Origin of the sequence: Amycolatopsis sp. NPDC051716 (assembly GCF_040681595.1) — a bacterium.
Lineage (GTDB): Bacteria > Actinomycetota > Actinomycetes > Mycobacteriales > Pseudonocardiaceae > Amycolatopsis.
This window is the reverse complement of sequence record NZ_JBFAZA010000004.1, coordinates 77,180-133,305: the sequence shown is the minus strand read 5'-3', so window position 1 is coordinate 133,305 and position 56,126 is coordinate 77,180. Positions and strand designations below refer to the sequence as shown.

Annotated in this window: 56 protein-coding genes (1 of these 56 cut by a window edge); 27 read left to right on the top strand and 29 right to left on the bottom strand. The window is 72.1% G+C overall.

The window, feature by feature from the left end:
- Nucleotides 1-9, bottom strand: partial view of an FAD-dependent monooxygenase gene (locus tag AB0M30_RS06735; RefSeq protein ID WP_364580813.1) — the 5' end (the start) only. It extends 1,398 nt beyond the left edge of the window; the window shows 9 of its 1,407 coding nt (coding positions 1-9); the start codon lies at nt 7-9; its stop codon lies beyond the left edge, outside the window.
- Nucleotides 10-90: 81 nt separating this feature from the next.
- Here AB0M30_RS06735 and AB0M30_RS06730 point away from each other — a divergent pair, with 81 nt between their 5' ends.
- Nucleotides 91-708, top strand: a complete 618-nt coding sequence (locus AB0M30_RS06730) for a TetR/AcrR family transcriptional regulator (RefSeq protein WP_364580811.1) — start codon at nt 91-93, stop codon at nt 706-708.
- Here AB0M30_RS06730 and dapC read toward each other — a convergent pair.
- From dapC to AB0M30_RS06715, 3 genes are all read right to left on the bottom strand, one after another.
- Nucleotides 702-1,793, bottom strand: coding sequence for a succinyldiaminopimelate transaminase (gene dapC / locus AB0M30_RS06725; protein WP_364580809.1), 1,092 nt, complete (start codon nt 1,791-1,793; stop codon nt 702-704). The genes AB0M30_RS06730 and dapC overlap by 7 nt on opposite strands.
- Nucleotides 1,790-2,110, bottom strand: a complete 321-nt coding sequence (gene fdxA, locus AB0M30_RS06720; protein WP_103344199.1) for a ferredoxin — start codon at nt 2,108-2,110, stop codon at nt 1,790-1,792. Before fdxA ends, dapC begins: the two co-directional genes overlap by 4 nt.
- 109 nt (nt 2,111-2,219) lie before the next feature.
- A complete protein-coding gene (locus tag AB0M30_RS06715; protein WP_364580806.1) occupies nt 2,220-2,417 on the bottom strand; it encodes a hypothetical protein in 198 nt (65 codons plus the stop codon).
- Nucleotides 2,418-2,477: 60 nt separating this feature from the next.
- Between AB0M30_RS06715 and AB0M30_RS06710 the strand changes: the two genes are divergently transcribed.
- Genes AB0M30_RS06710 through AB0M30_RS06680 form a run of 7 tightly spaced genes read left to right on the top strand, consistent with a single transcriptional unit; the run spans nt 2,478 to nt 7,346 of the window.
- Nucleotides 2,478-3,230 carry a GNAT family N-acetyltransferase gene (locus AB0M30_RS06710; protein ID WP_364580804.1) on the top strand — a complete coding sequence of 251 codons (753 nt, stop codon included), beginning with the start codon at nt 2,478-2,480 and terminating at the stop codon, nt 3,228-3,230.
- A complete protein-coding gene (gene cofD / locus AB0M30_RS06705) occupies nt 3,227-4,225 on the top strand; it encodes a 2-phospho-L-lactate transferase (RefSeq protein ID WP_364580802.1) in 999 nt (332 codons plus the stop codon). The genes AB0M30_RS06710 and cofD overlap by 4 nt, the downstream gene beginning before the upstream one ends.
- Nucleotides 4,152-5,564 carry a coenzyme F420-0:L-glutamate ligase gene (locus AB0M30_RS06700; RefSeq protein WP_364580799.1) on the top strand — a complete coding sequence of 471 codons (1,413 nt, stop codon included), beginning with the start codon at nt 4,152-4,154 and terminating at the stop codon, nt 5,562-5,564. The genes cofD and AB0M30_RS06700 overlap by 74 nt, the downstream gene beginning before the upstream one ends.
- A complete protein-coding gene (locus AB0M30_RS06695; RefSeq protein ID WP_364580797.1) occupies nt 5,561-6,106 on the top strand; it encodes an NUDIX hydrolase in 546 nt (181 codons plus the stop codon). The genes AB0M30_RS06700 and AB0M30_RS06695 overlap by 4 nt, the downstream gene beginning before the upstream one ends.
- A 27-nt stretch (nt 6,107-6,133) precedes the next feature.
- The gene (locus AB0M30_RS06690) at nt 6,134-6,685 is read left to right on the top strand and encodes a hypothetical protein (RefSeq protein WP_364580794.1); all 552 of its coding nucleotides are present in this window, start codon (nt 6,134-6,136) and stop codon (nt 6,683-6,685) included.
- Complete coding sequence (locus AB0M30_RS06685) at nt 6,682-7,047, top strand: GntR family transcriptional regulator (RefSeq protein ID WP_364580791.1); 366 nt, start codon at nt 6,682-6,684, stop codon at nt 7,045-7,047. The genes AB0M30_RS06690 and AB0M30_RS06685 overlap by 4 nt, the downstream gene beginning before the upstream one ends.
- A complete protein-coding gene (locus AB0M30_RS06680) occupies nt 7,047-7,346 on the top strand; it encodes a hypothetical protein (protein WP_364580788.1) in 300 nt (99 codons plus the stop codon). Before AB0M30_RS06685 ends, AB0M30_RS06680 begins: the two co-directional genes overlap by 1 nt.
- Before the next feature lie 596 nt (nt 7,347-7,942).
- Here the strand turns inward: AB0M30_RS06680 and AB0M30_RS06675 are convergent.
- Nucleotides 7,943-8,839 carry a DNA-3-methyladenine glycosylase 2 family protein gene (locus AB0M30_RS06675; protein WP_364580786.1) on the bottom strand — a complete coding sequence of 299 codons (897 nt, stop codon included), beginning with the start codon at nt 8,837-8,839 and terminating at the stop codon, nt 7,943-7,945.
- A 4-nt stretch (nt 8,840-8,843) separates the two neighbouring features.
- Complete coding sequence (locus AB0M30_RS06670; protein ID WP_013222926.1) at nt 8,844-9,932, bottom strand: NDP-sugar synthase; 1,089 nt, start codon at nt 9,930-9,932, stop codon at nt 8,844-8,846.
- 141 nt (nt 9,933-10,073) lie between these two features.
- Here AB0M30_RS06670 and AB0M30_RS06665 point away from each other — a divergent pair, with 141 nt between their 5' ends.
- Complete coding sequence (locus AB0M30_RS06665) at nt 10,074-10,556, top strand: hypothetical protein (RefSeq protein WP_364580784.1); 483 nt, start codon at nt 10,074-10,076, stop codon at nt 10,554-10,556.
- Here AB0M30_RS06665 and AB0M30_RS06660 read toward each other — a convergent pair.
- The 3 genes from AB0M30_RS06660 to AB0M30_RS06650 all read right to left on the bottom strand — a co-directional run bounded on the left by AB0M30_RS06660 (nt 10,553) and on the right by AB0M30_RS06650 (nt 13,944).
- Nucleotides 10,553-11,413, bottom strand: a complete 861-nt coding sequence (locus tag AB0M30_RS06660; RefSeq protein ID WP_364580782.1) for a glycosyltransferase family 2 protein — start codon at nt 11,411-11,413, stop codon at nt 10,553-10,555. The genes AB0M30_RS06665 and AB0M30_RS06660 overlap by 4 nt on opposite strands.
- Before the next feature lie 239 nt (nt 11,414-11,652).
- The gene (locus AB0M30_RS06655; protein WP_364581238.1) at nt 11,653-12,783 is read right to left on the bottom strand and encodes a glycosyltransferase family 1 protein; all 1,131 of its coding nucleotides are present in this window, start codon (nt 12,781-12,783) and stop codon (nt 11,653-11,655) included.
- Nucleotides 12,784-12,867: 84 nt separating this feature from the next.
- Nucleotides 12,868-13,944, bottom strand: coding sequence for a glycosyltransferase family 1 protein (locus AB0M30_RS06650; protein WP_364580779.1), 1,077 nt, complete (start codon nt 13,942-13,944; stop codon nt 12,868-12,870).
- A gap of 9 nt (nt 13,945-13,953) precedes the next feature.
- Here AB0M30_RS06650 and AB0M30_RS06645 point away from each other — a divergent pair, with 9 nt between their 5' ends.
- The 3 genes from AB0M30_RS06645 to AB0M30_RS06635 are packed head-to-tail and all read left to right on the top strand — an operon-like array spanning nt 13,954 to nt 18,520.
- Complete coding sequence (locus AB0M30_RS06645; RefSeq protein ID WP_364580778.1) at nt 13,954-14,889, top strand: glycosyltransferase family 2 protein; 936 nt, start codon at nt 13,954-13,956, stop codon at nt 14,887-14,889.
- A 33-nt stretch (nt 14,890-14,922) separates the two neighbouring features.
- Nucleotides 14,923-17,442 (top strand): glycosyltransferase, encoded by a 2,520-nt coding sequence (locus AB0M30_RS06640; protein ID WP_364580777.1) that lies wholly within the window; start codon nt 14,923-14,925, stop codon nt 17,440-17,442.
- Nucleotides 17,435-18,520 (top strand): glycosyltransferase family 1 protein, encoded by a 1,086-nt coding sequence (locus tag AB0M30_RS06635; RefSeq protein WP_364580775.1) that lies wholly within the window; start codon nt 17,435-17,437, stop codon nt 18,518-18,520. Before AB0M30_RS06640 ends, AB0M30_RS06635 begins: the two co-directional genes overlap by 8 nt.
- On the opposite strand, the gene AB0M30_RS06630 is transcribed toward AB0M30_RS06635, so the two are convergent.
- Complete coding sequence (locus AB0M30_RS06630; protein WP_364580772.1) at nt 18,506-19,252, bottom strand: ABC transporter ATP-binding protein; 747 nt, start codon at nt 19,250-19,252, stop codon at nt 18,506-18,508. The genes AB0M30_RS06635 and AB0M30_RS06630 overlap by 15 nt on opposite strands.
- 45 nt (nt 19,253-19,297) lie before the next feature.
- On the opposite strand from AB0M30_RS06630, the gene AB0M30_RS06625 reads away from it, so the two are divergent.
- Nucleotides 19,298-19,822: a helix-turn-helix domain-containing protein gene (locus AB0M30_RS06625; protein WP_364580769.1), complete on the top strand. Its 525-nt coding sequence runs from the start codon at nt 19,298-19,300 to the stop codon at nt 19,820-19,822.
- Here the strand turns inward: AB0M30_RS06625 and rfbD are convergent.
- Together rfbD and rfbB are read right to left on the bottom strand one after the other, a co-directional pair.
- Nucleotides 19,801-20,697 (bottom strand): dTDP-4-dehydrorhamnose reductase, encoded by an 897-nt coding sequence (gene rfbD / locus AB0M30_RS06620; protein WP_364580766.1) that lies wholly within the window; start codon nt 20,695-20,697, stop codon nt 19,801-19,803. The genes AB0M30_RS06625 and rfbD overlap by 22 nt on opposite strands.
- A gap of 4 nt (nt 20,698-20,701) precedes the next feature.
- Entirely contained in the window at nt 20,702-21,691 is a 990-nt protein-coding gene (gene rfbB / locus AB0M30_RS06615; protein ID WP_364581235.1) for a dTDP-glucose 4,6-dehydratase, read from the bottom strand.
- Between the two features lie 139 nt (nt 21,692-21,830).
- On the opposite strand from rfbB, the gene AB0M30_RS06610 reads away from it, so the two are divergent.
- Nucleotides 21,831-23,369 (top strand): LCP family protein, encoded by a 1,539-nt coding sequence (locus tag AB0M30_RS06610; protein ID WP_364580763.1) that lies wholly within the window; start codon nt 21,831-21,833, stop codon nt 23,367-23,369.
- A gap of 37 nt (nt 23,370-23,406) precedes the next feature.
- Complete coding sequence (locus tag AB0M30_RS06605) at nt 23,407-24,735, top strand: LCP family protein (RefSeq protein ID WP_364580761.1); 1,329 nt, start codon at nt 23,407-23,409, stop codon at nt 24,733-24,735.
- Here the strand turns inward: AB0M30_RS06605 and AB0M30_RS06600 are convergent.
- A complete protein-coding gene (locus AB0M30_RS06600; protein ID WP_364580759.1) occupies nt 24,728-25,564 on the bottom strand; it encodes an NAD(P)H-binding protein in 837 nt (278 codons plus the stop codon). The two genes, AB0M30_RS06605 and AB0M30_RS06600, sit on opposite strands and share 8 nt — an antisense overlap.
- Before the next feature lie 108 nt (nt 25,565-25,672).
- On the opposite strand from AB0M30_RS06600, the gene AB0M30_RS06595 reads away from it, so the two are divergent.
- Entirely contained in the window at nt 25,673-26,377 is a 705-nt protein-coding gene (locus AB0M30_RS06595) for a TIGR03089 family protein (protein ID WP_364580757.1), read from the top strand.
- Between the two features lie 84 nt (nt 26,378-26,461).
- Here the strand turns inward: AB0M30_RS06595 and AB0M30_RS06590 are convergent, their stop codons facing one another.
- The 5 genes from AB0M30_RS06590 to AB0M30_RS06570 form a co-directional block, all read right to left on the bottom strand.
- Nucleotides 26,462-26,902 carry a DoxX family protein gene (locus tag AB0M30_RS06590; protein WP_103344178.1) on the bottom strand — a complete coding sequence of 147 codons (441 nt, stop codon included), beginning with the start codon at nt 26,900-26,902 and terminating at the stop codon, nt 26,462-26,464.
- A gap of 114 nt (nt 26,903-27,016) precedes the next feature.
- The gene (locus AB0M30_RS06585) at nt 27,017-27,832 is read right to left on the bottom strand and encodes a DUF1206 domain-containing protein (RefSeq protein WP_364580754.1); all 816 of its coding nucleotides are present in this window, start codon (nt 27,830-27,832) and stop codon (nt 27,017-27,019) included.
- Between the two features lie 133 nt (nt 27,833-27,965).
- A complete protein-coding gene (locus AB0M30_RS06580) occupies nt 27,966-28,391 on the bottom strand; it encodes a hypothetical protein (protein ID WP_103344176.1) in 426 nt (141 codons plus the stop codon).
- A gap of 68 nt (nt 28,392-28,459) precedes the next feature.
- Entirely contained in the window at nt 28,460-29,389 is a 930-nt protein-coding gene (locus AB0M30_RS06575) for an alpha/beta fold hydrolase (protein WP_364580752.1), read from the bottom strand.
- Nucleotides 29,390-29,493: 104 nt separating this feature from the next.
- Nucleotides 29,494-30,408 carry an alpha/beta hydrolase gene (locus AB0M30_RS06570; RefSeq protein ID WP_364580750.1) on the bottom strand — a complete coding sequence of 305 codons (915 nt, stop codon included), beginning with the start codon at nt 30,406-30,408 and terminating at the stop codon, nt 29,494-29,496.
- Between the two features lie 145 nt (nt 30,409-30,553).
- On the opposite strand from AB0M30_RS06570, the gene AB0M30_RS06565 reads away from it, so the two are divergent.
- Complete coding sequence (locus AB0M30_RS06565) at nt 30,554-31,432, top strand: helix-turn-helix domain-containing protein (protein WP_364580747.1); 879 nt, start codon at nt 30,554-30,556, stop codon at nt 31,430-31,432.
- Between the two features lie 232 nt (nt 31,433-31,664).
- Here AB0M30_RS06565 and AB0M30_RS06560 read toward each other — a convergent pair whose 3' ends face one another.
- A complete protein-coding gene (locus AB0M30_RS06560; RefSeq protein ID WP_364580744.1) occupies nt 31,665-32,822 on the bottom strand; it encodes an acyl-CoA dehydrogenase family protein in 1,158 nt (385 codons plus the stop codon).
- 106 nt (nt 32,823-32,928) lie between these two features.
- Between AB0M30_RS06560 and AB0M30_RS06555 the strand changes: the two genes are divergently transcribed.
- Entirely contained in the window at nt 32,929-34,602 is a 1,674-nt protein-coding gene (locus tag AB0M30_RS06555) for an AMP-binding protein (RefSeq protein WP_364580742.1), read from the top strand.
- Here the strand turns inward: AB0M30_RS06555 and AB0M30_RS06550 are convergent.
- The 8 genes from AB0M30_RS06550 to AB0M30_RS06515 form a co-directional block, all read right to left on the bottom strand.
- Nucleotides 34,599-35,276: a hypothetical protein gene (locus AB0M30_RS06550; RefSeq protein ID WP_364580739.1), complete on the bottom strand. Its 678-nt coding sequence runs from the start codon at nt 35,274-35,276 to the stop codon at nt 34,599-34,601. The two genes, AB0M30_RS06555 and AB0M30_RS06550, sit on opposite strands and share 4 nt — an antisense overlap.
- 170 nt (nt 35,277-35,446) lie before the next feature.
- Nucleotides 35,447-36,235: a hypothetical protein gene (locus tag AB0M30_RS06545; protein ID WP_364580737.1), complete on the bottom strand. Its 789-nt coding sequence runs from the start codon at nt 36,233-36,235 to the stop codon at nt 35,447-35,449.
- 48 nt (nt 36,236-36,283) lie between these two features.
- On the bottom strand, nt 36,284-37,018 hold the full coding sequence (locus tag AB0M30_RS06540; RefSeq protein WP_364580734.1) for a hypothetical protein: 735 nt from the start codon (nt 37,016-37,018) through the stop codon (nt 36,284-36,286).
- A gap of 107 nt (nt 37,019-37,125) precedes the next feature.
- The gene (gene purE / locus AB0M30_RS06535; protein WP_364580731.1) at nt 37,126-37,623 is read right to left on the bottom strand and encodes a 5-(carboxyamino)imidazole ribonucleotide mutase; all 498 of its coding nucleotides are present in this window, start codon (nt 37,621-37,623) and stop codon (nt 37,126-37,128) included.
- Between the two features lie 10 nt (nt 37,624-37,633).
- On the bottom strand, nt 37,634-38,818 hold the full coding sequence (locus AB0M30_RS06530) for a 5-(carboxyamino)imidazole ribonucleotide synthase (protein WP_364580728.1): 1,185 nt from the start codon (nt 38,816-38,818) through the stop codon (nt 37,634-37,636).
- Between the two features lie 13 nt (nt 38,819-38,831).
- Nucleotides 38,832-40,040, bottom strand: a complete 1,209-nt coding sequence (locus AB0M30_RS06525) for a glycosyltransferase 87 family protein (protein WP_364580725.1) — start codon at nt 40,038-40,040, stop codon at nt 38,832-38,834.
- Entirely contained in the window at nt 40,015-41,364 is a 1,350-nt protein-coding gene (locus tag AB0M30_RS06520) for a glycosyltransferase 87 family protein (protein ID WP_364580722.1), read from the bottom strand. Before AB0M30_RS06520 ends, AB0M30_RS06525 begins: the two co-directional genes overlap by 26 nt.
- Nucleotides 41,365-41,435: 71 nt before the next feature.
- The gene (locus AB0M30_RS06515) at nt 41,436-42,281 is read right to left on the bottom strand and encodes a GGDEF domain-containing protein (protein WP_364580719.1); all 846 of its coding nucleotides are present in this window, start codon (nt 42,279-42,281) and stop codon (nt 41,436-41,438) included.
- Nucleotides 42,282-42,551: 270 nt separating this feature from the next.
- Between AB0M30_RS06515 and AB0M30_RS06510 the strand changes: the two genes are divergently transcribed.
- The 7 genes from AB0M30_RS06510 (at nt 42,552) to AB0M30_RS06480 (ending at nt 49,658) form a co-directional block, all read left to right on the top strand.
- Nucleotides 42,552-44,795, top strand: a complete 2,244-nt coding sequence (locus AB0M30_RS06510) for a sigma-70 family RNA polymerase sigma factor (RefSeq protein ID WP_364580716.1) — start codon at nt 42,552-42,554, stop codon at nt 44,793-44,795.
- 10 nt (nt 44,796-44,805) lie between these two features.
- Entirely contained in the window at nt 44,806-45,315 is a 510-nt protein-coding gene (locus AB0M30_RS06505; RefSeq protein WP_364580714.1) for a GtrA family protein, read from the top strand.
- A 38-nt stretch (nt 45,316-45,353) separates the two neighbouring features.
- On the top strand, nt 45,354-45,881 hold the full coding sequence (locus AB0M30_RS06500; protein ID WP_364580711.1) for a GtrA family protein: 528 nt from the start codon (nt 45,354-45,356) through the stop codon (nt 45,879-45,881).
- Nucleotides 45,882-46,126: 245 nt separating this feature from the next.
- Nucleotides 46,127-47,416 (top strand): MFS transporter, encoded by a 1,290-nt coding sequence (locus tag AB0M30_RS06495; RefSeq protein ID WP_364580708.1) that lies wholly within the window; start codon nt 46,127-46,129, stop codon nt 47,414-47,416.
- A gap of 10 nt (nt 47,417-47,426) precedes the next feature.
- Nucleotides 47,427-48,275, top strand: a complete 849-nt coding sequence (locus tag AB0M30_RS06490; RefSeq protein WP_364580706.1) for an NAD(P)H-binding protein — start codon at nt 47,427-47,429, stop codon at nt 48,273-48,275.
- Between the two features lie 19 nt (nt 48,276-48,294).
- Nucleotides 48,295-48,939 carry a response regulator transcription factor gene (locus AB0M30_RS06485; protein ID WP_364580703.1) on the top strand — a complete coding sequence of 215 codons (645 nt, stop codon included), beginning with the start codon at nt 48,295-48,297 and terminating at the stop codon, nt 48,937-48,939.
- A gap of 95 nt (nt 48,940-49,034) precedes the next feature.
- Nucleotides 49,035-49,658, top strand: coding sequence for a response regulator transcription factor (locus AB0M30_RS06480; protein WP_364580700.1), 624 nt, complete (start codon nt 49,035-49,037; stop codon nt 49,656-49,658).
- Nucleotides 49,659-49,884: 226 nt separating this feature from the next.
- On the opposite strand, the gene AB0M30_RS06475 is transcribed toward AB0M30_RS06480, so the two are convergent.
- Both AB0M30_RS06475 and AB0M30_RS06470 read right to left on the bottom strand, forming a co-directional pair.
- Entirely contained in the window at nt 49,885-51,168 is a 1,284-nt protein-coding gene (locus tag AB0M30_RS06475) for an ATP-binding protein (RefSeq protein WP_364580698.1), read from the bottom strand.
- A 4-nt stretch (nt 51,169-51,172) separates the two neighbouring features.
- Nucleotides 51,173-51,868, bottom strand: a complete 696-nt coding sequence (locus AB0M30_RS06470) for a response regulator transcription factor (RefSeq protein ID WP_103341097.1) — start codon at nt 51,866-51,868, stop codon at nt 51,173-51,175.
- Between the two features lie 42 nt (nt 51,869-51,910).
- Here AB0M30_RS06470 and hisN point away from each other — a divergent pair, with 42 nt between their 5' ends.
- Nucleotides 51,911-52,696, top strand: a complete 786-nt coding sequence (gene hisN / locus AB0M30_RS06465; RefSeq protein WP_103341061.1) for a histidinol-phosphatase — start codon at nt 51,911-51,913, stop codon at nt 52,694-52,696.
- Between the two features lie 128 nt (nt 52,697-52,824).
- The gene (locus AB0M30_RS06460) at nt 52,825-56,085 is read left to right on the top strand and encodes a GH92 family glycosyl hydrolase (protein WP_364580695.1); all 3,261 of its coding nucleotides are present in this window, start codon (nt 52,825-52,827) and stop codon (nt 56,083-56,085) included.
- The last annotated feature ends 41 nt before the right edge of the window (nt 56,086-56,126 follow it).

Genomic DNA, 56,126 nt, shown 5'->3' with positions numbered 1-56,126 from the left:
TGTGTCCATGTCACCCTCCCAGTGAATTTAAGTTCAGTGAATCTCAATTCAGAATGACGCTGCTAGCGTCCCGTGTCAAGGGAGGTGGCGATGACGGCGACGAGCCGCAAGGAAAAGGCCGCGGAGACCGAGGTCGCGCTCAAGGCCGCGGCCAAGCGCGTCTTCGCCCGGAAGGGCTACCTGAACACGAAGATCACCGACATCACCGCCGAGGCGGGCCGGGCCGCGGGGTCGTTCTACAACCACTTCGCGGGCAAGGAAGAGCTGCTCGAAGCGCTCATGGCCGACATCGCGGCGTCCGGCGACGAGAGCGCCGACAGCGAGGACCACCTGACCGACTTCAGCGACCCGGCGGCCGTGCGCTGGCACGTCCGGCAGTACTGGACCTTCTACCGGGAGAACGCCGCGACCATGCTGGCCCTGCGCCAGGCGGCGATGGTCAGCGAGTCGTTCGCACGCACGCTCGCGCAGTTCGGCGCGTCCCAGGCCGCCGACCTCGACGACCACCTCGCGCACATCACCCGCGCCGGGCTGAAGCTGCCCACGACGCCGGACCGCTGCGGGATGCTGATGTACAACCTGGTCGACGCCTTCGCGGCGACGTGGCTGCACGGCTCACCGCCGGACTGGACACCACCGACCGACGAAGAAGCCGTCGAGCTGCTGACCCGGTTCGTCTACCGGGGCCTCACCGGCCGCGACTACTGAGTCAGGCGCTCCACGGCGGCGTCGACGCGCTCGTCCGTCGCGGTCAGCGCGACGCGGACGTGCTTGCCGCCCTTCGGGCCGTAGAACGTCCCCGGCGCGACCAGGATCCCGCAGTCGGCCAGCCACCGGACCGTCGCGGCGGCGTCCTCGTCCCTGGTCGCCCAGAGGTAGAGCCCCGCTTCGGAGTGGTCGATGCGGAAGCCGTTGTCCAGCAGCGCCTTCCGCAGGACGAGGCGGCGACGGGCGTAGCGCTCGCGCTGCGTGCGCAGGGCCTCGTCGTCGGTCAGGGCGGCGACCATCGCCTCCTGGACCGGGCGCGGCACGATCATGCCCGCGTGCTTGCGGACTTCGAGCAGCTGCGCGATCAGGCGGGGGTCACCGGTCAGGAACCCGGCGCGGTAGCTGGCCAGGTTCGCCGACTTCGACAGCGAGTGCACCGCGATCAGCCCGTCGGCCCGGCCGTCGCAGACGTCCGGGTGCAGCACCGACAGCGGGTCGGCCTCCCAGCCGAGCGCCAGGTAGCACTCGTCGGAGACCACGACGACGTCCCGCTCGCGTGCCCACTCGACGACCTTGCGCAGGTGCTCGACGGGCAGCACCTGGCCGGTCGGGTTGGACGGCGAGTTCAGCCAGATCATCGCCGGTTTCTGCGGGCCGAGCGCGGTCAGGCCGTCGGACCGCAGGATCGACGCGCCGGCCAGCAGCACGCCGACCTCGTACGTCGGGTACGCCAGCTCCGGGATGACGACGACGTCGCCGGGGCCGAAGCCGAGCAGCCGCGGCAGCCAGGCCACGGCCTCCTTGGACCCGATCGTCGGCAGCACGGCGTCCGGCTCGACGCCGTCGACGCCGTGCCGCCGCGAAAGCGCTCCGCGCGCGGCTTCCCGCAGCGCCGGGATGCCGTGGGTGGTCGGGTACCCGGGGATCTCCGAGACCGACGCGAGGGCCTCGCGGATGCCGGCCGGGACCGGGTCGACCGGCGTGCCGATGGAGAGGTCGACGACCCCACCGGGATGCGCCTGAGCCGTGGCCTTGACCTCGGCGAGCGAATCCCAGGGGAAGTCGGGCAGCGCGATCCGGTTCATTCGCCCTGCGGGGGCAGCGCCTTGATGAAGGCCGGGTCGTGCGCGGTCTTGCCCACCTTGGACGCACCGCCGGGCGAGCCCAGCTCGTCGAAGAAGTCGACGTTCGCCTTGGTGTAGTCCGACCAGGTGTCCGGGACGTCGTCCTCGTAGTAGATCGCCTCGACCGGGCACACCGGCTCGCAGGCGCCGCAGTCGACGCACTCGTCCGGGTGGATGTACAGCATCCGCTCGCCCTCGTAGATGCAGTCCACGGGGCACTCGTCGATACACGCCTTGTCGAGCACGTCGACGCAGGGCTCGGCGATCACGTAGGTCACTGCGCACTCCTGCTTTTCTCAGCAAACAGCCAGTCGGTGCCGACATTACGCGGCGTCGGCACCCGTTCGGTCGGTGAGGCAAGCCTTAGCCATACCCGGGGTATGGAGCTCACCTCTGGCGGCGGCGCGGGGGCGGGGTGGCCCGGGCGTCACCGGTGATGACGAAGCGCGGCTTGGGGGCCTCGCTCGCGCCGGTTCCGGGTGTGTCACTTCCGGGCTTCTTCTCCCCCACGGCTCGGTTGAACCCTTCGGCGATCTCGTCGACGACCTTCTCGTTGTGCCGCTCGTCCTTGCGCTGGATACCCACGCCACACCTCCTGCGGAAATCCGCTCCCGCGACGTTCACCGTCTCCGTCACAATCTAGCGGTGAACGCCCGCGAGAAGCTCGAACTCACCTGCAGCAAAGCATGGCCACCCCTGGCGGAGGAGACCCTGGGCGAGTGGCGCCTGCGCTGGGCAGGCGGGTTCACCGGGCGCGCCAACAGCGCACTCGCCGTCGGCGACGCCGGCCGCCCGCTCGCCGGGACCCTGCGCGCGGTGTGTGATTTCGCCCACGATCGGGGGATCCCCCCGATGGTTCAGGTGGTCCGGGACAGCCCGAACGAACGCGCGATCGCCGCGGCCGGGTGGGTGCCGGCCACCGGGCACGGTGCCGGCCACGAGGTCGAGGTGCTCACCGCCCCGCTGGTCCCCGCGCCCGCCGTCCCCGGCGTCACGGTGGGCGACGAGCCCGGGCCCGGCTGGTGGGAGCTCACGCTGCGCCCGGACGAGGACACCCCCGCCGCGCGGCAGGTCCTCACCGGCGGGAAGGTCGGTTACGGCGTCGCGGTCATCGAGGGCAGCGTCGCCGGCGCCGTCCGCGCCGCCCTGGTCGACGACTGGCTGCACGTCGGGCGGCTGGCGGTGCACCCCGCCTTCCGCCGCCGCGGGCTGGCGTCGGCGCTGATGGGCGCCGTGCAGACCTGGGGTGCGGAACACGGAGCGGACCACGCGGTGTTGCAGGTCGCGGAGGGGAATTCGGGCGCGCTCGCGCTCTACGCGGGGCTCGGCTACGCCCCGCACCACAGATACCGGTACTGGGTGCCCGCACCCGGCTCGTGCGAGGATTCGACGTCGTGAAGATCGTGGTAGTGGTCGGCGGAGTGGGCGGGGCCCGCTTCCTGCTGGGTGTCAAGGCAGCGCTGGGCATGGCACCGGAAGGTGCCTCCGAGTCCGAGCACGAGGTGACGGCGCTGGTCAACACCGGCGACGACGTCTGGATGCACGGGCTGCGGATCTGTCCGGACCTGGACACCTGCATGTACACCCTGGGCGGCGGGATCGACAAAGACCGCGGCTGGGGGCACTCGGGCGAGACCTGGGTCGTCAAGGAGGAGCTGGCCGCCTACGGCGCCGAGCCGACCTGGTTCGGCCTCGGCGACAAGGACATCGCCACCCACCTGATCCGGTCGCGGATGCTGCGCGCGGGCTACCCGCTCTCGGCGGTCACCGAGGCCCTGTGCGACCGCTGGCAGCCCGGCGTCCGGCTGCTGCCGATGTCGGACGACCGGGTCGAGACGCACGTCGTGATCGACGACCCGGAGCAGGACGGCCAGCAGAAGGCCGTCCACTTCCAGGAGTGGTGGGTGCGCTACCGCGCCGAGCCGAAGGCGCACTCGATCGTCGCGGTCGGGGCCGACGAGGCCAAGCCGGCACCGGGCGTGCTGGAGGCCATCTCCGGGGCGGACGCGGTGCTGTTCGCGCCGTCGAACCCGGTCGTGTCGGTGGGCACCGTGCTGGGCGTGCCGGGTGTCCGGGACGCGCTGCGCAAGACGTCAGCCGGTGTCGTCGGGGTGTCGCCGATCATCGGCGGCAAGGCGCTTCGCGGGATGGCCGACGCGTGCCTGACCGCGATCGGCGTCGAGACGTCGGCCGAGGCGGTGGGCCGGCACTACGGCTCGCGCAAGGCCGACGGCGTGCTCGACGGCTGGCTGATCGCCGAAGGCGAGACGGCGGACGTGCCGGGCGTGACCGTCCGCGACGTCCCGCTGCTGATGTCCGATGTGGACGCGACCGCGGCGATGGCCCGCGCCGCTCTCGAACTGGCTGGAGCCCCCGTTGACCGACACCGCTGACACCGCTGACCACGCCGCCCCGAAGCTGGAGATCCTGCCCGTCACCGGGCTGCCGGAGTTCCGCCCCGGCGACGACCTGACCGGCGCGATCGTGGCCGCCTCGCCCTGGCTGCGCTCCGGTGACGTCCTGGTCGTGACCAGCAAGATCGTCTCCAAGACCGAGGGCAGGCTCGTGCGCGTGCCGCCGGACCCGGAAGCCCGCGACGCCGAACGCCGGAAGCTCGTCGAGCAGGAGGCCGTGCGGATCGTCGCGCGGATCGCGCGCACGGTGATCACCCAGAACCACCTGGGGATCGTGCAGGCCGCGTCCGGGATCGACGCGTCCAATGTGGCCGGTGACGAGGTCGCGCTGCTGCCCGTCGACCCGGACGCTTCGGCGCTGGCGCTGCGCAACGGGCTGCGCGAGCGGCTCGGCGTCGAGGTCGCCGTCGTCGTCACCGACACGATGGGCCGGGCGTGGCGGGTCGGGCAGACCGACGCCGCCATCGGCTCGTCCGGGCTGCGCGTGCTGCACGCCTACCAGGGACAGGTCGACGGGCAGGGCAACGAGCTGGCCGTCACCGAGGTCGCCGTCGCCGACGAGCTCGCCGCGGCCGCCGACCTGGTCAAGGGCAAGCTGGGCGGGACGCCGGTGGCGGTGGTCCGCGGGCTCTCCCTGGAGGACGACGGCTCGACCGCGCGGAACCTGATCCGGCCGCTGGAGGAGGACCTCTTCCGGCTGGGCGTCAACGAAGCCGTCGCGCAGGGCCGGCGCGAAGCCGTCCCGGCCCGCCGTTCGGTGCGGCACTTCGCGGACGAGCCGGTCTCCCCCACCTCGATCCGGCGGGCCGTCGGCTCCGCGCTGACCGCGCCCGCGCCGCACCACACGCACCCGGTGCGGTTCGTCTGGCTGCGCGACTCCGGCGTCCGGAAGAAGCTGCTCGACGCGATGCGCGAGTCGTGGCAGGCCGACCTGTCCGGGGACGACTTCACGCCGGAGCAGATCGCGAAGCGGCTCAGCCGCGGCGACATCCTGTACCGGGCCCCGGAAGTCGTCATCCCCTTCCTCGTGCCGGACGGCGCGCACACCTACCGCGACGAGCGCCGCAACGACTGCGAGAAGACGATGTTCACCGTGGCCGGCGGCGCCGCGGTCCAGGGCCTGCTGGTCGCGCTGGCGGCCGAGGGCCTGGGTTCGTGCTGGATCGGCTCGACGATCTTCGCCGCCGACGTCGTCCGCGAAGTCCTGGGCCTCGACGAGCGCTGGCAGCCGCTGGGCTCGGTCGCCATCGGCGTCCCGCTCACCGAGCCGGACCCGCGCGGCCCAGCCCTGGCCGGCGAAGGGCTGCTGGAACTGTGAGCCTGCACGCGGACGCCGTCACGACGCTTTCGTCGTGGCGGCCTGCTGACGCTTCCCAGGAGTCGCTGCGCCAGGCGTTCCTCGGTTTCCTGGCCGCTCGTTCGGACAGTTGTCAGCGGTCGTGCGAGGCCGGGCACCTGACGGCGTCGGCGGTGGTCCTGGACCACACGGGCACGCGGGTGCTGCTGACGCTGCACCCGCGCGTCGGGCGGTGGCTGCAGCTCGGCGGCCACTGCGAGCCGTCGGACACGTCACTGGCCGGGGCGGCGCTGCGGGAGGCCACCGAGGAGTCGGGGATGGCCGGGCTGCGGATCTCCGCCGAGCCGGTGCACCTGGACGTCCACCCGATCACGTGCTCGCTGGGCGTACCGACCCGGCACTTCGACGTCCGGTTCGCGGTGCACGCCCCGCCGGGGGCCTCGCCGGTGCGCAGCGACGAGTCCGACGACCTGCGGTGGTGGCCGGCGGACGCGCTGCCCGCCGGGTCGGAAGATCTCGCCGATCTGGTGAAAGCGGCCGTTCCTGTCGGTGCCGGGCGATAGCCTGGTTCGCGGAGAGGGAGGGACCACATGGCTGCACAGTTCCCGGAGCGGGTGCACTACCACTCCGGTGGTGGCGGTGACACCGGCGTGTTCGGGTACATCGTGCTCGGGCTGATCGTCCTGGGCGTCATCGTGTTCATCATCGCGGTGATCGTCCGGGTGTCGAAGATGCGCCGCGAAGAGGCGATGAAGAACGGCGGGCAGTTCCCGCCGAACCCGGGCTTCCCGCCGCAGCAGGGGTTTGCGCAGCCGGGATTCCCTCCGCCGCCGGGTTCTCCAGCACCGGGTTCTCCGCCTCCGTCGCAGGGGTTCGCGCAGCCGGGTTCGCAAGGTTTCGCGCAGCCGGGCTTCGCGCAGCCTCCGTCGCAAGGTTTCGCGCAGCCGGGCTTCGCGCAGCCTCCGTCGCAAGGTTTCGCGCAGCCGGGCTTCGCGCCGGGACACCCGCAACCGTCGCCGCAGCAGGGGTTCCCGCAGCAGCCGGGCTATCCGCCGGCGCCGCAGCAGTACGCACCGCAGGGGCCGTCGTTCCCGCCGCAGCAGCAGTTGCCGGGGCCGGGAGCGGGTCCGCAGAGCTGGTGATCGTCCCCTTCGACAGCAGTTCGCCGGTCCCGCCGTTCGAGCAGGTCAGGACCGGGCTCGCGACGCGGATCAACGACCGGAGCCTGGCCGTCGGCACGAAGCTGCCCACGGTCCGCCAGCTCGCGGCCGACCTGGGCATCGCCCCGAACACGGTGGCGAGGGCGTACCGCGAGCTGGAGGAAGCGGGCCTGATCGAAACCCGCGGCCGCGCGGGAAGCTTCGTAGCGGCGGCGGGCGACCAGACCCGCCGCCGAGCCCAGCAGGCGGCGGCGGAGTACGCGAAGACCACCCGTAGGCTCGGCCTCGACGACGCCGAGGCGCTGTCGATCGTCCGCGCGGCACTCGACGAGGGGAAGAGCTGATGGTGAGCGTCCTGATGCTGCTGATCATCCTGGTGGTGGTCGCCGGCATCGCCGGGGTGGTGCTGCTCATCGTCAATGCGAGCAAGCCGAAGCAGCCGCCGTACCCGCCGCAGTACCCGGGGTACCAGCAGCAGCCGCCGCCGGGATACCCGCCGCAGCAAGGCTTTCCGGGACAGCAGCCGCCGGGCTACCCGGGGTATCCCGGGCCACAGCAGGGTTATCCCGGCCAGCAGCCGCCTGGGTTCCCGGGGCAGCAGCCGCCGTACCCGCCGCCGCCGGGTTATCCCCCGCAGCAGTAGCGCGCAGCCTTCGAGGGCCGCCATCAGGGCAGCGATGCCACGATGGCGGCCTTTTCGGCATTCCGGGGCCGCACACCGTCCCCGGCCCGCTTTGCAGCGCCCCGCGGCCGCACACCGCCCCATGCCGCGCGCCGCAGCAACCTCCGCCGCCCCACACCGCGCCACAGCAACCCGCGGCCGCACCGCTCCGCCGCACGCCCCGCAGCAACCCGCCGCACGCTGCCTCGTGCGCCGCCTCCATGCCCGGGCGCAACGGCCCGCGGCCACCCATCGCCCTATGCCCCGCGCCGCAGCAGCCCACCGCCCCACGCCCGCGCCCGCGGCAACCTCTGGCCGCACCGTTCCGCCTCCGCCCCGCGCCACAGCGACCCTCCGCACACTGCCTCCCAGCCGGGCCGTGGCAACCCGCCGCCACACAGCACCCACGCCCCGCGCCACAGCGACCCTCCGCACACTGCCTCGCGCGCCGCCTCCCAGCCGGGCCGCAGCAGCCTGCCGCACACCGCCCCGCAGCAACCCGCCCCGCGCCGCAGCAACCCGCCGCCACACCACCGACCTCGCGCCCGCGACCACCGCTCACCGCCGCAGCGCCAGGCTTACATCGCGCGATAGTCGCGCAGCTCGATCCTCGGCCCGAACCGTGGCCGCGTGTGCCCGGCCGCCTCCAAATACCGCACCGCCCGCTGCCGCTGCGGTGCGTACGGGGCCAGCACCTCCGCCATCCCCGCGTCGTCGAGCTTCGTGCCCAGCACCGCGTTCCCCACCATCGACGGGATGTTGTAGTCGCCGAAGCTCACCGCGTCCGGGTCGCCCCAGGCGCGCTGGGCGATCTCCGCCGCCGTCCAGACTCCGATGCCCGGGACCTGGCGCAGCCAGTGGCGCCCCTCGAGCCCGCGCAGCTCCACCGCCCGCTCCAGGTGACCCGCCACGCGCGCCGCGTTCAGCAACGCCGTCCGGCGCTTGATGTCCACCCCCGCGCGGTGCCAGTGCCAGTCCGGCAGCGCCCTCAGCGCCGCCGGCGTCGGGGGCACGCGCAGCCGCTCGGGCGCCGGCCCGGGTGGGCGCGTGCCGAAGCGGCGGCACAGCTCGGCCCACGACCGGATCGCTTCCTTGCCCGCCACCTTCTGCTCCAGCACGGCGAGCACCAGCCAGTCCCACACCACCCCGGTCGACCCGAGCCGCAGGCCGGGGTTCGCCCGGCGGGCCCGTGCGACGACGTCGTGGTGCGCGACGAACCCCGCATCGTCGTCGTCGGCCCCCAGCAACGCCGGCACTCCGCTCAAGAGCCGGTCCTTCGCCTCACCCCAGGCCGCGGCCTCGATGCGGCCGTCCGGCAACCGGCGCAGCGCCAACGTTCCGGGGCCGTCCGGGGTGTTCGACGCGAGCCAGGTGATGCCGCGCTCGTCGGTGAGGATGTTGAGCGACCCGCGGCCACGCTTCAGCGGACCCAGGACCCGGCCCAGGTCGACCTCGAACGCGGGACGCCAATACATCGGGCTACGCGTCGCTCGAAAAACGGACGGATCCGTCGGGCAGGACGACGTCCGGCCAGACGCGGGCGCCGTCCAGGAGCTCGCAGCCGGCCCCGACGGACACGCCGTCGCCCAGCACCACACCGCGCAGCACCGCGCCGGCGCCGACGCGGGCGCCGTGCCCGAGCACCGAACGCTCGACGATCGCGCCCTCGGAGACCGCCGCGCCGTCGAACAGGACCGAGCCGTCGATCTTCGCGCCCGGGCCCACGACCGCGGCGACGCCGATCGTCGACCCGCCGGACAGCTGGGCGTCCTCGGCCACCGACGCGCCGTCCAGGACCAGGAAGTCGCCGGGGCGGCCGGGCAGCGCCGACGTCGGCGCCAGGCCGCGCACGAGGTCGGCCGAGCCGCGCACGAACGCTTCCGGCGTACCGACGTCCAGCCAGTACGACTCGTCGACGAAGCCCTGGATGTGCGCGCCCTGCTCCAGCAGCTGCGGGAACGTCTCGCGCTCGACCGACACCCGCCGCCCGGTCGGGATGGCCTCGATCACCGGACGGCGGAAGACGTAGCAGCCGGCGTTGATCTGGTCGGTCGGCGGGTCCGGCGTCTTCTCGAGGAACGCCTGGACGCGCCCGGTCTCGTCGGTCGGCACCGACCCGAACCGGCTGGGGTCCGGCACGCGCTGCAGGTGCAGGGTGACGTCGGCCTCGGATTCGCGGTGGACGCGCAGCTGCTCGCCGAGGTCCGAGCCGGAGATGATGTCGCCGTTGAAGACGATCACGTGGTCGGCCCGCAGCCGGTCGTAGACGTTCCGGATCGCGCCCGCGGTGTCGAGCGGCTCCTCCTCGACGACGTACTCCAGGTCGAGGCCGATGGACTTGCCGTCGCCGAAGTACTCCTCGAAGACCTCCGCCCGGTAGCTCGTCCCCAGCACGACGTGCCGGATGCCGGCTTCGCGGATGCGGGAGAACAGGTGGCTCAGGTAGGGGGTCCCGGCTGTGGGGAGCATCGGCTTCGGCGCCGACAGCGTCAATGGCCGGAGGCGCGTGCCCTTGCCCCCGACCAGCACGACGGCGTCGACAGCGTCGGTTCGGACCTCGGACGTCACGGAAATCTCCTCTTTTATCACGCACCGCTGAGCGACAAGCCGTGGGAAACCCTGACGGAGGTCGCCCGGAGGGCCTACCCTAGACAGGAAACAGGCGGGCCTTTCCCCAGAGGGCCCCGGGTCAGTCGGGAGGCCGAGGGGATGGACCCCCGCGATCGGGCGGACGCCCTGCTCGCACGAGCCCAGGCGCGCGGTGTGTTCGTCGTGACACCCGACAGCGCGACGTCACCGATGGACTCGTCGAACACCCAGCAGATCCCGCGCGCGCAGATCGACGGGCTCGACCGCAGCCGCGACCCCGACACGACCACGCAGCTGCCGGCGTCGCTGATCGAGGAGAACGACCACCCGCTGGCCGGCTCGGCGCCGACGCGGCGGATGGAGCTCCAGGGTGGCCGCCGCCCGCAGCAGACGACACCGCTGAGCACGCCGTCGCCGACGACACCGATGCCCACTCCGATGCCCGCGTCGATGCCCGCTTCGATGCCACTGTCCCGCCGGCCCCAGGCCGAGCAGGTCACGAGCCCGCTGAAGGAGCCCGACCCGGAGGACACCGGCCTGGTGCCGACGGTGACGCAGAACATCGGGAAGTCCGACCTTTCGCGCCGGCTCGACGGGATCTAGCGGGTTTCCAGCTTCAGCCGCAGCGCCAGGCCGAGCTTCACGGCGGCCAGCACCGGCTTCCAGGCGAGCCCCTGGTGGCGGTCGGCGAGGTACCGGTAGGCGCTGGCGTGGTGCGCCGCGAGCATCTTCTTCGACGCCTGTGACGTCGAGTGGCCGCCTTCGTGCGTCACCCGCGAGGTCGGCGCGTAGACGTTCAGCCAGCCCGCCTTCGCCAGCCGGTCGCCGAGGTCGACGTCCTCGAAGTACATGAAGTAGCGCGTGTCGAAGCCGCCGACGGAGTCGAACGCCTCCCGGCGGATCAGCTGGCACGAGCCGGACAGCCAGCCCGAGGTGCGCTCGACCGGCGTGCCGCTCTCCTGCCGGTACTGCTTGGTCCAGGGGTTGCCGGGCCAGACCTTCGCGAAGACGGCGTGCCCGATCCCGCGCCCGAAGGACGGCAGGAGCCGGGCCGAGGGGTAGACCGTGCCGCCGACGTCGTGGATCAGCGGCCCGAAGGCACCCCCGCGCGGCCACCGCCCGGCGACCTCGAGGAGCGCGTCGAGCGACCCGGGCTCCCACTCGAGGTCCGGGTTGACGACGACGACCCAGCCGTACCGGTCGTCGAGCTCGGCGACGCCCCGGTTCGCGGCGGTCCCATAGCCGACGTTTTCCCCGATGGTGAGCAGCTGCACGTTCGCCCGGTCGGCGGTGACCCGTTCGAGGGCACCCTCGACGGACGCGTTGTCCGCGACGACCACCTTGACCTCGCGCTCGGTGGCCTTCTCGAGGGTGTCGAGGAACCGCTCGATGGTGTCCTCGGAGAAGTAGGTCACGGTCACGACGCCGACATCGTCGCCATAGCGGGATTGCTCAGTCACCCGGCCATTGTCCACTCGTCACGCAGGGCAACCCCGCCACCCCGGGGGCCGTGACGGAAGCGCCGGCACGCGTGATCGGAAAGCCGGCACGCGTGATTGCGAGGTCGACACACCGAGCGAGCCGGTTGTCGCCGTGTCGACCCCTCAATCACGCGAGTCGACCCCTCAATCACGCGAGTCGACCCTTCGATCACGCGTGTCGACCCTTCAGTCACGCGTGTCGGCTTCTCGAGCATGGTTCAGCGGGTGCGGAGGTGGCGGGACCAGGCTTTCGCGTACGCCTCGCGATGGCGTTCCGCGGTCGTGGCCCACGAGAACTCCTTCGCGCGCTGCTGCGCGGCCGTCGCCAGCTCGGCCCGCCGGCCCGGGTCCGCGAGCAGCTCACCGAGCGCGGCCGCGACGTCGCCGGCGCCCACCCCGCAGTACGCCACCGCGTCGCCACCCACTTCCGGCAGCGACAACCGGCGCGTGGTCAGGACGCACGCGCCGCACGCCATCGCCTCCAGGACCGGCAGCCCGAACCCCTCGCCCAGCGACGGGTACGCCACCAGCTCCGCGCCGCCGAGGAAGCCCGCCAGCGTGCCGAACGGCAGGTAGCCCGCCCGGATCACGCGCAGCCGGTGCGGGACCGCGTCCAGCGCCCGCTCGACCTGGGTGTCCCAGCCCGGCTGGCCGGCCAGCACCAGCGCCGGTGCGTCCGGCCGGCCGGCGACCGCGCGCGCGAACCCGCGGATCAGCGCGGGCACGTTCTTCCGCGGCTCCAGCGCGCCCAGGAAGGCCACGTACGGCGTCTTCCCCAGGCCGACGGCCGCGCGCGCCGCCGCGACCTCCGCCGGGGACGGCGGGTGGAAGCGCTCGCTGTCGACGCCGTGGTGAATTACCTCCAGCAAAGCGTGCCGGACCGGGCCGACCCTGGCCAGCTCCGAGGCCGTCGCCGCCGAAGGCACTACGCACAGTGTCGCGCGGCGAAGCGCCGTCGCCGTCCATGCGCGGAAGAAGCGGGCCTTCACCGAGGAGTGCAGCACGGCGTCGGTGAAGAACGTCGCGTCGTGCAGCGTGACCACCGACGCGGCCGAGGTCGCCACCGGCATCGTGTAGTGCGGCGAGTGGACGACGTCCGCGCCGAGCCGGCGCGCCAGCCGCGGCAGGGTCGCTTGTTCCCAGGTCAGGCGGGCCGTGCGGGTGCTCGTGGCCGGCGACGCGGGGACGACGCGCGAGCGCGGTGCCAGCTGGTCGTAGAGCTGCAGATCGCGGGGCTGGCAGACGACGGTGATCCGCGCCCCGTCCGCGTCGAGGGCGGCGACGAGCGAATCCACGTACCGCCCGACACCGCCGCGGTCCGCGGGAACCGCGGTCGCGTCGATCAGCACCCGGGGATCGTCGCTCACCCCTGCAGGGTACGGCGGCGCCTCCACGCCATGGTGGGGAACTGGCAAACCGGGCTGGTGAGCGGCTCAGTCGTGGGGCCGCCGGTGGATCGCCCAGACGGCTTCGGCCGCGCGACGCCAGGTGAACGCCCTCGCCCGCTCCCGCCCGGCCCGGGTCAGCTCCGCCGCCCTCGCCGGCGAACCGAGCACTTCGCGCAGCGCGGAAGCCAGCGCCGCGGCGTCCCCGCGGGGCACCATGACCCCGGCCCCGCCGGCCACCTCGGCCAGCGCCGGGACGTCGGTGTGCACCACCGGGACTCCCGCCGCCATCGCCTCCAGCAGCCCCAGCCCGAACCCCTCGGCGAGGCTCGGCACGGCCAGCACGTCGGCCCGGCGCAGCACGGTCGCCAGCTCGGCGTCGGTCACCTTCCCCAGCATCCGCAGCCGGTCGGCGGGCAGGCCGCGCTCGGCCGCCAGCGCCACCGGGTCGATGCCGCCCCAGCCCGGCTGGCCGGCCAGCACGAGCACCGTGCCCTCCAGCGCCGCGACCGCGTCGACCAGCACGTCGATGCCCTTGCGCGGCTCGATCGTGCCGACGGCCAGCACGTACCGCGCCGGGAGGTCCAGTTCGGCCGAGCCGGAAAGCACGCGCACGCCGTGCGGCACCACGCGCACCGGGACGTCGACGTCGATGAGCACCGCGAGCTCGTCCGCGACCGCCCGCGTCGGCACCACCAGCCCGGACGCCCGCCGCGCGGCCCGCGCGATCATCGACCGGTGCCAGCTCACCCCGCGCGCGGTGAGCGTCTCGGGGTGGGTCCACGGCACGGTGTCGTGCACGGTCACGCTCAGCGTCTTCCCGGCCGGGGCGCGCGGCGGCGCGAACGGCGTCGGCGCGTGCACCGCGTCGCCGCCCGGCCACCAGCGCAGGCCCGCCTGCCACGCGGCGACCAGCGCCCGCGGCGGGATCCGCAGCACGCGCGGGCCCTCGACGCCGGCCACGCGGGCCGCGCCGACCTCGGCGTGCCGCGCGACCACGCTGGACACCGTCCAGCCCGGCGGCGCGGTCTTCGCGAGCGCGGGGAGCAGCTCGGCCGTGTAGCGCCCGGTGCCACCGGGCACGGGCGCGAGGAGCTGCTCGGCGAGCACGACCAGTTCGGGCACGCGGCTATTGTGCGGGACGTGACCGCGAATCCCGCCACCACGGTGGTAGTCGTGACCTGGCGGGGTGCCGGGCACATCACGGCCTGCCTGGACGCGCTCTCCGCGCAGACGCGTCCACATCGGACGCTCGTGGTCGACAACGCCTCCGCCGACGGCACCGCCGCCCTGCTCGCGGCCCATCCGTCGCGCCCGGAAGTGCTCCGCCTCCCGCGCAACACCGGCTACGCGGGCGCCCTCGCCGTCGCCGCCGGGAAGGTCGGAACGCCACTCATGGCGTGGCTGAACGACGACGCCGAACCGGCGCCGGACTGGCTCGCGACGCTGGAGGACACCCTCGACAAGGCGCCGCTGGCCGCCGCGGCGACGTCCCGGCTCGTGCGCCCCGACGGCAGCACGCAGTCCGCCGGCGTCCGGTTGACCGCCGACGGCCACGGCGCCGACGTCACCGAGCCCACCGGCGAGGTGTTCGGCTTCTGCGGCGGTGCGGCGCTGCTGCGCACCGGCGCGCTGAAGAGCGTGCACGGCGTCCCGGCCGGATTCTTCTGTTATTACGAGGACACCGACACGGCGTGGCGGCTGCGGCTGGCCGGGTGGGACGTCGTCGCGGCGCCGGACGCCCGCGTCCGGCACGCCCACGGCGTCAGCAGCGAGCTGGGCTCACCGCTGTTCCACCGCTGGAACGAGCGCAACCGGCTGCTCATGCTGCTGCGCTGCGCACCCCGCGCCGTCGCGGTGAACCAGCTGCTCCGGTTCGCCGTGTTGACAGCGGTGCTGCCGCTGCGCTCCGGGCGGCCGACGGCGCCGAACTTCCGCTTCGGCCTGCGCTGCCGGGTCCTCGCCGAGGTGGTCTTGCGGCTACCTGCGGCGTTGCGGGCACGGCGCAAGATCACCCGCCGCGCGGCGCTCGGCCGAGGCGCGGTCTGGGAGGCATGGGCAGGCCTTTAAGCTTGCGCCAGGATCGACGACGAGGAGCTGGCTTTGGCGCAGGGGGATCCGCAACCGCTCGTCTCGGTGATCGTGGTGAACTACCACGGCGCCGACGACACGATCACCTGCCTGCGCGCGCTCGCCGAGCACGACTACGCCGAGCTCGAGCTGATCTGCGTCGACAACTCGGCCGACGAAGCCGAAGCCGCCCGCATCCGCGACGCCGTACCCCAGGCCCAGGTCGTCGAGGCCGGTCGCAACACCGGTTTCGCCGGCGGCTGCAACCTCGGTGCTAAGCACGCGAAAGGCACGGTCCTCGGCTTCCTCAACAACGACGCCCGCCCCGCGCCCGGCTGGGTCTCCGCCGCCGTCGCCGAGCTGCGCGCCCAGCCCCGCGTCGCCGCGGTGGCCAGCAAGGTCCTCGACTGGGACGGCACCGGCACCGACTTCGTCGACGGCGGCCTGACCTGGTTCGGCATGGGCTACAAGCGCCACGCCGGTTCGCCCCTGGAAGACGTCCCGGCCGCCGAGCACGAGGTCGCGAAGGACGTCCTGTTCGGCACCGGCTCCGCGCTGTTCGTCCGGGCGAGCGTGTTCGCCGAGCTCGGCGGCTTCGACGAGCGGTTCTTCATGTTCTACGAGGACGTCGACCTCGGCTGGCGGCTCAACCTGCGCGGCTGGCGCGTCCGGTACGTCCCGGCGTCGCAGGCGTTCCACCGCCACCACGGGACGATGGCGGCGGTCGACGCACCCGAGACCGGCCGCGAGACGTTCCTGCTGGAGCGCAACGCCCTGGCCGCGCTGTACAAGAACCTCTCCGACGAGACCCTGGCCCGCGCGCTGCCCGCGGCGCTCGCCCTGGCCGTGCGCCGGGCCACCGCCCGCGGCGAGCTGGACGCGACCCAGCTCGACCTCGAACGCGGCGGTGCTCCTTCAGGCCCGATCGAGTCCGGCGACGTCGCCATCCCCCGCACCACGCTCGCCGGGCTGCTGGCCATCGACCAGTTCGTCGAGCAGCTGCCGTCGCTGGCGGCGTCCCGCGCGGCCGAGCAGGCCGCCCGCGTCCGCACCGACGCCGACCTGCTTCCCTTGCTGCGCAAGGCTTTGGAGCCCGCGTACCCGCTCCCGCGCTACCTGGCCGCGCACGACATCCTCGTCGAGGCGTTCGGCATCGAGAAGGCGTTCGGGCAGCGCCGGAAGATCCTGGTGATCACCGGCGACGCGCTCACCGAGCGGATGGCGGGCCCGGCGATCCGCGCCTGGAACATCGCCCTCGCGCTCGCCGCCGAACACGACGTCCACCTCGTCACCACCAATCCCCTCGCGACGCCGCCCCCGGCACCGTTCCGGGTGAGCGCGGGCAAGCACCGCGAGCTGGACGCGCCGATCGCCTGGGCCGACGTGATCGTCCTGCAGGGGCACGTGCTGGAGCTGGCGCCGTCGCTGAAGAAACAGCACCGCGGCAAGATCGTCGTCGCCGACCTGTACGACCCGATGCACCTGGAGCTGCTGGAGCAGGGCAAGGGGGTGGCGGACGACCAGCGCGCGGCCGACCTCGCCGGGGTCACCCGCGTCCTCGACGCCCAGATCGAGCGCGGTGATTTCTTCCTCTGCGCCTCCGAGCGGCAGCGGCACTTCTGGCTGGGACACCTCGCCGCGACCGGCCGGCTTTCGCCGCGTCTCTACGACGCCGACCCGACGACGCAGTCGCTGCTCGCGGTCGTCCCCTTCGGCCTGTCGCCGGAGCCGCCGGTGCGCACCGGGCCGGGCCTGCGCTCCTCGCTGGGCATCGGCGGCACCGACCACGTCGTGCTGTGGGCGGGCGGGGTGTACAGCTGGTTCGACCCGCTGACCCTGGTCCGCGCGATCGAGAAGCTGCGGCGTCGCCGCGGCGACGTCCGGCTGGTGTTCCTCGGGATGAAGCACCCGAACCCCGAAGTCGCCGAGATGGACATCGGCACCCGGACGATCCGGCTCGCGGATTCGCTGGGGCTGACCGGCAAGCACGTCTACTTCAACGAGCAGTGGGTGCCCTACCACGAGCGCCAGAACTGGCTGCTCGACGCGAACTGCGGCGTCACCACGCACTACGAGCACGTCGAGACGACGTTCGCGTTCCGCACCCGCGTCCTGGACTACCTGTGGGCGGGGCTGCCGATCGTCACCACCGACGGCGACGCGTTCGCCGACCTGATCCGGGCGGAACGGCTCGGCGTCGTCGTCCCGGCCGAAGACGACGCCGCCTTGGCCGACGCGCTCGAAAAGGCGTTGTACGACGAGGAGTTCGCCGCGGGCTGCGTCGAGCGGCTCGCCGTCGTCGCGCAGCGGTTCGCGTGGCCCGAGGTGCTGAAGCCGCTGGTGGAGTTCTGCCGCGACCCGCGGCCGGCGGCCGACCGGCTGCCCGGCTCGGCGGACCTGGTGACGACCCCGCCGGTCCGCGGCCGGGCCGTGCTGCGGCGGGACGTGGACCTGATCCGCGAGTACCTCGACGCGGGCGGGCCGCGCGAGCTGGTGCGGCGCGTGGGCGGCCGGGCGCTGAAGGTCGCGAAGCAACGGCTCCGCCGTGGCTAGGTCACTGAGCGTCCTCCTCGACGGCACCCCGCTGCTCGGCGCGCGCACCGGGATCGGCCGGTACACGTCCGCGCTGATCGAAGAGCTGGTGTCGATCCCGGAGGTCGACACGCGCGCGGTGGCGTTCACGCTGCGCGGCTGGCGGCGACTGCGGCACGTGCTCCCGTACGGCGCCCGCGCCCGCGGGATGCCGGTGGCGGCGCGGCTGCTGCGGATGGCGTGGCTGCGTTCGGACTTCCCGCCGGTGGAGGTGTTCGCCGGTCCGACGGACGTGGTGCACGGCACGAACTTCGTGCTGCCGGGCCGCTTCCGCGCGGCCGGCGTGGTGACGATCCACGACCTGGCCTTCCTGGACAACCCGGAGGAGCTCGCCCCGAGCGACAAGGACCTCCCGGTCCTGGTCCGCCGCGGCGCCCGCCGCGCGAACGTCATCTGCACCCCGACGGCGGCGGTGGCGGACGCGGTGGCGGAGCGCCTCGACGTCTCCCGCGACAAGATCGTGGTGACGCCGCTGGGCGTGAACCCGGCGTGGTTCACCGCCCGCCCCCCGGACGACGAGCGCCGGGCCCGCCTGGGCCTGCCGGCGCGGTATCTGCTGTTCGCCGGGGCCGCGGGGCCCCGGAAGGGCCTGGACTGGCTGACCCGGGCGCACGACTCGGCGCCGGACCTGCCGGACCTCGTGTTCGCGGGCCCGGGCCCGTTCCCGCGCGGTCCCCGGAGGTGCCAGACCGGCTATCTGTCCGATGTGGACCTGCGCACGGTGGTGGCCGGCGCTTCGGCCCTGGTGCTGCCGTCGCGCGACGAGGGGTTCGGGCTGCCGGTGCTGGAGGCGATGGCCTCGGACGTCCCGGTGGTCTGCACGGACATCCCGGCGTTGCGCGAGGTCGCGGGCGAGTGCGCGAGCCTGGTCCCCTACGGCGACGTGGACGGCTTGGCGGCGGCGTTGCGGACGGCGGTGACGGACCCGCACGCGGTGGCGACGTCGGCGTCGAGGCGAGCGCACGCCGCGAACTTCACGTGGCGCACGTGCGCGGAGCTGACGGTCGGCGCGTACCGGCTGGCCTCAGGCCGGCACTGACCCTTTGTAGGCAGCGAGGACGTCGCCGAGCGAGCCGCTCCGGCGGATCCGGCCTTCGTCCATCCACAGGGCGTCGGTGCAGAGTTCGCCGAGCAGTTCATCGGAGTGCGAGGCGAAGACGAGGATCCCGGACCGGCAGGCGAGGTCGACCAGTCGTTCGCGGGCCTTGGCGAGGAAGGCCGCGTCGATGGCGCCGAGACCTTCGTCGAGGATGAGGATTTCGGGATCGATCGTGGTGACGACGCCGAGCGCGAGCCGGACGCGCATGCCCGCCGAGTAGGTGCGCAGGGGCAGGTGGAGGTAGTCGCCGAGTTCGGTGAACTCGGCGATGTCGTCGATGCGCTTCTCCATCTGCGCGCGGTTCATGCCGAGGAACAAGCCGCGGATCAGGATGTTTTCGCGGCCGGAGACCTCGGGGTCCAGCCCGACGCCGAGGTCGAACACCGGCGCGATCCGCCCGGCGACCCGGGTGCGGCCCCGCGTCGGCTCGTAGATGCCGGCCAGCAGCCGCAGCAACGTGGACTTGCCGGCGCCGTTGTGCCCGACCAGCCCGACGCGGTCGCCGTCGGCCAAGGACAGCGTGATGTCCTGCAGGGCTTCGATGATCGGCGTTTTGGCTGGTCCGCCGATTTTCCCGCCGACCTTGCCGAGCACCCGTTTCTTCATCGACCGGGTCTTGGCGTCGAAGATCGGGAAGTCGACGTAGGCGTTCCGCACCTCGATGCTCACCATGCTGCCACCCCACAGCAGGCGCGCAGCCGGGCGTCCCTGGAGAAGGTGCTGGCCGCGGCCGAGCACGTGCTCGGCCGACGCGGCCACGAGGAGTTCACGATCGGCGCGGTCGCCGAGCAGGCGGGGTTGTCGGTGGGGGCGATCTACCGCCGCTTCGCCGGCAAGGACCAGCTCCTGTTCGCCGTGAAGGATCAGCTGCTCAGCCGCCTGGAGGCGAGCGTCGACGAAGCACTCCGCGACTCGGCGCCCGGGTTGCGCGCGGTCGTCGGCGCGTTCACCCGGGCGTTGGCGGGCACCTTCGCCGCCCACGACCGGATCTTCTCCGAACTCCTCGACGGCCAGCGCGCCGACGGCCGCGAACGCGGCCTCCAGGCCCTCGCCGGCATCCAGCAGGCTTTCGTCGAGGCCGCGGGAGACGGCCAGGCCGTCCGGACCGCCGCGCGGACCGTCATCGGCGCCTGCGTGCACCGCGCGGCCACGTGCCGCTACTGGCCCGACGACCTGGACTGGACCACCTGGGCCGCCGAAACGGCCGAGATGACGCTGGCCTACTTGGCGCTCGCGAAGTAGGCGGCCAGCGCCTCTTCCCACGACCGCAGCGGCGTCAGCCAGGCTTCCTTCCAGGAGGACGGGGACAGCACCGAGTAAGCCGGCCGGGCCGCCGCCTGCGGGTACTCCGCCGACGTGCACGGCCGGACCCGCGCGGGGTCCGCACCCAAGTGCTTGAAGATCGCCTGCGCGAACCCGCACCAGCTCACCGCACCCGCGTTCGTGCAGTGCAGGATCCGCGCTTCGGGCCCGTCACCGGCGGCCACCCGCGAAGCCAGCTCGAGAAGTCCCGCGGCCAGGTCGGCCGTCCACGTGGGACCGCCGATCTGATCGTCCACAACGGACAACGTGTCCCGCGAAGATTCCAGCCGTGCCATGGTCTTCACGAAGTTCGAGCCGGCATGCCCGTAGAGCCACCCGGTGCGCACCACCCACGACGCCGCCCCGGACCCGAGTACCGCGTCCTCACCCGCCGCCTTCGTGCGGCCGTACGCACTGCGCGGCCCCAGCTCGTCGGAAGGCTCGTACGGCTGGGATGCGTCACCCGAAAAGACGTAGTCGGTCGACACGTGGATCAGCGGCACCCGCCGGGACGCACACGCCGCCGCCAGCACGCGCGGCCCGTCCGCGTTCACCGCGAACGCGCGCTCCTCGTCGGTCTCCGCCGCGTCGACCGCCGTGTACGCCGCCGCGTTGATCACCACCGGCGCCGAGCCCGCTTCCCGGGCCCGCTCGGCCAGCGCCCCGACCGCGGCCAGCACCTGGCCCGTCGCCGTCACGTCCAGTTCGGCGGAACCGGGGGCCACGACGTCCACCGAAGGGGACGCCAGCGCGGCGAGATCCCGGCCGAGCTGCCCGGAACCCCCGGGCACGAGTACCGTCAGCGGCACAGACATTCCTTTACTTCTTCAGCGCGGCCCGCGCGGCCAGCGGCTCCCACCACGCACGATTGTCCCGGTACCAGGCCACTGTCTCGGCCAGGCCGTCCTCGAAAGAGACGCGCGGAGCGTACCCCAGCTCCTCGTGGATCTTGGTGATGTCCACCGAATACCGGCGATCGTGCCCCTTGCGGTCCTCGACCGGCTCGACGCTGTCCCAGCTCGCGCCGACCGCCTCCAGCAGCTTCTCGGTCAGCGAACGGTTGGTCAGCTCGGTGCCGCCGCCGATGTTGTAGATCTCGCCCGGCCGCCCGCCGTCGGCGACCAGCTGGATGCCGTGGCAGTGGTCGTCCACGTGCAGCCAGTCGCGGACGTTGAGCCCGTCGCCGTAGAGCGGCACCTTCCCCCCGTCGAGCAGGCTGGTGACGAACAGCGGGATGACCTTTTCCGGGAACTGGTACGGACCGTAGTTGTTGGAACACCGGGTGATGCACACCGGCAGCCCGTGGGTGCGGAAGAACGACCGCGCCACCAGGTCGGACGACGCCTTCGACGCCGAATACGGCGAATTCGGCTCCAGCAGGTGGTCTTCGGTCCACGAACCGTGCTCGATCGAGCCGTACACCTCGTCGGTGGACACGTGCACGAACTTGCCGACGCCGGCTTCCACGGCCGCCTGCAGCAGGTTCTGCGTGCCGAGCACGTTCGTGAGCACGAAGTCGGCCGACCCGAGGATCGAGCGGTCCACATGGGACTCCGCCGCGAAGTGGACGACGAGGTCCACGCCCGTCATCACCTCGGTGACGAGCGCGTTGTCGCAGATGTCGCCGCGGACGAACCGCAGCCGCGGGTCGGCGGCGACCGGGGCCAGGTTGGCCTCGTTGCCCGCGTAGGTGAGTTTGTCCAGCACCACCACCTCGGCGTCGCGCAACGCCGGGTAGGCGCCGGTCAGCACCTGCCGGACGTAGTGCGACCCGATGAAGCCGGCACCACCGGTGACCAGGACCCGCATCTCCACGCCTTTCCTCGCACCCCCGGACGGGGTCATCCGCCCCCCAGCCTACGGAGGTCCTACAACAGCCTCAGTAGAGTCTTGAATGGAGGCACACTGGTGTCCTGGGGGAAGCACGGGGTCACAGGGGAGGAAGCGCGTGACCGAGCAGGCTGCGCCGACCATCCCGGCGCGCCGGGGGCAGCACACCGGCCGTGGTGCCGCCCTCGTCGCCCGCCGCGGCGGCAAGGCCGTGCTTTCCCTGCTGTCGGTGGCCGTTCTGGCCCTGACCTGGTACGGCTGGCAGTACATCGGCGATCCCAACACCGGCCTGACCACCACGAACGTCTTCGCCGACACCGAGGCGCACGCGAAGCCGCTCGACGGCGCGGTCGACATCCTCCTGGTCGGGCAGGACAGCCGCACCGACGCGCAGGGCAACCCGCTGCCGCGCGAGGTGCTGGACATGCTGCACGCCGGCGTCTCCGACGGCGAACTGAACACCGACACCATGATCCTCGTGCACATTCCCCAGAACGGGAAGCACGCGATCGCGGTTTCGTTCCCCCGCGACTCGTGGGTGGAACTGGCCGGCGGCTTCGGCAAGCACAAGCTCAACAGCGCGTTCGTCTACGCGTACACGGACACTTACCGGGCGTTGCAGCGCCAGGGCATGACCGACCTCAAAGAAGCCGACAAGCAGGCGAAGGTCGCCGGGCGGAAGAACCTCATCGCCACGCTCGAGAAGTTCATCGGCAAGCCGGGCATGATCGACCGCTACGCCGAGGTCAACCTGGCGAGCTTCTACGAGATCACCAAGTCGATCGGCGGCGTCGAGGTCTGCCTCAAGGGGCCGGTCAAGGAAACGAAGTCCGGCGTCGACCTGCCGGGCGGCCGCCAGACGATCGAAGGCGTGCAGGCGCTCGCCTTCGTCCGCCAGCGCTACGGCCTGCCCAACTACGACCTCGACCGGATCGCCCGCCAGCAGGCGTTCCTCTCCGGCCTGGCCCGCAAGGTGCTCTCGACCGACGTGCTGACCAGCCCGGTGAAGATCGCCGACCTGGTGTCGGCGGTGAAGAAGTCCGTCGTGCTGTCGCAGGGCTGGGACCTGACCGAGTTCGCCGCGCAGATGCGCGGCCTGACCGGCGGCAACATCGAGTTCCACACCATTCCCACCCTGGGCAACGCGACCATCGGCGGCGCCGACGTGCTGCGTGTCGACCCGGCCCAGGTGGCGGCGGAGGTGGCGCGGCTGACGTCGGACGGCAGCACTCCGGCGGGCGAGACGCCGGCGCAGCTGCCCGGCGCGAACGCCGTCACGGTCGAACTGTTCGACGGCTCGGGCGCGCCGTCGCTGGCCGGCCAGACGCACGCGATGCTGCAGAGCAAGGGCTTCACGCTCGCCGCCGACCAGCGGCTGGGCGTCCGCAACACCACGGTCGTCCGGTACAACCCGGCCGACGACACCGCGCTGGGCCTGGTCAAGCAGGCGCTGGGCACCGCGGCGCAGGCCGAGCCGGACCGGGACGTCCCGGCCGGGCACGTGCGCGTGCTGCTGGGCAAGGACCTCCGGAACTCGGCCGCCGGCCCGGGTGGCGCGCCGACGTCGACGGCGGCCAAGCCGACGGCCACCGCGCCGCCGGCGTCCACCCCCGCCGCGCCGCCGATCACGGCGGGCGACGTTCCCTGCGTCAACTAGACTGGGTACGCAGGGTGTTCGGGGGAGGTAGGCCGGCGTGGCAGACGAGCAGGAAAAACCGGAGGCGACGGCCGTTTCGGTGACGGAAAGCGACGAGTGGAAGCCGTCGCCGGTTCCGCGGCCGGTTCCCGGTGCGCCGCCGTCGAGGATGCGTCGCGTGGGCCGCGTCAGCCGCCGGGTCGCGGTCGGCCTGGTGTCGCTGCTCGCGCTCGGCGCCAGCGGCTACGTCTACGTCACCAAGGACCAGCTGCAGAGCACGGTCCCGACGACCGACGCGCTCACCCCGCGGGCCGGCGAGCCCGCGCCGCCGCCCGCGGACGACGGCGCGGAGGACATCCTGCTCGTCGGCAGCGACGCGCGCACGGACGCCCAGGGCAACGCGCTGCCGGCGCGGGTGCTCCGGCAGCTGCGCACCGAGGCCAACGACGGCGCGGTGAACACGGACACGATGATCCTGCTGCGGGTGCCGAAGAACGGCGGCAAGCCGTCGGCGGTCTCGATCCCGCGCGACACGTGGACGGCCATCCCGGGCCGCGGCGAGGCGAAGATCAACTCGGCGTACGGCATCGCGAAGGCGCACTTCGCGCAGGCCTTGCGCGGGCAGGGCGAGCGCGACCAGGCGAAGATCGAGCGCGACTCCGACACCGAGGGCCGCCGGGTGCTGGTGCAGGCGGTGCAGGACCTGACGCAGGTGCGGATCGACCACTACGCGGAAATCAACCTGCTGGGCTTCTACCTGCTGACCGAGGCGCTCGGCGGCGTCAAGGTGTGCTTGAACCACGCGACCGAGGACAAGGATTCGGGCGCGAACTTCCGCCGCGGCCAGCAGACGGTCTCGGGCGGCGAGGCGCTGTCGTTCGTCCGGCAGCGGAAGAACCTGCCGCGCGGCGACCTGGACCGGATCGTGCGGCAGCAGGCGTTCCTGTCCTCGGCCCTGCACCAGCTGCTTTCGGCGGGCACCCTGACCAGCCCGGGCACGCTGAACGACCTGATGGACGCGGTGCACCGCTCGCTGACCCTGGACCCGGGCCTCGACCTGCTGCAGTTCGCGCAGCAGGCCAGGGGGATCGCCTCGGGTGAGCTGACGTTCGCGACGATCCCGGTGATCACGGCGAACGGCCGGAGCCAAGACGGGCAGAGCATCGTGCAGATCGACCTGACGGCGGTCCGCGGGTTCGTGGCCGGCCTGGCGGGCCGCCCGGCCCCGGCCGCGGCCCAGGCACCCGGGCAGCCCCCGGTCGGCGGGAGCTCGGGCGACTCGGCGGCCGCCCCCACCGCCACGACCGGCGGCGGCGCGGGCAGCGGCGCCGCCCCCGCCGCGGCGCCGCTGCTCCGGGACTCGCCCGGAGTTCCCTGCGTCAACTGAAGTCGGCGCGGTGGTCCTCCGCCCACTGCCGGAACGTCCGCGGCGCGTGGCCGGTCACCTCGCGCACCACGTCCGTCACCAGCGACGGCTCCCGGGTCGTCCGCTCCCAGGCCCCGAGGACCGACACCGGCACGTCCGCCGGCCAGCCCAGCGCCAGCATGCGCTCGACCGCCTGGTCCTTGGTCAGTTCTTCGACCGGCAGCGGCCGGCCGAGGACGTCCGCGAGCACCGCGGCCTGCTCGCGGAACGAGATCGGCTCCGGGCCGGTCAGCGCGAGCGACTTCCCGTCGTGTGAGCCGTCGATCAGGATCCGGGCCGCGACGTCGGCGATGTCCCGCTCGTGGATCGCCCCCGTCCGCGAGTCCGGGTACGCCGTGCGGACCACGCCCTCCGCGATGTCCGTGCGCCAGCCCAGCGTGTTCGTCGCGAAGGCGCCCGGGTTCAACGCCGTGGAAGCGAACGCCCCCGCGGCCAGGGCCTGCTCGACCGCGCGGTGCAGCCCGGCGATCCGGCTCTGCGCGGCATCCGGTTCGAGCGTCGCGGCCGACGACAGCAGCACGACGTGCCGGACGCCGGCCGCTTCGGCCGCCTTCACGAACCCTTCGATGCCCTGCGGCCGCGTGTACAGGAAGGCCGCGGAGACGCCGTCGAGCGCGGGCTGCAGCGTCGAGGCGTCCTCCAGGTCCGCGCTCACCTTCGCGACGCCGTCCGGCACGTCGAGCTTCGCGGCGTCCCGGCTCGACGCGCGGACGTCCTGACCTGCGGCGACGAGTGCGTCGACCACCGCGTGCCCGATGTGTCCGGTGGCCCCGGTGACGAGAATGGTCATGGTGCTCCCCAGCTTCCGAGATAGGTTTGCTTTCAAAGCAAACGTACTGAGGTCGATCATCCGGTGTCAACCGGCGCCGCGCGCGGTCCGCGCTTTAGCCTTGTCCCCATGAGCCTGACCGACGAGCTGCTGCGCCCGCTGCCGGCCGCCCAACCGTTGATCACCCACTACGACGACCAGCTGGGCAGCCGCGTCGAATTGTCCGTGGCGACCACCGCCAACTGGGCGGCGAAGACGGCCAACTGGCTGACCGAGGAGTTCGACGTCGAGCCGGGCGACGCCGTGGCGGTGCAGCTCCCGGCGCACTGGCAGACCGTCGGCGTGCTGCTCGGGGCGTGGTGGTGCGGGGCGCGCGTCGTGTCCGAGGGCGCCGGCGCGCGGGTGGCGTTCGTCGGGCCGGACGACCCGGAACCGACCGGCGCGGCGGCCACCGCCGTCGTGACGCTGGACCCGATGGGCCGCGGCCTCGCCGAGCCGCCGGGCGGCGGCGCGTTCGACTACCTGACCGAGTCCCGGCTGGCGGGCGACCAGTACCGCCCGCTCTTCCCGATCCCGGGCACCACCGCCGCGCTGTTCGAGTCCACTGTGGACGAGGTGCTGGCCGAAGCCAGGGCCCGTGCGGCGAAACTCGGCCTCACCGCGGCCGACCGGGTGCTGTCGACCCGGGACTGGAGCGGCCCGGAGGGCATCCTCGACGGCCTGCTCGTCCCCCTGGCCGCGGGCGCCCACCTGGTCCACATCAGCAACGCGGACCCGGCGAAACTCGCCGCCCGCCGTGACGCCGAACGCACCACGGCGGACCTCCCCGCGTAACGCAGTCTGCCGCAGCCGTCGTGAGTGGTAAGGCGGGTTCTAACCCGCCTTACCACTCACGACCAGCCGCGGCAGACTGGGGACTCAGGCGTTCTGCAGTTCGCCGACCTCGGCGTCGCGGCGGGCGCGCTTGCGGCCCCACAGCAGGTGGTCGAGCGAGAGCCGGCCACCGTTGAAGCCGAGCGCGAGCCCGGCGAGCGCCAGCACCAGGACCAGCTCGTAGCCGCCCTGGCCGGTCAGGCCGTTGTCGATGTGCACCGACAGCAGCGCGCCGACCGAGATGACGACGTAGCCGATGCCGACGAGCGGCAGCAGGAAGCCCACGATGAAGGCGACCGAGCCGAGGATCTCGACGGTCATCGCGAAGATCGCGGCGGCCGTGGGCAGCGGGATGCCCGACATCTCGAAGAACTTCGCCGTGCCGTCGATGCCGTTGTTCCACTTCTGGAGCCCGTGTGCGAGGAAGACGACCGCGACGCCGATCCTCCCCAGCAACAGGGCCACGTCCTTGAATCGTCCGAACATCGGTTTCAGCTCCCGGGTAGGTGAATATTCAACTGACCCGACCCAAAGTAGGGCACTGGGCACCCGAACCCGAAGCTCCGGACGGTGATCGACAGGAAACCGACAGGCACCGTCTCAGCGCTTGTGCGCCCTGGCCGCACCGAAGCAGTACACGCCGAACGCGGCGAGGCCGAGCGCCACGACGATCAGCAGCACGGTGCCGAAGGGCTGGGCGGAGAGCGTCTTGAGTGCGGCGTCCAGGCCGCCGGCCTTGTTCGGGTCGGCCGTGAACCCGGCGATGGCCAGCAGGATCGCGACGATGGCCAGGACGACGCCCTTGGCGAGGTAGCCGGTGGTACCGATCCAGCCGATCCAGCGCTTGGTCTTCCCCGGCAGCTCCGTCGTGTTCAGGTCCTCGAGGAACTTCTTCTTCACACCTTTGACGCCCGCGGCGATGGCGACGCCGAGCACGCACGCGGCGGCGATCACGACCAGCGCCGGCCCGGCCGGCAGCTGGAGCAGCTTGGCCGTGAACTCCTGCTGCTTCTCGTTGCTGGACCCGCCGCCCCCGCTACCGGTGGCGATGCGGATGGCGGTGACGCCGAGCAGGATCACGACGACGCCGCGCGCGGCCGCGCCGATCCGCTTGCGTGTCCGCTTGCCGCCGCTGACCCAGTCGTACCCGGTGGCGGCCATCAGGAACTGCCAGAGCCCGAACAGGATCAGGCCGACGGCGACGATCCAGAGCAGAATCTGGCCGAACGCCGTGGAGCCGATCTGCTGCAGGGCGCCCTTCTGGTCCGCCTGCTCGCTGTCACCGAAGGCGACCTGCAGCGCGAGGTAGGCGATGACGAGGTGCACAACGCCGTAGCACGCCATGCCGGCGCGGCCGAGCAGTTGTGCGGTGTTGCTCTTCTCGCCGCGTTCGGCGGTGGCCTCTGTCCGGTTCATGCCTTCTGGGTACCCAGTCAGCTTCATGATCGGCTGGGCCGAGTGGGGCAACGTCGTTGCGGCGTTGGGACGAGCGGGGCCGGATCCGCGACCGCCCGACTACGGGCCGTCGCATGTGGACTCCGCCGCGACGTCAGGCGGGGCGGCGCCGCACCTCGTCGAGGCCGGCCCAGCCGCCGTTGACCGCGAGCAGCGTCAGCACCTGTTCCGCCTGCTCGGCGAACCGGGCGAGGTCTTCGTGCAGCAGCGTCGCGCGCTCGCCGTCGAGCTGGTCGAAGTCGTCGAACCACAGCGAGATGGCCGAGCCCGCCGTGACGGCGAGCCCCTGCGTCAGGCTGAGGAACCCCGGCGACGGCGCATCGGCGGCCGCCCGGTAGGCGGTCTCGATCTCGTCGCACGCGGCGAGCAGGTCACGCAGCTGGCGGACGGCGCCGGCCGGGGTCCCGTCCCAGGCCGCGGTCGGCCAGGCGCGATCGGACAGCTCGAGCCACAGCCGCCAGCCGGCGACCAGCTCGGCTTCGTCGTGGGGCGTCCAGGACGCCGGAACCGGCCAATACATGCTTCGAGAGTGACACCGCCGGAGCGGAAATCCGCCCCGGCGGTGGGTTATGTCTCATGTGGCGAAACTCAGCCGATGACGGGCGGCACGAACACGCAGGGCGGCGTCTTCGCGTGCGCCGGATCGAGCGCGTTGAGCACCAGTCCCTGGGCGACGGGGTCGTAGGTGATGCCGAGGTGGTCGGTGAAGTCGAGCCCGCAGACGTTCTGGAGCAGGATGTTCTTCACGTTGGAAGCGGCCTTGAGAAAGGCGCTGGCGTACGGCGTCACGACGTCGTCGTAGCGGGTCTGGATGACGGTGTACTGGATGCCGGGCACGGTTTCCCCGCCGGCGTTGAGGTCGGTGAGGAAGTCCGAGCCGACGGCCTGCTCGTTGCAGGACTGGCAGACCGTCCCGAGCGCGGCCGGGACACCGGGGATCAGCTCGAGGGTGCTCAGCAGCCCGAAGAGATCGGTCCCGTGGTTGGACGGCGACAGCCCGACGAGCCGGCTGATCTTGTCCGCGCCCCCGAGGTACTTGATCCAGTACCGGACGTTCATCCCGCCCTGCGAGTGCCCGACGACGTCGAGCTTGCTCGCGCCGGTCCGCGCCAGGATCTTGTCCCCGAAGGCGGCAAGCGCTTTCGCGGTGTCGGCGATCGGCCCGACGGTCTGCAGGAAGCTCCCGGGCGCCCCGCCGAAGTTCCCGGCGAAGACGCAGTACCCGGCGTCGGCGAGCTTCTTCGAGAGGTTGGCCCAGTTCTCGTAGGCGTTGGCGGTGGTCCCGTTTGAGAGGAGAACGGGGTTGGGGTGCCGCTCACTCGGCCGGCAGTTCCAGTCGTTCGCCCCCGGTGGCGCAATGCTGGGCGCGCCGAGCGAGTACAGCGCCGCCGTGAGGATGTTCGGCTGCACGGGCCCGGTCGGTTCCGCTTCCGCCGCCTGAGCGGACCCCGCCCCCAATGCGAGTGCCGCCACCATGGCGGCGGCCGCCGTGAGCCACCTGCGCGTCGTTGCGCCCATCCGCTTCACCTCTCTGTGAACCGATGGTGATCCGCGTCACCGCACGTTTAACGCGCGAGTAGCCTGCCCGAACCTCCCCCTGGTGAGTGAATTTCCTTCGGCAGTCAGAGCGCCGCGCCGAAGTAGGCGGCGAGCTTCTCGACGGCGGGGTCGATGAATTCCTTCTTGTCGTAGAGGTCGACGTGGCTGGCGCCCTCGATCCAGTGGAGCTCCTTGGGGCCGGCGGCGCGCTGGTGGACCTCGACGGCCATCCAGGACGTGATGGCGCGGGTGCCGATGATCTGGAGCAGCGGGCGCGGCGCGATGAGCGGGACGGCGTGGAAGGCGTCGAACGAGGCCAGCTTGTCGACGCTGGGCCAGGCGAGGAACTTCGCGGAGCGGTCGTGCTCGCCCCGCGGGGTGCAGTAGTACTCGAAGCCCTCGACGCCGTGCTGGCCGCCGAGCGCACCGGCCTCCGCGGCGGTCTCGGGGAACATGGTCAGCACCCCGGGGTCCTCCCCGCGCGCGGCGGCGGTCCGGGCCTGGGCGGCGAGCCCGAGCAACCCCTGGAAGACGGCCGGGTCCTGGGTCCCGTCGGCGCCGTAGCGGAACTGCCGGGCCACGTCGACCCCGGAGACGGTGGCAACGGCCTTGACGCGGTGGTCGCCGCCGGTGGCCGCGAGCGAATAGCCACCGGAGGCACAGATGCCGAGCAGGCCGACGCGATCGGCGTCGACCTCCTCGCGGGTGGTGAGGAAGGAGACGGCGGCCTTGAAGTCCTCCACGCGCTGGGCGGGGTCTTCCAGCCCGCGGGGCAGGCCGCCGGACTCGCCCTGGTAGGCGGCGTCGAAGGCGAGGGTGACGAAGCCGCGTTCGGCCATCAGCCGGGCGTAGGTCCCGGCGGTCTGCTCCTTGACGCCGGTGCCGGGGTGCCCGACGACCAGCGCCGGCCGCGGCCCGGAGGCGGGGGTGTCCGGGGTGTGGAGGTGGGCGGCGAGCGGGATGCCGGCGCTGTCGAACCGGACGGTGGTGGTGGCCATGGGGCTCTCCTCGAGACGGTGCTGCTGGTGCTCCACCACATTCCGGCGGATTCGGCCCGGGCGGGAGAGCCAGGTTTCTGCCTGGGAAAGAACTTGCCCCCCTTCACGCGCCCCGCACCGGCGCCGGTGACGGACACTGGAGACCATGACGCCGGACTCCGATCCCCGGGCGCTGGGAGCGTTCCTCAAGGCCCGCCGGTCCCAGCTGACCCCGCGGGACTGCGGCTTGCCCGAGCCGGAGACGGCCCGCAGGGTGACGGGCCTGCGCCGTGAAGAGGTCGCGCGGCTCGCGGCGATCAGCGTGGACTACTACACCCGCCTGGAGCAGGGCCGCGTCCGCGCGTCCGCGCCGGTGCTGATCACGTTGGCCCGCGCCCTGCGCCTGGACGACGACCAGCAGCGCTACCTCTACGAGCTGGCCGGCCGGGCCGACGCCCTCCCCCGCCGCCGCCGTCCCGCGCAGCGCGTACGTCCGGCGATGCGCAGGCTGCTCGCCCAGCTCACCACCACCCCGGCGCTGGTCCTCGGCAGGCGCCTGGACATCCTGGCCTGGAACCCGGCGGCAACGGCCCTCTTCACGGACTTCGGCGACATCCCCGCGGACCGGCGCAACTACCTGCGCCTGCTGTTCACGAACCCGGCGGTCCGAGAGCTGCACGAGAACTGGCAGCACGACGCCCGCGAAGCGGTAGCGGCCCTCCGCATGGAGGCGGCGCCCGACGCGGCCGACCCCGACCTGTCAAGACTGGTCGGCGACCTATCGGTCCAGGACCCGGACTTCCGCAGGTGGTGGGCCGAGCACCACGTCAACACGGCAACGTACGGAACCAAGCACTACACCCACCCCCTGGTGGGCAAGCTGACCTTGGACTGCGACACCTGGGCCAGCCCGGACGGCGAGGGGCAGCGCCTGATGGTCCTGACCGCAGAGCAGGGCACCCCATCCCACGACGCCCTGCTCATCCTCACCGCATGGGCAGCGGAAGACAGCCATACGAACGGGACGCAAAAGCCCGAGCCATGACCACCTTCTGAATCTGGTTGGTCCCCTCGTAGATGACCGCGATGCGGGTCCGGCAGGGGATACGCAGGTGCCGATCGCGCACCACGCGTGCGACATCCGCCACGTCGCTGCTTACCCTGCCGGTTCGGCTGTGCCTCGGGCGCCCCGTGCACCTGTTGAGGCGGATTGACCACAGTATGACGCCAGGCCTGCTGGTCCTCAACAGAGCGGTTGTTACCTGATCAAGATCAATCTAGCCCTTGAGCAGGGCCCGGGCCATGACGACCTTCTGAATCTGGTTGGTGCCTTCGTAAATCTGGGTGATCTTCGCGTCGCGCATCATGCGCTCCACCGGGAAGTCGCGGGTGTAGCCGGCGCCACCGAACAGCTGAACAGCATCCGTGGTCACTTCCATGGCAATATCGGACGCGTACGTCTTCGCAGCGGAAGCCATGAACCCGGCCCGCTTGTCGCCCCGCTCGGACGCGGCAGCCGAGGCATAGACCAGGTGACGGGCAGCCTCGATCTTGACCCCCATTTCGGCCAGCATGAACTGCACGCCCTGGAATTCAGCGATCGACTTGCCGAACTGCTTGCGGTCCTTCACATAGGCAACAGCGGCATCGAGCGCCCCCTGAGCAATACCCAGCGCCTGCGCACCAATGGTGGGCCGGGTGTGGTCAAGCGTCCGCAGCGCCGTCTTGAGACCGGTCCCGGGCTCACCGATGATCCGGTCCTCCGGAATGGTGCAGTTCTCGAAGTAGATCTCCCGGGTGGGCGACCCCTTGATCCCGAGCTTCTTCTCCTTCGGCCCCACCGAGAACCCGGGGTCGTCCTTGTGCACGACGAACGCCGAAATCCCGTTGGCCTTCTTTTCGGCATCCGGGTCGGTGACAGCCATCACGGTGTACCAGGACGATTCACCCGCATTGGTGATCCAGCACTTGGTCCCGTTCAGCACCCAGTGGTCGCCGTCGAGCCGGGCCCGCGCCCGCATCGACGCCGTGTCCGACCCGGCCTCGCGCTCCGAGAGCGCGTACGAAGCCGACGCCTCCCCCGACGCGATCGAGGGCAGCACCAGCTTCTTCAGTTCCTCCGAAGCCGACAGGATGATCGGCTGCGTCCCCAGCTTGTTGACCGCCGGGATCAGCGACGCGGACGCGTCGACCCGCGCCACCTCTTCGATCACGATGCAGGCGCCGACGGCGTCGGCACCCTGGCCGTCGTACTCATCACCGATGTGCACGGCGTTGAACCCCGACTTGACCAGCGCGTTGTACGCCTCGATCGGGTACCGCTCGTTCTCGTCGACCTCCGCCGCGTACGGCGCGATCTCCTTCTCGGCCAGGGCCCGGACCGCGGCCCGCAGCTCCTCGTGCTCCTCGGCAAGCTGGTACAGGCCGTCGGTCACTTCCGGTCACCTTCTCTGCAACGTCGGGAGGGGTTCCGTCGATGTTAGCGCTCGTTCACCTGCGTCGTCCTTGTGGCGTTGACCGCAGAATTCGTATGGTCGGGTGATGCCGATCACCGCGCCCACGACGCCGCCCGGTCTGCCCGCCACCCTCGACTACCCCGAAGTCCCCGTCGGATCGATCCTGGCGGCCGGTGCCGCGCGCTGGGGCGACCGGACCGCCTTCGCCCACGACGGCGGCAGTATCACCTTCGCCGAGACCCACCGAGCCGCCTGCCGGTTCGCCAACGCCCTGCGCGAACGCGGCATCGGCCGCGGCGACGTCGTGGCCCTGCACCTGCCGAACTGCCTGGCCTTCCCGGTCGCCTACTACGGCACGCTGCTGGCCGGGGCCACCTTCAGCCCGGCGAACCCGCTGCTCCCGCCGGACGACCTCGCCTTCCAGCTCACCGACTGCGAAGCCGCCGCGGTAGTGACGTTCGGCCCGGTCGCCGGGGCACTGGCGAGCGTCGCCGACCGGATCCCGGCGCGGTTCACCGTCGTCGTCCAGCCGGTCGCCGACCTGCCGGAGAACGCCGTCGAGTTCGAGGCGTTCCACGCTTCGCAGCCGGAGACTCCCCCGTCCGTGGAGCTCGACGTCCACGAGGACCTCGCCCACCTCGCCTACACGGGTGGCACCACCGGCCGGTCCAAGGGCGTGCGGCTCTCGCACCGCAACGTCGTGGTCAACACGCTGCAGCACGCCTGCTGGGGCACCGGCTCGGTCCCGGCGCTCGACGAGCGCGGCGACGTCACGATCGACCAGATCGGCAGCGAGGACGAGTGGCCGTCACGGCTGGGCACCGGCGTCGCGATCAACCTGACGCCGTGGTTCCACGCGATGGGCATCATCGGCGGCCTCAACGCGGCGGTGCTCGCCGGGACGTCGATGGTCCTGCACACGCGCTTCGACCCGGCGGCGTACGTCGCCGACGCCGAACGGCTCCGCATCACCGCCATCGGCGGCGCCCCGGCACTGTTCGCGGCCCTGCTCGCGACGCCGTCGTTCCACACCGCCGACCTGTCGTCGGTCCGCTCGATCGGTTCGGGTGCGGCGCCGATGAACCACACGATGATCAACGCGCTGCGCACACGCTTCCCCGACGTGGCGGTCACCGAGGGTTACGGCCTCACCGAGGCGACGATGGGCGCGGTGATCTCGCCGACGTACCGGTCGGGCACGCGCAAGGTCGGCTCGGTGGGCCTGCCGATCTTCGACACGGAGGTCAAGATCGTCCCGGCCGAGGGCGGCGAGGACCCGCTGCCGCCGGATGAGAGGGGCGAGGTCTGCCTGCGCGGACCGCAGATCATGCTCGGCTACCGCAACCGCCCCGAGGAGACGGCGGCGGCCTTGGTGGACGGCTGGCTGCACACCGGCGACATCGGCATCCTCGACCCGGACGGCTATCTGTCCATTGTGGATCGCAAGAAGGACATGCTGCTGTACAAGGGGTACAACGTCTTCCCGCGCGAGCTCGAGGAGCTGCTCATCACGATGCCGGGCGTCGCGGCGGCCGCGGTCGTCGGCCGCCCCGATCCCGAGGTCGGCGAGCTGCCGGTGGCGTTCGTGGTGCCCCGTGGGTCGCTGGACGCCGACGGCCTGATGGCCGCGGTCAACGAGAAGGTGCTGCCGTACAAGCGGTTGCGGGAGGTGCACGTGGTCGAGCAGATCCCGGTGTCCGCGGCGGGGAAGGTGCTGAAGCGCGAGCTGCGGCAGCAGCTGATCGGCGACCTCGGCTAGGACGTGGGCTTGAACCGGCAGGTCTCGGGCTGGGCCACGCAGTCGTACCGCTGAGCGTCGTCGATGCGCATGTTGTACTCGACCTTGTGCGGTCCCCACGCGGTGGTCGTGAAGGCGGGCTGCCCGGCGGGCGGCACGACGAGGGTGTGCTTCCCGCCGCGGTAGGAGTACTCGATGCGGACGCGCCAGAGGCAGAAGCACCGTTCGGTCTTCGCGCGGATCACCAGGTGCTCCGGCTTGCCCTGTTCGACGAACCGGATCTTGCCGTCGGAGAGGTAGGGCCGCGCAACGCCGCCGTCCCCCGGAACCAGGGCCGGAATTTCGGTGCCGGCTCCGGAATCGAGCCGGAACTCGACGAGCGCGGTCTCCTCGCTGCCTTGAGGATCGGCGACGAAGGCCGTCCCGCCCAGCGGCTTACGCCGCTCCTCGACGACGGCGGTGATGGCCTCGAGGTCGATCCGCCCGGCGCGGTGGCTTTCCAGGGTCACCTGCTGCCCGGAGGTTCCCAGCTGGGCGTGGGTGTGCTGCCGCACCACATCGAGAACCCGGCTCGACGCGGTCTCCCCGAGCACGGCATCGGTGGCCCAGTACTGCCCGGCGACCAGCTCCGGGTAGCTCTCCCCGCGAGCGGAAAGGACTTCATCGGAGAAGAGATCCCGAGCCCGATCGGCCACGAGAGGAGCAACCCCGGGCACGGCAACGGCCAGCACGAGCGGAGTAACGGTGGCAAGAAGCCATTTCGGCGCCCGGCCGAGCCCTCGCCACCAGGCGAGCCCCCGATTGGGCCGCGGAGCGGGCCGAAGCGAGGTCGCCCGCCCGGCGACGACCGGTTTCCGCTTCCGGTTCACGGCTTCGAGCCTTCCTGGGTCGGCTGTGCGCCGGCCGCGGCTCGGGGATCGGCCTGCGGGTCGGGGTTGCGCTCGGGATCGGGCTCGGGCTCCGCCGGCTTCGCGCCTGGCACTGGCGACGCCTCCACCCCGGCCCGCGCATCTGGCGTCGGCTCAGCCTGCGCCTCGGCCGCTGGCTCCACGCCAGGCACCGACCCAGCCTGGGGCTCGGCCGCCGCCTCCACGCCCGGCTTCGGCTTCGCTTCCGGCTCCACCCGCGAATCCAGCCCAACCTGCCCCTCGGCCGCCGGTCCCGCGCCGGGCACCCGCCGTGCCCGCGCCTCGATCGCCGGTCCCGCGCCGGGCACCGGCCCAAGCTCGGGCTTGGGCTCCGCCGGCTTCGCGCCTGGCGCTGGCGATGCCGCCACCCCGGCCCGCGCTTCCGGTTTCGCTCCCGGCTCCGGCCCAGCCTGCGCCTCGGCCGCTGGCTCCAGGCCGGGCACCGACCCAGCCTGGGGCTCGGCCGCCGCCTCCACGGCCGGCTTCGGCTTCGCTTCCGACTCCCGCTCCGCCCGCGAATCCAGCCCGGCCTGCCCTTCGGCCGCCAGCTCCTCGTCAGGCTCCGAGGCCGGCGGCTCGGTGTCCGGTTCCTCCGTCACGCGCGCCCCCACCACCACCGCCAGCAGCGGTACCACCGCCAGGGCCGCGAAGTAGCCCACGCCCAGCGCCAGCCCGTCGCGCTGGGCGCTGATGCGGTCCGCGATGCCGCTCGGGTCCCACAGCAACCATGCGTTGATCAACAGCACGCCGTACAAGCCGCCGCACACGTACAAGGCCGTTGTGCGCAGCGTGGCTCAGCGCCAGCCCGTGGTCAGGACTGATGCCACCAGCAACACCAGCGTGGCGATCAGCCCCGCTCGATAAATCGCGGGCCAGCCGGTGACGACCGGCGGGAGGTTGCCCTCCGTCATGTCGATCTCGAACCACGGCAATGCCTGGGACAGCACCACGAGCGGGACCGCGAGGACCAGCGCCGTCAGGCGCAGGGCTGGGGTTCGGCGTGCCGGTGCCGGGCCGGGGGCCGGGGCCAGCGGGATGCGCGTGGCCGCCGGGACGCCCGCGATCGCCACGCCCAGGCCGACGAACAGCAGGCCCGCCGTGTAGAAAACCAGGCCCTGGGCCGGGGTCACCAGGAGATCCGGCCGGGCCCGCTCCGGGTCCAGCCCCGCGGACGGCAGCCTTGAGCCCAGGTCGGCCGCGTTGGCCCGCAATCCGACGAACAGCGCCGTCAAGGCCGGCACCGGCGCGCACACCACCACCAGCAGCCAGCGGATCCCGACCCGCCTGCGCGCCGCCGCAAAGGCGACCACCGCGGCCACCGCGGCGAGCACCAGGAGCACCGCGAACGTCGGGCCCTGCCGCTCGATGCTCGTCACCGTCAGCGTGAACGCCGACGCCCGCGGTGCGGTCCGGACCGAAATCCAGGGGAACGTCAGCGCGACCACGGCCAGCCCCGCGCCGATGCCCGCCAGGACCACCCCGGCGAGCCAAGGCACCGCGACGCCGTCGTCCGGCCGGGAATCCGCCATTTCTCGCCCCTCGAAGAACCCGAAGACTCTGGAAACCGAGGCAGGACCTTAGCGGGTTCTCCCGGGCGCCGGAGGCGAATCCGGACAGGACGTCTCGATCGGACCGGTCAGTGGCCCGTCTTCTCGCGCAGGGCCGCGTCTTTGTCCAGGACCAGCTTCTCCAGGTCCGCCTGGAACGTCGCCATCTTCGCGCGCAGGCCCTCGTCGGACGCCGCCAGGATGCGGACCGCCAGGAGACCCGCGTTGCGCGCGCCGCCCACCGAGACCGTGGCCACCGGGACACCCGCCGGCATCTGGACGATCGACAGCAGGGAATCCAGGCCGTCCAGGTACTTCAGCGGCACCGGGACGCCGATCACCGGCAGCACCGTCGCCGACGCCACCATGCCGGGCAGGTGGGCCGCGCCGCCCGCCCCCGCGACGATCACGCTGAGGCCGCGCGACGCCGCCGACGCCGCGTAGTCCAGCATGCGCTGCGGGGTGCGGTGCGCCGAGTAGACGCCGACCTCGTACTCGACGCCGAACTCGTCCAGGGCCGCGCCCGCCGCCTCCAGCGTCGGCCAGTCCGAGTCGCTGCCCATGATCACGCCCACCTGCGGCGCCATACCTGATCTCCTAGTGGATTTCGTAGCCGTCGAGCCAGACGGCGTGGGACAGCCAGTGCGCCGACAGCAGCGCGCGGTTGCGCAGGTCGTCCATGCGCTCGCCGGTGAAGTTGACGTGCCCGAGCTTGCGGCCCGGCCGCTCCTGCTTGCCGTACAGGTGCACCCGGGCTTCCGGGTACCGCGCGAACAGGTGGTGCAGCCGCTCGTCCGGGCTCATCTCCGGCGGCTCCGGCGCGCCCAGGACGTTCGCCGACACGCACGCGGGCGCGACCAGGTCGGTCCGGCCCAGCGGGTAGTCGAGCACCGCCCGCAGGTGCTGCTCGAACTGCGACGTGCGCGCGCCGTCCATGGTCCAGTGCCCGGAGTTGTGCGGGCGCATCGCCAGCTCGTTCACCAGCAGCCCGGTGTCGGTCTCGAACAGCTCGACCGCGAGCAGCCCGGTGACGTCCAGCGTCGCCGCGATCCGCAGCGCCAGGTCCTGGGCCTCGTGCACCCGCGAGTCGTCGAGCCCCGGCGCCGGGGCGAGCACCTCGGTGTTGATGCCGCCGGTCTGCACCGTCTCGACCACCGGGTACGCCGCGCCCTGGCCGAAGGGCGAGCGGGCGACGAGCGCGGACAGCTCCCGCCGCATCGCCACCTTCGCCTCCACCAGCAGGGCCGTGCCCGCGGCCAGCAGCTCCGGCACGGTTTCGCGCGCGTGCCGCGCGGTGTCGAGCATCCAGACACCGCGGCCGTCGTACCCGCCGGTCGACGCCTTGAGCACCACCGGCCAGCCGTGCTCGCCGCCGAACGCCACCACGTCGTCCACAGTGGACACCTCGGCGAACGCCGGGCCCGGCACGCCGAGGCCCGCCATCATCTCGCGCATCACGAGCTTGTTCTGCGCGAAGCCCAGCGCGGCCGGCGCGGGCCGGATGACGAAGCCCTCCATCGCCAGCGTCAGCAGGTGCTCACCCGGCACGTGCTCGTGGTCGAAGGTGAGCACGTCGACCGAGGCCGCGAATTTCCGCAGCGCGTCGAGGTCGGTGTGGTGCCCCAGCGTGACGTCGCCGGCGACGAGCCCCGCGGCTTCGTTCTCGCCCGCGGCGAGCACGCGCAGGGACTGGCCGAGGGAAATCGCCGCCTGGTGGGTCATCCGGGCCAGCTGGCCGCCGCCCACCATGCCCACGACGGGCAGACCGGTGTGTTTGTCCATAGCGCCGATCAGCCTAAACGGTCACCAGGCCGGTCGACCGCCGGACCAGGCGTAGCTCACGCGCCGCGAGGCCGAGGATCCCCGCGATCGCCGCGAGCACGTAACCGTTCCCCAGGACCGACCAGCCCAGGCCCCAGCCGAACTCCCGGTCGCCGCCGTTGGGCACGAGCATCACGATCTGCGAGACGAACAGCACCGCGACGGCCGCCGCGGCCCACCACCGCGCCTTCACCAGCAGCAGCGTGAGCAACGGCACGCACCAGACCCAGTGGTGCGACCACGACACGGGCGACAGCAACAGCCCGTAGAACGCCGTGACCAGCAACGCGGCCGCCTCCTCGCCACGCCGGTGCAGCCGCACCACCAGCCACACCGCCGGCACGGCCAGCACCGCCGCCACGCCGACCGCCACCGCCAGCGACCAGGGCGCCAGCGCCGACGCCCGGTTGACCAGCCCGTTGAGCGATTGGTTGAAGATCCAGTGCACCGACCCGACCCGGGTCGGGTCGGTCGCCGAATCCCGCCAGAACCGCATCGCGTCGACCGGGATGACCGCGAACATCACCGCTTCGAGCGCCACGAACGTGCCCAGGGCCCGCAGCCCGTCCTTCCACCGGCCGGTGAAGAACAGGTGCGGCACGAAGATCAGCGGGGTCAGCTTGATCGCCGCCGCCACGCCGATCAGCACACCCGCCCACCGCGCCCCTCGAAGGGAGAGCACCAGCACGTCCAGCACCACGAACGCCATCAGTATCAAGTTGATCTGGCCCAGGAACAGCGTCTTCCACACCGGTTCCAGCGCCAGCGCGATGGCCGTTCCCGCCGGCAGCGCCCACCGGCTTCTTCCCAGAAGCGGTGCACCCCCCGGCGACGACGAAACCACCGTGATGACGACCATAAGACCGACCACCGACAAAACCGCGATCACGCCCCACACCAGCCCCGACGGCACGAGCGCGAGCGGCAGGAACAGCGGCGCGGCGGCCGGGGTGTAGGTGAACGGCAGGCGCACCCAGTCCGGCAGCGCGGTCAGCACGTCCCGCGTGTAGAGCGGGTCGCCGTGCAGCAGCGTCATCGCACCCGCGCGGTACACGGCGCTGTCCGCCCCGAGGTGCCACCCGGCCAGCCAAACGACCACCCCGAGAGCCAGCACGAGAAGTGCGAGACCCCCGGCGAGGTAGCGGCCGGTGCGCGCCTCAGACGCCGGCTTCGACGTCGACATGCTCGTCCGCAGCGGCCTTCTTCCGCGATCGCCGCAACAGGCCCCACCGCAGGATGAGCGCGAAGGCCAGGACGACCGGCATCAGGATGTAGGCGTCCCCGAGGACGTTCTGCCACACCTTCCAGTGCAGCTCGACGTTGCGGCCGTTCGGCAGGATCAGCAGCACGCAGCTGACGAACACGAACGCCACCAGCCCGGTCCCGACCCAGCGCTTCCACGCCGTCTTCGGGGTGGTCTTCGGCAGCCGCGAGACCAGCAGCACGATCAGCGGGATCACCCACACCCAGTGGTGGGTCCACGAGATCGGCGACATCAGCAGCGTCCAGAACGCGGTGACGAGCAGCGCGGCCAGCGTCTGGCCCTTGCGGTGGAAGCGCATCAGCAGCCACAGGGCCGGGATGGCGAGCAGCAACCCGATGCCCATCGCCGCCTTCGACGCCCACGGGGCGAGGTCGGTGGCCCGGTTCATCAGCGCGTTCAGCGACTGGTTGCCCGCCCAGTGCACCGGCCCGATCCGGCCGGTGTCCGGCAGCGTGACGGTCCAGTACTTGGCCGCGTCGTGCGCGTTGATCAGGAACATCAGGCCCTGGAGCAGCACGAACGTCGCGAACCCGCGGATCGCGTCCTTGCGCCGCCCGGTGATGAACAGGTGCCCGAGGAACACCAGTGGCGTCAGCTTGATCGCCGCCGCGACGCCGACCAGCACCCCGCCCCAGCGGCTGCCGCGGGCGCCGATGACCAGCATGTCCAGCAGGATCATGGCCATCAGGATCAGGTTGATCTGGCCGAGGAAGATCGTCCGCCACACCGGCTCGAGGGCGAGGAAGACCAGGAAGAACACGATGGTCGAGCGGGCGGGCGAGGCCCACCAGCGCGGGCCGTCGGTGGCCGGCCGCGGCAGCGCGCCGATCGCGATCCGGATCGACAGCGCCATCGCCCCCAGGGAGACGGCGGTGATCAGGCCCCAGGAGATCTGCGTCGGGAAGGCGGCGAGCGGGACGAAGATGAGCGCCGCCGTCGGTGGGTAGGTGAACGGCAGCAGCGCCCACCACGGCTCGTCGGGCAGGGTGTTGGCGTCGTAGAGCGAGTCGCCGTGCAGCAGCGACAGCGCGCCCGCCCGGTAGACCGCGCTGTCCACGCCGAGCACCCAGTCGTGCTGCCAGCCCCAGATGCCGTACCCGATCGCGACCAGCGGAATCACCGACAGGATCAGGATCGACCGCGGGCGGACGGACAGGCGGGCGAGTGACTTCCGCAGGGCCAGGCGGTGCTGGGATCTGCCCGCGATTTCGCCGTCGACGTCGGTGGATACGGTCCGGGTCACCGCATCAGGAAATCATGACCGGCCCGGTCGCGGTCGGAAGGGTCCGGGCAAAACCGGACTTTTCCGGCGTTCTACGCACGCGCGAGGTGCGCCAGCAGGTCGCAGGCCAGCTCGTGCGTGGCAGGCAGCCGCACCGCCGAAACGCGGGGTCTGCCCACGTCGGCCAGCTGGGTGTCGACCGCCAGCCGCTCGTGCAACGCCCTTCGCAGCGCGACGCCGTGCGAAGCGACCCGCTCGTCTTTCGGGACCAGGGCCGCGACGACGGACGGCCCCAGCGAAGCGACGCTCTGCCCGCTGTCGAACACCGTCCGCAGTGCGTCCGCCACCAGGATCATCCCGGTCAGCCGCGGGAACCCGGCGACGGCGGTGAGGTCGAGCGAGACGACGAGCAGCACGTGGTCCTCGGCGGCCGGCCGCTCGCGCGCGGCGGCGGCGCGGTAGACCTCCGCGAGCCGGGTGCGCAGGTAGGCGGCCGTGGGCAGGCCGGTCAGCGAGTCGGTGACCTCGGTGTGCACCAGCTGGTCGGTGGCGACGTCCGCCCAGGCCAGCGCGGTGGTCCGCAGCAGCCGCGCCGGCGTGGCGTCGACGTCCGGCGCGACGAACCCGTCACCGCCGTGGCCGAGCACGGCGTGCAGCGCGGCGAGGTCGGCGAGGGTCTCCGCGAGCCCCGCACCGGCCGCCGCCCGGGCCCTGGCCAGCCCGGCCAGCGCGGTTTCGGCGGCGTCGACGCGGCCCTTCGCCATCACCGCCGCGCAGACGGCGTCGACCTCGGGCAGGGCCCAGTCGCTGGGAAACCGCCAGCCCGCGGCGAGGCTGGCCGTACGCCAGCGGGCCCGCAGCGCGCGCAGGGAGGCGTCCCGCTCGGCCTGCGTCGGCGGGGTGTCATCGGAGCCGGGTCGCGCAGCCGGAACATCCACTCGCCACCCGCCCCTTTCGTCCGGTTCGCAACGATCTTGTCTTTTGCTTCACGATGAGGACGTACCCCGGAGGGCACCGTGACGCGTACTCAGCGGTTTTTGTCGTGAAGCTTTTCCCCGGCCCGGGCCGGGGGTGGGTGATTTTGCTCCGCCGTCGGAGTCATCACGCCGACCACGACGTGACCGCCGGGGGTGGGTCAGTCACACTGGTCTCGCGTCCCGGATCGGCCTGTAATGGCAGGTCCTGGCCCTAGCCGACCGAGGAGTGCCGTGTCCACCGTTCCCGCCGATCTCAGCGGAAAGAGTGACTCCGAGCTGATTGCGGAAGTCCGCTCCGGGAAGATCGCGTCGTACGGGACCCTCTACGAACGGCACACCGGTGCGGCCCGCAATCTGGCCCGTCAGCTGGCCCGCTCGAGCTCCGAAGCCGACGATCTCGTGTCCGAGGCGTTCGCCAAGGTCCTCGACACGCTCCGTGGCGGCAAGGGCCCGGATACAGCCTTCCGGGCGTACTTGCTGACCGCGCTCCGTCACACCGCGTACGACCGCACCCGCAAGGAGCGCCGGGTCGACCTCAACGAGGACATGACCGAGGTCGGCGGCGCCGCGGCCGAGGCGCTGACCGTGCCGTTCTCCGACACCGCGGTCGCCGGGCTCGAGCGGACGATGGCCGCCAAGGCGTTCGCGCGGCTGCCGGAACGCTGGCAGGCGGTGCTCTGGCACACCGAGATCGAGCAGCAGAGCCCCGCCGAGGTCGCGCCGCTGCTCGGCCTGACCGCGAACGGCGTCTCCGCGCTCGCCTACCGCGCCCGCGAGGGACTCCGCCAGGCGTACCTGCAGGTCCACCTGCAGGAGAACGCCGAGGAACGCTGCCGCGCCTGCGCCGAGCGGCTCGGCGCGTGGACCCGCGACGGGCTGTCCAAGCGCGAACGCGCCCAGGTCGAGAGCCACCTCGACGAGTGCGACCGGTGCCGGGCGCTGGCCGCGGAGCTGGCCGACGTCAACGGCGGGCTGCGCGCGATCATCGCCCCGATCGTCCTCGGTGGCGCCGCGCTGGGCTACCTCGCCACCATCGGCGCCGCGAAGGCGAGCGCGGCCACCGCGGCCACCGCGGGGGCGGCCGCCGCCGGTGCCGCGGCGGCCGGCGGCAAGGCCGGCGCGGGTGCGGGGGCCGCCGCCTCAGGGCCCCGCCAGTTCGCCGGCGTCGCCGCGTCGGGCACGGCGATCGTCGCGGCCATCGTCATCGCGCTGACCGCGGGCGGCGGGACGCAGGAGATCCCGGTCGCCGCCCAGGTGCCGCCGACCCAGCAGGTCGAACCGCCGGCCCCGAAGCCGCAGCCGCCCGCTCCGCAGCCCGTGCCACCGGAACCTCCGGCGCCGCAGCCACCGGCTCCGCAGCCACCGGCTCCGCCCGCACCACCGTCGGTCGCGCCCGCCCCGCCACCGGTCGCGCCACCGGCCCCGGCACCGCCGCCCGCACCGGCCCCGCCCGCGCCGGCACCCCCGTCGATGTCCGCGACGACCCCGCCGGACGGCCTCGAGCTCAGCCCGGGCGCCGCGAAGAACCTGCCGATCACCGTGCGCAACGACGGCGGCAGCGTGTCCGAGCCGGTGGCCGTCGCGATGCAGCTGCCGCGCGGGGTGCGCGCGGTCGACACCGGCGGTGGCGGCGCACCGATGGCCCGCGCCGAGGACCCCGCCCCGATCTCGGTGAGCTGCCCCGGCGGCGAGGGCACGGTCGTCTGCAAGACCGGCGCCGGCCTGCAGCCCGGCCAGAGCGCGACGCTCAACTTCCGCTTGCAGGCGGACGAAGACGCCGAGGGCGGCACGGTGAAGGCGTCGGTCACGGCCGGCGTGCAGATCTCCGTCGACGTGAGCGTCAAGGTCACCGTGAAGCTCCCGCCGGACGCCGTGGCCCTCGAAGCACTGGGCGACGGGCTGTCGGCCTTCCCCTGGAACCACCACCCGCTGGTCTACGTGCGGGTCCGCAACACCGGCGAGACGACCAAGCCGGTCACGGTCACCTTCGACCACCCGCTCAAGCAGTGGTGGAGCCTGCGCGGCTTCCCCTGCACGCCGACGAACGAAGGCGCGAGCTGCACGACGAAGAGCGCGGTGGCGCCGGGCCAGCACGTCAACCTGTGGGTGCGGCTGCTGGACCGTCCCGACGAGGGCCGGGTGACGATCACCGCGCAGCTCGGCCGGGCGGCGGCACCGCCGGTGATCGTGGACTTCGGCTGCTGGCGCCACTGGTGCGGCAAGGACCCGCTGCCGCTGCCCACGCCGACGACCCCGTCGGTCCCCACGCCGACCCCGTCCAAGCCGACGCCGACGAAATCGCCGTCGAAATCGCCGTCGAAGCCCCCGGTGAAGACGACGGACACCGACGAGCCGGCGAGCGAGCCGCCGGTGTCCTCGACCACGACGAGCGCACCACCGCGGTCCGGCGGGAAACCGGGGGCCAAGCCGCCGACAGTCAGCCCCGCGAAGGTTTTCGGCTGGCTGACGGGGTAGCGTCCGCGCGGTGCGCGAGCTGCTGAAGAAGCATCGCGAGCTCCTCCGCTTCGCCGTCGTCGGCGGGATCAGCTTCGTGATCACGATGTCCATCGACTACGGCTTGAAGTTCACCGTGCTGCGGACCCACCCGGTGACGGCGCTGATCGTCGGCGTCCTCGTCGCGACGATTTTCTCCTACGTCGCCAACCGCGAGTGGTCGTTCCGCACCCGCGGCGGCCGGGAGCGGGCCCACGAGGCCGCGCTGTTCTTCCTGCTCAGCGGCGTCGCACTGGGCCTGAACGCGCTGCCGCAGTGGGTCTCGCGGTACGTGCTGGACCTGCAGGTGCCGCGGCTGTCCCCGTTCGGCGTCGAGGTGGCCGACTTCGTCAGCGGCATCGTCATCGGCACGCTGCTGGGCACGCTGTTCCGCTGGTGGGCCTTCAAGAAGTGGGTCTTCCCCGACGCCGCCGGCCGGCCGCGCGCGGTGCCCGCCGAAAGCGCCGAAGATCCGGACATTAGCGACAGCAGGGCCGCCTGAACCACAGGTCAACGCGGTGTGCTCCTAGACTGCGTGGTGTGACCGTTGTGGAAACCGTGCTCAAGCGCACGCCGGAGCCACTGCGTTCGGTGCTGATCAAGCACCGGGAGCTGCTGAAGTTCGCGATCGTGGGCGGCACGACGTTCCTGGTCGACAACGGCGTCTGGTACACGCTCAAGCTGACGGTGCTGGAGCCGAAACCGACGACGGCGAAGGCAATCGCGATCATCGTCGCGACCATCGTGTCCTACATCCTCAACCGCGAGTGGTCCTTCCGGACCCGCGGCGGGCGCGAGCGGCACCACGAAGCGGCGCTGTTCTTCGTCATCAGCGGCGTCGCGGTGGGCGTCAACCTGATCCCCCTGATCGTCTCGCGGTACGTGCTCGACCTCGAAGTCCCGCACGTGACGTTCCTGGTCCAGGAAATCGCGGACTTCGCGAGCGGCTCGATCATCGGCATGCTGCTGGCCATGTTCTTCCGCTTCTGGGGCTTCAAGAAGTGGGTGTTCCCGGACGAACTGGGCGAGCGACGGCGGGACAACGACCAGATCACCCCGCTGCCCTGACCCAGGCCGCAAAAGTACTTGTCTTTTGACATGTAGTTGTCTACTGTCATCCTCGTCAGTGTTCCTTCGTAAGGACGCCGTCCGGGTTCGGCCGGGCGAGCGGGACGATTCGAGGTGGTTTCCGAGCGCGAAGAGGTCGCATCCGCCCGCGGATGACGATGAAGCCTTTTCCCGACTCGACGTCGGCGCGTTTTCGCGCGCTGCCGGTATCTCTCGTTCCTTCTGACGAAAACAAGGACTTCCTCTTGAGCACGATCGCGCCTCCGCGCGCCCTGAAACCTGCCCTCACGGGCCTGTTCCTGTCCGTTTTCCTCGCGATGCTCGACGCCCAGGTCGTCGCCACCGCACTTCCCCGGATCGCCGCCGAGTTCGGCGGGACCGGCGCCTACGCCTGGGTCACCACCGCCTACCTGCTCGCCGGGAGCGCCACCGCGCCCCTGTACGGCAAGCTCGGTGACGTCTTCGGCCGCAAACGCGTGCTCCTGGGCGCGCTCGCCCTCTTCCTGCTCGGCTCGCTGGCCTGCGGCCTGGCGCCGTCGGCCGCGTTCCTGATCGCCGGGCGCGTGCTCCAGGGTGCCGGTTCCGGCGGCCTCTTCGTCTCCGTCGGCGCTTCGCTCGGCGAGATGTTCACGCCTCGCGAAGGCGCGAAGTACTTCGGCTGGTTCTCGATCTGCTTCGCCGTCGCTTCGCTCGCCGGCCCGGTCGTCGGCGGCCTGCTCACCGGGGTCGCCGGGTGGCGGTCGATCTTCCTGGTCAACCTGCCGCTCGGGCTCGTCGCCCTGGCCTGCCTCAAGCCGCTGGAGCTGTCGAGACGGCGCCGGGAAGCGCCGTTCGACTTCGCCGGCGTGCTCCTGCTCGGCACGGCGATCACCGGGTTCACCCTGCTCACGCCGTGGTCGGTCGCGCTCGGCGCGGCCGCGGCCGTGGTGTTCGTGGTCGTCGAACGGCGGGCCGAAGCGCCGGTGCTGCCCCTGCGGCTGTTCCGCGACCGGACGTTCACCGTGTCCGTGCTGCTCAGCGTGCTCGCCGGGTTCGCGTTCCTCGGCTCGGTCAACTACATCGCGGTCTTCCTGCAGGCCGACACCGGTCCGGCGGAAGGCGGCCTGCGGCTGCTGCCGATGACGCTCGCCGTGTCGGTCTCCTCCGTCGTCGCGAGCAAGGTCATCGCCCGCACCGGCGCGTACCGCTGGGCGCCGCGGCTGAGCATGGCGCTCGGCCTGCTCGCGGTGCTCGGCCTGCTCACCCTGGACGGGTTGCCGGCCGCGCTCGGCTGCCTGGTCGTCTTCGGCCTCGCGGCCGGGCTGAACCTGCAGGTGCTCGCCATGGCCACGCAGAACACCGCCCCCGCCGCGGACCGCGGCGCGGTCGCCGCCGGCCTCAACCTCGCCCGCGCGCTCGGCTCGGCCCTCGGGCCGGTCGCGCTCGGCTTCGCCTACCACGCCGGCACCCACACCGTGTTCCTCGCGCTGCTGCCCGTGCTCGCGCTCGGCCTCGTCACGGCGTTCGCACTCCCCCACGTCACGCTTTCCCGATAGGAGAACCTCGATGATCTTCGTCCTCGGCGCCACCGGCAAGGTCGGCCGCCACCTCGTCCCCGCCCTGCTCGACGCCGGCGCCGCCGTCCGCGCGCTGACCCGCGACCCGGCGAAGGCCCGGATCGACCCGCGCGCCGAAGTGGTCCGCGGCGACCTCGACACCTCGGACCTGCCCGCCCTGCTGGCCGGCGCGGACCGCGTGTTCGTGCTGAGCCAGGGCCACAGCGCCGACCGGGAAGCGGCCACCGCCCGAGCCGCCGCCCAGGCCGGCGTCACCCACCTGGTCAAGCTGTCCACCACGGGTGTCCACTTCGGACAGAAAGACTCGATCACCGTGGCGCACGCCGAAGCCGAGCGGGCGGTCCGCGAAGCCGGGCCGGCCTGGACGATCCTGCGGCCCGGCACCTTCATGGACAACCGGTTCACCTGGGCAGGCTCGATCCGCGGGGAGAACGCCGTGTACGTGCCCGACACCGATCCGCCGTCCGCGCTGATCCACGTCCGGGACATCGCCGAAGTCGCGGCCCTCGTGCTGACGACGTCCGGCCACGAAGGCGCGACCTACGAGCTCACCGGCGGCGAAGCCCTGACCACCGAGCGGCAGGTCGCCATCCTGGCCGAGGCGATCGGCCGGCCGCTGAAGTACGTCGTGGAAACCGAAAGCGCCGCGAAAGAGCGGCTGATCCGGACGTACGGCTGGCCCGCGAAGGCCGTCGACGGCCTCTTCGCCCTCAAGCGCGAGTCGGCTCCGCACGAACACGTCGTCTTCGACACCGTCGAGCGGCTGCTCGGCCGGCCGCCGCTGACCTTCGCGGCCTGGGCACGGGAGAACGCGTCCGCGTACCATCACCAGGAGTGACGAGGGGGAGGTGAGGCGGATGAGCGCCCTGCGCGTCCTCGTCGTGGACGACCACCCCCTGTTCCGGATCGGCGTGGGCACGCTGCTTGCCGCCGAACCCGGGATCGAGGTCGTCGGCGAGGCCGCCAGCGGAGCCGACGCCATCGCCTCCGCCGGCGCTCTACAGCCGGACGTCGTCGTGATGGACCTGCACCTGCCCGACCTGTCCGGGATCCAGGCGACCCGGCACATCGTGGCGGCGAACCCGGGCACCGGCGTGCTGATGCTGACGATGGCCGACGAAAGCGAGTCGGTCTTCGCGGCGATGCGCGCCGGTGCCCGGGGCTACCTGCTCAAGGACGCCGAGCCGGACGAGATCATCCGCGCCGTCCAGGCGGTCGCCCGGCGGGAGGCGATCTTCGGCCCGGACATCGCGAACCGCGTGCTCGCCTTCTTCAACCAGCCACCGGCCAGCGAACCGGTGTTCCCGGAACTGACCGGGCGCGAACGCGAGGTGCTCGCGCTGATCGCGGCCGGGCACAGCAACGGCCTCATCGCGAGCACGCTGTGCCTGAGCCCGAAAACCGTGCGCAACCACATCTCGAACGTCTTCGCCAAGCTGCACGTGGCCGACCGGGCCGAGGCGATCGTCCGGGCCAGGGACGCGGGCCTCGGCCGGCTCTGAAGGCCCGGCAACATCGGGACGCCGGTCCCATGCGCCCGGGACACGCGAGCGGGCAGGCTGGGCAGCCTGCACCGTTCGAGGGGAAATGGGGAACGATGTTCGAAACCGAGCGGACCCCGGTGGTGGTCCGCGCCACCGATCCGATCCTGCACGACGGCGTCTGCACGGCGCTGCGGTCGCGCGCCGACGTCCGGGTGGTGGACGACGGCACGGCCCTGGTCGCCCTGCTGGTCGCCGACCGGCTCGACGAGCCGATGACCCGGCTGCTGGCCGCGCTGCACCACCAGGGCTTCACCCGCATCGTGCTGATCGCGGGCGAAGTCGACGACAACGAGATCCTGAACGCGGTCGAGCACGGGGTCTGCGCGGTCGCCCGCCGCGCCGACGCGGGGCCCGACGTCCTGGTCCGCCTGATCAAGGCCGCCGCGGCCGGGGAAGGCGCGTTGCCGCCCGAGCTGCTCGGCCGGTTGCTGAACCGGGTTTCACGCCTGCAGCGCCAGGTGCTCCAGCCGCGCGGCCTGCGCCTGGGCGGCATGAGCGACCGCGAGACGGAGGTCCTCAAGCTCGTCGCGGCGGGTCATTCGACGCAGGAGATCGCCGACGAGCTGTGCTACTCGCAGCGCACGGTGAAGAGCATCCTCCACGACGTGACCAACCGGTTCCAGCTGCGGAACCGGTCGCACGCGGTCGCCTACGCGTTGCGGGAGGGGCTGATCTGAGCGGGCGGCCGGGCGTTTCCCAACGCCCGGCCGGCCGGCGAGCCGTAAGACGCGATCACCATTCAGTGCTCGCGCCCCCGCTTCAATTCCTCGACTGCCTGAATCTGCTGCCTGACCCGTTCACGGACGAGGACACGGAGACGGACAGCGGCCACGCCAAGCCGATCAAGTCGATGGGACAGAAGGCGGCGTCACCACAGCGGGCGCATTGTCCGTGATCTGTCGGCTAACGCGGGACGCGCTCGGCCGGCCAGCGCACCTCGGGGACGTCGGTCGGCCGCGGCACCTTGAGGAACAAGCTGAACACCGCCGGGCGGCGGTTCGACAGCTCCAGGCGGCCGCCGTCGGCCTCGACCAGTGCCCGGGCCAAGGCCAGTCCCACGCCCGTCGAGCCGCCGCCGGAGAAGCCGCGCTCGAAGATGTGCGGGGCGAGCTCGTCCGGGACGCCGGGGCCGGTGTCGCTGACCTCGATCACCACCGTGCCCTCGGCGTCGCCGCGGCGGGCGATGAGCGTCACCGTGCCCGAGCCGTGGCGCAGCGCGTTGTCCAGCAGCACGCCGATGACCTCGCGGAGCCGTCCCGGGGTGGCCCGCGCCATCAAGCCGTCGGCGACGCGCGTCCGCAGGTTGCGGCCCTCCGAGCGGAGCAGCTCGCGCCACTCCTGGGCCATCGCCGGCAGCTGCGTCGGCAGGTCCACCGGTTCCGCACCGACCTCGCGCGCCGCGCGGGCCGCCGCCAGCAGCTCGTCCAGTGCCTCGGCGAGCCGGTCCGCCTGTTCCTGGGCCGCCTTCGACTCGTCGGCCACCTCCTCGTCCGGGTGGACCGTGAGCGGTTCCAGCCGCAGCTGCAACGCCGTCAGCCGGCTGCGCAGCTGGTGCGAGACGTCCCCGACGAGCTGGCGTTCCCGCTGCACGAGCTGGGCCAGCGCGGTGCCCGACGCGTCCAGCGCTTCGGCGACCATGTCGAGTTCGCCGACGCCGTAGCGGCTCGGGTCGGGCCGGAAGTCGCCGCCGCCCAGCCGGGCCGCGCGTTCGGCCACGTGCCGCAGCGGCTTCGCGAGCCGCCGGGCCGTCGCGATCGCCACCACCGCGCCGGTGCCCACCGACAGCAGCACCAGCAGCACGACGACCAGCGTCACCGTCGTCTGCCGCTCGTGCATCGGGCCGGCCGGGACGGCGATCTCCACCTTGCCGTCACGGGCCAGGTCGGCCGTCTCGGTGACGGTGTCGGGGCCGGGACTGCTGCCGTAGCGCTTCTCGGTCTGGCCGCTGGCCCGGACGGTCAGCAGCCCGTTCGCCGGGACCGCCGCGCGCACCTGGTCGAGGTCGATCTCCTGGCCGTTGGCGATTTCGGTGTCCAGGATCGCGGCCGCCGCACGGGCGTTCTCGGCGAGCGTTTCGCGGTAGCTCGACTCGATCTGCCAGCTCGCCACGATGCCCAGCGGGATGCCGAGGACCGCCGCGGTGACGGCGACGGCCAGCAGGATGGCCAGCAGGATGCGGCGGCGCATGAGCTTATTCGGCGTTGAAGCGGAAGCCGACGCCGCGGACGGTCGCGATCCGCCGCTCGCCGTCGTGGGTCTTGCTGGTGCGGCCGGCGGCCTCGTCGGCGGCGATGGCGAGCTTCCGGCGCAGCCACGACATGTGCATGTCGAGCGTCTTGGACGTCTTCGACTCGAGGTCGTTCCAGACCTCGGCGAGGATCTCGTCGCGGCTGACGACCTGCCCGGCCCGGCTCATCAGCACGCGCAGCAGCTCGAACTCCTTGTTGGCCAGCTGGACTTCGTGGTTGTCCACCGTCACCAGCCGGGCGCCGAGGTCCATCCGCACCCCGCCGGCCTCCAGGACGTCGGGCACCCGCCGGCGCAGCAGCGCGCGGATCCGGGCGAGCAGCTCGGCGAGCCGGAACGGCTTGGCGACGTAGTCGTCGGCGCCCGCGTCCAGGCCGACGACGAAGTCGACCTCGTCGGTGCGGGCGGTGAGCATCAGGACGGGCAGCTCGGTGCCGGCGGCGCGCAGGCGGCGGCAGACCTCCAGACCGTCCATCCCGGGCAGACCGAGGTCGAGCACGAGCAGGTCGACGCGCTGGGCGGCGGTGGCGTCGAGCACCGAAGGGCCGTCGGTGACGACGTGGATCTCGTATCCCTCACGTTCGAGGGCGCGGGAGAGCGGTTCGGCGATGGCCGGATCGTCTTCGGCTAGTAGGACCATGCTCACCTGGCCAACTCTACGGCTCACGGGCGTGAAACCATCGTGACCGTGCCTGGCTACGAAGATGATCTGGCTCTCGCCACCCGGCTGGCCGACGCCGCCGACGCGATCACGACGGCGCGGTTCCGCGCCCTGGACCTGGCGGTGGAGCGCAAGCCCGACCGCACCCCGGTGACCGATGCCGACACCGCGGTCGAGGACGCGATCCGCGCGCTGCTGGCGGCCGAGCGCCCGGCCGACGCGGTGCTCGGCGAGGAGCGTGGCGGCTCGGCCGCGACGGGCCGCGCGTGGGTGCTCGACCCGATCGACGGGACCAAGAACTTCCTCCGCGGAGTACCCGTTTGGGCGACCCTCATCGCCCTGGTGGAGGACGGCGACCCGGTCGTCGGCCTGATCAGCGCGCCCCTGCTGGGCCGCCGCTGGTGGGCGGCTTCGGGCGACGGGGCGTTTTCGAGCGACTCGGCCGGGACCCGCCGGCTGTCGGTTTCGAAGGTTTCGTCCCTTTCGGACGCTTATCTGTCCACAACGGACCTCAACTCCTGGATCGAGTACCACTCGCGCGAGAAGTACCTCGAACTGGTGGACGCGTGCTGGGAGACCCGGGCGTTCGGCGACTTCTGGCACCACGTGCTGGTGGCCGAGGGCGCGCTGGACGTGGCGGCGGAGTGCATCGTCAACCCGTGGGACGTCGCGGCCGCGCAGGTGATCGTGACCGAGGCGGGCGGCCGGTTCAGTGATCTGGACGGCGCCGAGCGCTACGACAACGGCAGCGCGCTCTCGACGAACGGCCGCCTCCACGACGCGGCTCTGGCGATCCTCGAGCGCTGACGGCGGCCCGGCGAGCACTTCTTGACCGGTCTGGACCAGCAGTGGTTCACTCACGGTGCTCGCCGGGTCACCCGGTCTTCTGACAACGTTGTCAACCGGGGTGATCCGCTCACCCCGGGAGGAAGAGCATGCGCAGAGTCGTCACCGCGGCTTTGATCGTCCCCCTCGTCACGGCGGTCGCACCCGCGGCCGCCGACACCCTGAACCGCGACTTCGCCGCCTACGTCAACCCGTTCACCGGCGCGAAGGCCGGCGACACGCCCGAGACCAACACCTACGCCGGCGACACGTTCCCCGGCGCCGACGTCCCCTTCGGCATGGTGCAGTGGAGCCCCGACACGCCCCTGCAGCCCAAGCCGCCCGCCGGCCAGGGCCGCTACTACGCCCGGGACCGCGACGGCGGCTACGCCTGGGAAGAGAACCGGCTCCGCGGCTTCAGCCTCACCCACTTCAACGGCGCCGGCTGCGGCGGCGCGGCGGGCGACGTCCCGTTCCTGCCGATCGCCGGCGCCCTGACGACGTCCCCCGCCGTCGACGCCACGAAGTACTTCCCCACCTTCAGCCACGCGAACGAATCGGCGTCACCCGGCTACTACAAGGTGACCACCGATTCGGGCGTCACCACCGAGCTGACCGCGACCCAGCGCTCCGGCCTGGGCCGCTTCACCTTCCCGAAGGACTCCCCCGCCACGCTGCTGATCGACGTCGCGCAGTCCGCGATGGGCAGCGACGACGCCGCCGTGACCGTCGACCCGGCCCGGCGCACCGTCGAAGGCTGGGTCTCCAGCGGCCACTTCTGCCGCGGCCCGAACACCTACAAGGTCTACTTCCGGGCCACCTTCGACCAGCCGTTCCGCACGTCCGGGACCTGGCAGGACGCGACCGTGACGCCCGGCGGCACCAGCGCCCGCGGCGGCGACCTGAGCAAGACGACGTGGGACAAGCAGGTCGTCACCGCGGAGGGCGGTTCCGGCGCCTACCTGACCTTCGACCCGGCGAAACCGGTCCAGGTCCGGGTCGGTCTGTCCTATGTGGACGCGGCCGGAGCGCGGCTCAACGCCGATCTCGAACAGCGTCAGGACTCCTTCGACACCGTCAAGGGCAACGCGCGCCGGGCGTGGAACGACCGGCTGCGGCAGATCGCCGTCGAAGGCGGCACGGACGCGGCCACGAAGACGTTCTACACCGCGCTTTACCACACCCTCATGCAGCCGAACGTCTTTTCCGATGTGGACGGTCGCTATCCCGGGTTCGACAAGGCGATCCACCAAGCCAAGCCAGGGCACGCGCAGTACGCGAACTTCTCCGGCTGGGACACCTACCGCGACGAGGTCCAGCTGCTGTCGCTGCTCGCCCCGCACGAGGCCGCCGACATGGCGCAGTCGATGCTCAACCAGGCCGACCAGGCGGGCGGGATCTGGGACCGCTGGTCGCAGAACAACGACTTCATGGGCGTGATGGGCGGCGATCCGTACCACTCGATCATCGCCAGCACGTACGCCTTCGGCGCCACGGACTTCGACGCCCGGAGCGCCCTGAAGTCGATGGTGCACGGCGCCACGCGCGTCCAGCAGGCCGGCGAACGGGCCCTCGAACGCCCCGGCCTGTCGGACTACCAGACGCTGGGCTACCACCCGAACAACGTCTCCGACATGCTCGAGGAGACGACGGCGGACTTCGGCATCGCGCAGCTCGCCCAGCGGCTCGGCGATCCCCGGACCTACCACCGGTTCATGAGCCGCGCCCAGTACTGGGAGAACGTCTACAACCCGGCCACGGGCTACCTGCAGACCCGGATGCGCGACGGCCAGTTCCTCTCGCCGTTCGACCCCGCGCAGTACCAGGAAATGCGCTACCAGGAAGGGAACGCGGCGCAGTACACGTGGATGGTGCCCTACAACGTCCGCGGCCTCTTCGACGCGATGGGCGGCGACGACGCCGTGAAGAAGCGTCTCGACTTCTTCTTCACGAAGCTGAACAGCGACGCCAGTTCGCCGTACGCGTTCATGTCGAACGAACCGTCGTTCGAGGTGCCGTGGGAGTACGCCTACGCGGGCGCGCCGTCGAAGACGCAGGACATCGTACGCCGCTCGGCGGAGCTGCTGTTCAAGCCGGGCGAAGACGGCCTGCCGGGCAACGACGACCTCGGTGCGACGTCGGCGTGGTACGTCTTCGCCGCCCTCGGGATGTACCCGGAGGCACCCGGCCGCGCGGAAATGGTGCTGGCCAGCCCGATGTTCCCGAAGATCACGCTGACCCGGGCGACCGGGCAGCGGATCACGATCACCGCGCCCGGCGCGTCCAGTTCGGTGAAGTACGTGAAGAACCTGAAGGTGAACGGCCAACCCAGCTCCAAACCGTGGCTGCCGGAGTCGTTCGCGGTGAACGGCGGGCGGCTGGACTTCACGCTCGGCGCGTCGCCGACGTCGTGGGGGTCGGGCGCTTCCGACGTCCCGCCGTCCTTCCGCGACGGTGAAGTTCCGGTGCGCGGCCGGGTCGGCCCGGGCCGGGTCGCGGTCGCGCCCGGCGGAGCCACCGGCGCCACGGTGCTCGCCGAAGGCATCACCGGGGCGGGCACGGTGTCCTGGCAGGCGAAGCCGCCGGCGGGGATCACCGTGACGCCGTCGAGCGGGACGCTCACCGTGGGCCCGCACGGTACCGCCTCGCAGCAGGTGCGGGTCACCGCGGCGGCCGGGACTCCGGACGCGTACACGAGCGTGCCGGTGACCTTCGCCGGGCAACCGGTCCCCGCGGTCCTGCCGGTGACCGTCGGAACGCCGGGGACGCTGCCCGCGGCGAGCACGAACGTCGGCGTCACCGACGACAAGTTCGTCCAGTACGGCGACTTCGGCGAGACCGACCTCTACCCGGGCGGGTTCGCGTTCTCCTACTCGGCGCAGGGCTTCGCCGCGAACGGCATCACGCCGGGCGCGACGGTGACCGCGAACGGGCAGCAGTTCCGCTGGCCGTCGAGCCCGGCCGGGTCACCAGACAACGTGATCGCGGCGGGGCAAACGCTTGCGGTGGACGCTCCGGCGGGCGCGTCGAAGCTGTCGTTCCTCGGCGCGGCGACCGGCGCGGACGCCCAGGGCACGGTGACCGTCACCTACACCGACGGCTCGGCCCAGCAGGCACAACTCGGGTTGTCGGAGTGGCTGTTGAAGGGCGGTGAGGAGACGCCGCAGTTCGGGAACACGGTCGTCGCGAAGGTTCCGTACGTGAACTCGGCGTTCCCGCGGTACATGTTCCGGCTTCAGCGGCCGTACACGTCGTACCTGTTCGCGACGGCCCCGATCGCCCTCGACCCGGCGAAGCAGGTCCGCAGCATCACCCTGCCCACCTCGACCGGCGCCGGGCAGGCGCACGTCTTCACCTACGCGGTGAGCTGAGTTGTCGTGAGTGGTAAGGCGGGTTCTAGCCCGCCTTACCA

Excerpts from the sequence above, each read along its gene's own strand:
- AB0M30_RS06570 (WP_364580750.1), bottom strand. The coding sequence starts at position 30,408 with ATGGCCACCACCACCGTCCGGTTCGACAGCGCCGGCATCCCGCTCGCC.
- AB0M30_RS06525 (WP_364580725.1), bottom strand. The coding sequence starts at position 40,040 with ATGTCGACGTCGAAGCCGGCGTCTGAGGCGCGCACCGGCCGCTACCTC.
- AB0M30_RS06485 (WP_364580703.1), top strand. The coding sequence starts at position 48,295 with ATGAGCGCCCTGCGCGTCCTCGTCGTGGACGACCACCCCCTGTTCCGG.
- AB0M30_RS06555 (WP_364580742.1), top strand. The coding sequence starts at position 32,929 with ATGCCGATCACCGCGCCCACGACGCCGCCCGGTCTGCCCGCCACCCTC.
- AB0M30_RS06470 (WP_103341097.1), bottom strand. The coding sequence starts at position 51,868 with ATGGTCCTACTAGCCGAAGACGATCCGGCCATCGCCGAACCGCTCTCC.
- AB0M30_RS06575 (WP_364580752.1), bottom strand. The coding sequence starts at position 29,389 with ATGGGCGCAACGACGCGCAGGTGGCTCACGGCGGCCGCCGCCATGGTG.
- rfbD (WP_364580766.1), bottom strand. The coding sequence starts at position 20,697 with ATGTCTGTGCCGCTGACGGTACTCGTGCCCGGGGGTTCCGGGCAGCTC.
- AB0M30_RS06460 (WP_364580695.1), top strand. The coding sequence starts at position 52,825 with ATGCGCAGAGTCGTCACCGCGGCTTTGATCGTCCCCCTCGTCACGGCG.
- AB0M30_RS06590 (WP_103344178.1), bottom strand. The coding sequence starts at position 26,902 with ATGTTCGGACGATTCAAGGACGTGGCCCTGTTGCTGGGGAGGATCGGC.
- AB0M30_RS06565 (WP_364580747.1), top strand. The coding sequence starts at position 30,554 with ATGACGCCGGACTCCGATCCCCGGGCGCTGGGAGCGTTCCTCAAGGCC.
- AB0M30_RS06480 (WP_364580700.1), top strand. The coding sequence starts at position 49,035 with ATGTTCGAAACCGAGCGGACCCCGGTGGTGGTCCGCGCCACCGATCCG.
- AB0M30_RS06490 (WP_364580706.1), top strand. The coding sequence starts at position 47,427 with ATGATCTTCGTCCTCGGCGCCACCGGCAAGGTCGGCCGCCACCTCGTC.
- AB0M30_RS06580 (WP_103344176.1), bottom strand. The coding sequence starts at position 28,391 with ATGTATTGGCCGGTTCCGGCGTCCTGGACGCCCCACGACGAAGCCGAG.
- AB0M30_RS06730 (WP_364580811.1), top strand. The coding sequence starts at position 91 with ATGACGGCGACGAGCCGCAAGGAAAAGGCCGCGGAGACCGAGGTCGCG.
- AB0M30_RS06595 (WP_364580757.1), top strand. The coding sequence starts at position 25,673 with ATGAGCCTGACCGACGAGCTGCTGCGCCCGCTGCCGGCCGCCCAACCG.
- rfbB (WP_364581235.1), bottom strand. The coding sequence starts at position 21,691 with ATGCGGGTCCTGGTCACCGGTGGTGCCGGCTTCATCGGGTCGCACTAC.
- AB0M30_RS06630 (WP_364580772.1), bottom strand. The coding sequence starts at position 19,252 with ATGGTGAGCATCGAGGTGCGGAACGCCTACGTCGACTTCCCGATCTTC.
- AB0M30_RS06585 (WP_364580754.1), bottom strand. The coding sequence starts at position 27,832 with ATGAACCGGACAGAGGCCACCGCCGAACGCGGCGAGAAGAGCAACACC.
- AB0M30_RS06680 (WP_364580788.1), top strand. The coding sequence starts at position 7,047 with ATGGTGAGCGTCCTGATGCTGCTGATCATCCTGGTGGTGGTCGCCGGC.
- AB0M30_RS06700 (WP_364580799.1), top strand. The coding sequence starts at position 4,152 with ATGTGGACGCGACCGCGGCGATGGCCCGCGCCGCTCTCGAACTGGCTG.
- dapC (WP_364580809.1), bottom strand. The coding sequence starts at position 1,793 with ATGAACCGGATCGCGCTGCCCGACTTCCCCTGGGATTCGCTCGCCGAG.
- AB0M30_RS06675 (WP_364580786.1), bottom strand. The coding sequence starts at position 8,839 with ATGTATTGGCGTCCCGCGTTCGAGGTCGACCTGGGCCGGGTCCTGGGT.
- AB0M30_RS06475 (WP_364580698.1), bottom strand. The coding sequence starts at position 51,168 with ATGCGCCGCCGCATCCTGCTGGCCATCCTGCTGGCCGTCGCCGTCACC.
- AB0M30_RS06540 (WP_364580734.1), bottom strand. The coding sequence starts at position 37,018 with ATGGCGGATTCCCGGCCGGACGACGGCGTCGCGGTGCCTTGGCTCGCC.
- AB0M30_RS06600 (WP_364580759.1), bottom strand. The coding sequence starts at position 25,564 with ATGACCATTCTCGTCACCGGGGCCACCGGACACATCGGGCACGCGGTG.
- AB0M30_RS06665 (WP_364580784.1), top strand. The coding sequence starts at position 10,074 with ATGGACCCCCGCGATCGGGCGGACGCCCTGCTCGCACGAGCCCAGGCG.
- AB0M30_RS06530 (WP_364580728.1), bottom strand. The coding sequence starts at position 38,818 with ATGGACAAACACACCGGTCTGCCCGTCGTGGGCATGGTGGGCGGCGGC.
- AB0M30_RS06690 (WP_364580794.1), top strand. The coding sequence starts at position 6,134 with ATGGCTGCACAGTTCCCGGAGCGGGTGCACTACCACTCCGGTGGTGGC.
- purE (WP_364580731.1), bottom strand. The coding sequence starts at position 37,623 with ATGGCGCCGCAGGTGGGCGTGATCATGGGCAGCGACTCGGACTGGCCG.